Source organism: Nocardia flavorosea, from assembly GCF_015477805.1.
Classification (GTDB): Bacteria; Actinomycetota; Actinomycetes; order Mycobacteriales; family Mycobacteriaceae; genus Nocardia; species Nocardia flavorosea_A.
The window spans coordinates 1,320,854-1,378,524 of sequence record NZ_JADLQL010000001.1; the positions used below are offsets into that span (position 1 = coordinate 1,320,854).

Consider the following 57,671-nt stretch of genomic DNA (forward strand, 5'->3'; position numbering starts at 1 on the left):
TTCCCCCCAGATATCCGCAGGCGAGCCATGATCGCCATCATCAGTGCGAGCGTACGTTTCCGGCCGATCCGGTCGTCGATATGGCCGAAGACCAGACCGCCCACCGGAGGCATCGGAACACCGACGGCGAAGGTCGCGAGCGGCGGCCGATCCCGGATGTCGCCGCCCGGGCGAACGGCGGACGGCGGGTAGCATCGGCGGCATGCCCGGACGATCGCTCCGATTCGGTGCGGCCCTTTCGCTACTCCTGCTGGCCGCCACGGCCTGCTCGAACGATGACGAGCCGGCGCCCGCGCCACCCGGTTCGACGCCGATGGGCCATACCTTCATCTCCACCGAGGTCACGGGTACGACGATCCCCGGCGGCGGACCGCTCACCCTGGTTTTCGCCGACGGCCGGATCACCGCCGACGCCGGCTGTAACAAGCACAGCGGTGCGGTGGATCTCCGCGATCACGTTCTGCATGTTTCCGAGCTGGCGAGCACCCTCGCCGCCTGTCCCGGTGAACGTGCCGGATCCGATGCCTGGGTCGGCGAACTGCTCCGCGGTGAGCCGACCTGGGAACTCGACGGCCACCGGCTCACGCTGACCGGTAAGAAGACGACAGTGGTTCTCGCCGACAAGAAAGTCGTACAACCGGACCGCCCGATCCGCGGCACCGAATGGACCGTCACCACGCTGCTGACCCCGGACGCCCGGATTTCGTCGCGCACCATCGACGAAGTGCGCCCGAACCTCACCATCGCCGGGGACGGCGCTCTCACCGGATTCGCCGGCTGCAACCGGATGACCGGGCGCGCCGAGATCACCGAAACTCCGGACGGCGCCGAAATCGCCTTCACCGCGGCCACGACACGGATGCTGTGTCCACCCGAGGTCATGGAGGTGGAACAGGCGGTACTCGCTGCCCTGGACGGCACGGCACAGGCCACGGTCGACGCCGATACCCTCACCTTGCGCAACCCGAACGGCCACGGTCTGACGCTGCGCGCCCGTTAGTCCGATCGTCCGCTGCGGCGCGCGCGGGACACAGCTCGCCGGCGGCAGCGGCGAGACCGGGCTCGGCCTTCCGGCTACGGGCTGAACACCGCGCTTTCGAACGCACCGGCCTCGGCGTCCATGGGTCCACCCTCACAGTTGGGCCCGGGGAAAACCGCGACGTGCATATCGGTTTCGTTGGCGAGGATTCCGGCGGCGCCCGGGGTGTTGTAGCACCGGTCGGGATCGAGATCGCTCAGCACGGCCGGGCCACCGATCTGTGAGCGGTAGACGAATTCTCCGGGCGCCGCGTGGGCGCTGAGCGGGACGGTCAGCGTGATCGCTGCGCCGATTGCGAAGGCACCCACGGTTTCTACGACATATCGCACTCGCTGCTCCTTTCGCTCGGAATTACGGGCTGTTCACGTCCAGCACCGCAGTATTCCCGATGGCCGACCCGGTCTGCGGTTGCCGGCCACATACCGCCCGTCGATGGGCCTGTCGCGGGCGGCGCACGGTCAGGACGTTCGCGCGCGGTCGGCCGGCCGGCGGCGGAAGTACGCACGGGCGGACCGGGGAACCCACAGCGCTGCCAGTACGACGACCGACAATGTCCATCCGGCCAGCAGGGCAAGGTGGACGGCGGTGCCGGGAAACAGCAGCCACACCACGAACCGCCCGCCGAATTGACAGGCCAACAGCACCGTCACGAGGACCCGCGCCCAGTTGCGCCCCCGCAGCAGCGGCACCAGCAACGCTGCGTACAGCGGCGCACTGATCAGGTGGTAGACGGTGCCGACATGCCAACTGGTCGGCGGGATCAACGGGACTATCAGATGATTGATCGCGTGGATTCCTGTACCGGCGGCAGCCACGCGAACCGGGATCGGTGGTCCGGACATTGCCGCACCCCCTTTCGTGAGCCGAGATCAGTAGCCACACGCTAAAGGTTGCCGGCGAGACCCGTATTGGACGAATGGGCCACCATTTCACGGAGCAACCGGCCCGGGGATGTGCCGGCGAACCGTTGGAAGTCCCGGATCAGATGCGACTGATCGAAGTAGCCGAACCGGGCGGCGATACCGGCCACCGCCGCGGGCCGCTGGGTCAGGCCGGTGAGCACCGCGGAAAACCGCATCAGTCCCGCATAGGCACTAGCCGGCAGGCCGACCTCATCGGCGAATCGCCGACCGAAATGCCTGCGGCTCCAACCGGACTCGGCAACCAGATCGGCCACCGGCACCGTGCCGTGCTCCCGCCGCAACCGATGGACCGCTGCCGTGACAGCGGGATCCGGCGACCGCGGAGCGTCGCGGTCACGCAGAAAATCGGCCACCAGGCGGAAGGACTCCTCCCAGCGTGCGGACTCCGCGAGCTGTTCGGCGAGATAACGCGCGGACGGTCCGATCAGGGTATCCAACGGTACTGCCGTATTGCGCAGTTCGTGCAGGGGAACACCGAGTACCCGCCGCGCTACCAGCGGGTCCAGTTGCAGTTGCACGCTGCGCATCCGCCCCGACGAGGTAACCGTCGAGCCGCGATCGTGCATCCCCACCACCAGAGCCGCCGGGTCCCTGCGCACTCCGTCGAAGACGCCGTCCAGCGCGAACACGATTTTGACGGTTCCGCCCGGAATCTTGCGTCGGCGCACCGGAACCGGCTGTTCGACGTCGAAGCCGAAGCAACGGATGACGTCGGTCCCGGCGAGCAACCGCGGCGGGCAGTGCACGATATGACGCCGTCTCACTTGCAAAGTGCCACGTAGTTCCAGCAGCCGATCATCGCTCACCCGTCCACTATGCGCCCACCGCGCCCTCCGTTGCCGGGCAGTGGGATCATGACAGGGCCTCGGCAGCCGGTTGTGCGTCACCGTTACCACCGCATTCCGCGCCGGCCGGCACCGCACCGTCTCACCTTCGCGGTCATCGGCCTCGTCGCCGCTGTCGCCTTCGTTTCCGGGCACTGGGCGCCCGAAAAACATCGGGGCCCGCCGGGTAGCTACCCGGCGGGCCCCGATGGACTCACCCACTCAGGGCAGTGGTCCGCCCGCGGCAATCGCGGACAGGGTGGCGAACTCGTCGCCCTTGAGCGATGCGCCACCGACCAGGGCACCGTCGATATCGGTCTGCTTGATGAGCTCACCGACATTCTTGGCGTTCACCGAACCGCCGTAGAGAACCCGCACGGTCTCGGCGACCTCCGGTCCGGCCAGTTGAGCGAGCTCACCGCGGATGGCGCCGCACACCTCCTGCGCGTCGGCCGGGGTGGCGACCTTCCCGGTGCCGATCGCCCAGACGGGTTCGTAGGCGATGACGACCTTCGCGATCTCCTCCGGCTTCAGCCCCTTCAGCGATCCCCGCAACTGCTCGAGGTTGTACTCGACATGGGTGCCCGCCTCGCGAACGTTCAGTCCCTCACCGATGCAGACGATCGGAGTGATCCCGTGCTTCAGCGCCTGCTTCGCCTTGGCGAGCACCGTGGCATCGTCCTCGTTGTGGTACTGGCGGCGCTCGGAATGCCCGACCACCGCGAATCCACACCCCAGCTTGGCCAGCATGGCAGCGCTGACCTCACCGGTGTAGGCGCCGGATTCGTGTACCGACACATCCTGCGCACCGTAGGTGATCCGCAGTTTGTCGCCTTCGATCAGCGTCTGCACGCTGCGGATATCGACGAACGGCGGGATCACCGTGACATCGACCTTGTCGAAGTACTTGTCCGGCAGTGCGAACGCGATCTTCTGCACCAGGGCGATGGCCTCGAGATGATTGAGGTTCATCTTCCAGTTGCCCGCGATCAGCGGTTTCCGAGCCATTACGCGTCCTCCGCATCGTCGAGCACGCTGATGCCGGGCAGCGTCTTACCCTCCAGGTACTCCAGCGAGGCACCGCCTCCGGTGGAGATGTGCGAGAAATCGCCCTCCGGGATACCGAGCGCCCGTACGGCCGCCGCGGAATCGCCGCCACCGACAACGGTGAACGCGCCCTTACCGGTGGCCGTGGCGATCGCCTCGGCCACGCCGCGGGTACCGGCCGCGAACTTGTCGAACTCGAATACGCCCATCGGGCCGTTCCAGAACACCGTGCGCGCCTCGGTGAGCAGTGCGGCGAAACGCTGCACCGATTCCGGGCCGATATCCAGGCCCATCCAACCGTCCGGGATTTCGTGACACGGGACGATCTTCGATTCCGCGTCCGCGGCGAAGGCATCGGCGACGACGATATCGCGCGGCAGATGGATGACGTCGGCGTAGCGGTCCAGCAGCTGCTTGCAGGTATCGATCATCTCCTCCTGCAGCAGCGAGGATCCGACCGAAAGCCCCTCCGCGGCCAGGAAGGTGAAGCACATCCCGCCGCCGATGACCAGGGTGTCGACCTTGGGAGCCAGCGCCTCGATCACGGCCAGTTTGTCCGAGACCTTCGACCCGCCGAGGACCACCGCGTACGGGCGGTCGGTGGATTCGGTGAGCTTCGCCAGCACCTCGGCCTCGGCCGCGACGAGCCTGCCCGCGTAATGCGGAAGCAGCTTCGCCACGTCGTAGACCGAGGCCTGCTTACGATGCACCACGCCGAAACCGTCGGAGACGAACGCACCGTCGTCGCCGACCAATTCGACCAACGCGGCGGCCAGTTTCGCGCGGTCCGCGTCGTCCTTGCTGGTTTCGCGCGGATCGAAGCGGATGTTCTCCAGCAGCAGGACATCGCCGTCGGTGAGGCCCTCGGAACGCGCGAGCGCGTCCTGGCCCACCACATCACCGGCGAGCTGCACATTGCGGCCCAGTTCGGCGGCCAGGCGGGTCGCCACCGGAGCGAGGGACAGCGCCGGGTCCGGGGCGCCCTTCGGACGGCCGAGATGTGCGGTGACGACCACCTTCGCCCCGGCTTCCACCAGGGCACGGATGGTCGGCACCGAGGCGATGATCCGGCCCGGATCGGTGATCTCGCCGTTGTCGAGGGGCACGTTGAGGTCGGAACGCACCAGTACGCCGCGGCCCTCGACGCCCTCGGCGAGGAGATCGTCCAGAGTTTTGATGCTCACGCCGGTCCTAGAGGGACTTGCCGACGAGGCCGATGAGGTCGGCGAGACGGTTGGAGTAGCCCCACTCGTTGTCGTACCAGGAGTAGACCTTCACCTGGTCATCGATGACCTTGGTCAGCGGCGCGTCGTAGATCGAGGAATGCGGATCGGTGACGATATCGCTGGAAACGATCGGGTCGACGCTGTACTTCAGGATGCCCTTCAGCGGGCCCTCCGCGGCGGCCTTGAACGCGGCGTTGATCTCGTCGACCGTGGCCTTCTTCTCCAGGTCGGCAGTCAGGTCGGTGATCGAGCCGGTGGGGATCGGGACCCGCAGCGAGTAGCCGTCCAGCTTGCCGTTGAGCTCGGGCAGCACCAGGCCGATGGCCTTGGCCGCACCGGTGCTGGTCGGCACGATGTTCACCGCGGCGGCGCGGGCGCGACGCAGATCCTTGTGCGGGCCGTCCTGCAGGTTCTGGTCCTGCGTGTAGGCGTGGATGGTGGTCATCAGACCCTTGACGATGCCGAACTCGTCGTTCAGCACCTTCGCCAGCGGGCCCAGGCAGTTGGTGGTGCAGGACGCGTTGGAGATGATGTTCTGGCTGCCGTCGTACTTGTCGTCGTTGACACCCATCACGATGGTGATGTCCTCGCCCTTGGCGGGCGCGGAGATGATGACCTTCTTGGCGCCGGCAGCCAGATGGCCCTTCGCCTTGGTGGCGTCGGTGAAGATACCGGTGGATTCGACGACGACGTCCACGCCCAGATCGCCCCACGGCAGGGCCGCCGGGCCTTCCTTGATCGCCAGCGCCTTGATGCGCTGATCGCCGACCACGATGGTGTCCTCGCCGTCCAGCGAGACATCCTTGGGCAGCCGGCCCAGGATCGAATCGTATTTCAGCAGGGTGGCCAGCGTCGCGTTGTCGGTGAGGTCGTTGACCGCCACGATCTCGATATCGGTGGTGCCGAGCGCTTTCTGCGCCTCCACCGCCCGGAAGAAGTTACGTCCGATACGGCCGAAGCCGTTGATACCTACCCGGACAGTCACGTTTCTCGCTCCTCAGCTGTCAAGCGGATGATTCCGACACCACCCACACTAATGCCTTCGGGTCCTCTCTCCGACACACCCCTGGTGTTCGTGAGCACCAGCTATCCGGGCAGGACCGAACCTCATCCGGGCGCTACCTCCGCGTGTCGGGCCGGGGGGATGCCGGATCCGGCGGGCAACCGCAGCTCCGGCCGGAATCCGCAACCCCGCAGGGGGCATACGACCACGACCGGCTCCGTATATCGCTGGCAACTCCGGGCGCTGCACCGCAGGATGGTGGGGATGTCCAGTTCACCTCGCACCGATTCCGGGCCGCACGTCCGTCCGGCCACTTCCGCCGATATCCCCCGCGCCACCAGAAGCCTCACCCGGGCCTTCGCCGACTACCCCTGGACCCGGCACACCATCGCCGCGGACGAGCACGAACGCCGGCTGGCCGAGTTCCAGGAACTCTTCCTCACCCGCATCGGACTACCCCACGGCCGGGTGTGGGTCGCCGACGACGGTGACGCGGTCGCCGTGTGGACCACTCCTGCCACCGACGCCGGCGCAGTCTTCATCGAGCTCGCGCCCCGCTTCACCGAACTGGCCGGCGACCGCGCCGAGGCACACGCGGCGGCGGAGGCCGCGATGCATCCACACCGCCCGGTCGAGCCCGTCTGGTTCCTCGGCACCGTGGGCGTCGACCCCGCCCGCCGGGGCAGCGGACTCGGCCGCGCCGTGATCGAGCCCGGCCTGGCCGCTGCCGAACGCGAGGGGGTCGCAGCGTTCCTGGAAACGTCGACCGCGGAGAACGTGCGGTTCTACGAACACCTCGGTTTCCACGTGACCGCAGAAGTGAACATCCCCGAGGGCGGCCCCCTGACCTGGTGCATGCTCCGGCAGCCGTAACTGTTCCGGTTCGTTCGGCAGCCGAGCGCCTGCCCGGCGAGCGAGCCGATAGCGATGGCTGCCCCGGAATTCCTCGACATCGTCACGCCCGGGTGAAGTCCCATGCACTTGCCGATACCGTGCGGCCGCGGATCGGTCTCGGCAATAGCCGAGGACGGTGCAGGACGACGGTCAGCGCACCGGGAACCCGGCCGAGCACCCGCCACGGCGGGGCGGCCGGACATCCCACGCCCTTGGCTGCTGCCCCGGCCGGGTGTCGGCAACCGGGGGCCGAGCCGAGTCGGAGGCGCCGGAACGCTGCGCCACGAGCACTTCGACCAAGTCGAGCGCGGAACAATCCGCGTGGACCGGCCGAACCGCTCCGGTTCTGCGCCGCCCGGCGGCGGCGGGTGCTCAGAAGAAAGCAATAAACTCCGAGCGGGCTGCAGCCCCCGAGCCCGGTGCGACACTCCCCCGGCCCGGTCGTGTGCCGGCCGCACCCCACCACAGGAGTGTGATCCGGCAAAGCCGGACCATCTGCGCTGTTCCCGGACCGCATATCGGCACTCGTACCTGCAGCTCGGCGAAGCGGTGCCTACCTCGGCCTTCCCGGTGGAGGTAGGCACAGTCCGAAGACGACCTCGCTGGTCACCGTTGCGATCGCGCGCCGAGCCGTCGCGCTGACAGCCGACGCGCACTACCCCGGCTCCATGGGAGCGGAGCCGATCGCGATGGACACGCGGTGCTGGAGCCGATACGGGGCGCCGCCTGCGTGCCGTGTGGTGGAGCCAGGCCGGCACCACCACATCGCGTCCCGGTCACCGTCGGGATGTAGACGGCTCAGGCGTCGTCGAGCAGCTCGGCTGTGACCGCGGATTCGGTATCGGGCACACCGAGTTCCTTCGCCCGCCTATCGGCCATGGACAGCAGTCGCCGGATCCGTCCGGCCACGGCGTCCTTGGTCATCGGCGGGTCGGCGAGCTGGCCGAGTTCCTCGAGGGATGCCTGCCGGTGTTCGACGCGCAGCTTCCCCGCCGCCGCCAGATGGTCCGGGACGTCCTCGCCGAGCAGTTCCAGCGCCCGCTCGACCCGGGCCGCCGCCGCCACCGCGGCCCGTGCCGAACGCCGCAGATTTGCGTCGTCGAAGTTGGCGAGCCGGTTGGCGGTGGCGCGGACCTCGCGCCGCATCCGGCGTTCCTCCCAGGTGAGCCGGGTGTCCTGCGCGCCCATCCGGGTGAGCAGTGCCCCGATCGCCTCACCGTCGCGGACCACGACCCGGTCGGTGCCACGCACCTCCCGCGCCTTCGCCGAGATTCCCAGCCGCCGCGCGGCGCCCACCAGCGCCAACGCCGCCTCCGGCCCCGGGCAGCTCACCTCGAGCGCGGAGGAGCGGCCGGGTTCGGTGAGCGAGCCGTGGGCCAGGAAGGCGCCGCGCCACGCGGCCTCGGCATCGGCGACACTGCCGCCGACGACCTGGGCGGGCAGCCCGCGCACCGGCCGGCCGCGGACATCCAGCAGTCCGGTCTGCCGCGCGAGAGCTTCGCCCTCTTTCGCGACCCGGACCACGTAACGGGAGGATTTGCGCAGGCCACCGGCACTGAGCACATGCACATCCGACCCGTATCCGTAGAGTTCGAAGATCTCCCGCCGCAGCCGCCGCGCGATGGACCCCATATCGACTTCGGCTTCGACGATCACCCGCCCGCCGACGATATGCAGACCGCCGGCGAAACGCAGCAGGGCGGACAGTTCGGCTTTACGCGCACTCACCTGTGTTACGGCGAGCCGGCTCAGCTCGTCTTTCACTTCGGCTGTCATCGCCACGAGACGTGCTCCTTTCCACCCAACCCGGACCGCACATCCTGACCCATGTGCCGTCCCTCGACTCGAAGCCCCGGCAACGCCGGACGGGGCTCGTGGATCAGTTGATCCAGTGCGGCGGCGAGCTTTCCGGCATCGTGCCGGGCCGTTCCCGCGTCGGCGACATCGGAAAAGACTACTCGTGCCCGCAGTTGCCCGGCCGCTCTGGCCACATGTTCGCGCTCGCGTCCCTCCGGCACGCAACCGGAATCGACCAGAACCTCGTCGACCGCGAAATCCGGTGCGTGCTGGGACAATACATGCAGATGACGTTCGGCGGAGAAACCCGCCGTCTCACCGGGCTGCGCGACCAGGTTCAGGATCAGTACCTTACGCGCCCGGGTGTGAACCAGCGCGTCGCGCAGACCGGGCACCAGCAGATGCGGGATAACACTGGTGAACCAGGAGCCCGGTCCCAATATCACCGCGTCCGCTCGTTCGATGGCGGCGGTGGCCTCGGCGCAGGCGGGCGGGTCGGCGGGCAGCAGACGCACCCGGCGCACCTTGCCGGGTGTGGTGGCCACGGCGACCTGACCGCGGATACAGCGACTCACCCGCGGATCGGCTTCCAACCCCGAGACGTCGGCCTCGATATCCAGCGGGAGGGTCGACATGGGCAGCACCCGCCCGGTGATACCGAGCAGTTCCCCGACCTTGTCGAGAGCGGCCACCGGATCACCCAGCACCTCGGTGAGACCGGCCAGCAGCAGATTGCCGACCGAATGCCCGGCGAGTGCACCGGTACCACCGAACCGGTGCTGCACGGTCCGGGTGAGGACGCCGTCGGCATCGGCGGCCAGCGCGGCCAGGGCCATCCGCAGGTCGCCGGGCGGCGGGACCCCGAGTTCGCGCCGCAGGCGACCGGAAGAGCCGCCGTCGTCGGCGACGGTGACCACCGCGCTGATCCGCCGGGTGAACCGGCGCACCGCCGACAGAGTGGCGTATAGACCGTGTCCGCCGCCGAGGGCGACGACCGCGGGACCGCGGCGGGATGCGGGGCCGGTCATTCACGCCCCAGATCCCGGTGCAGTACCCGCACCGTATCGACGGCACCGTCCGCGTCGCTGTCGAGAGTGCGGCCGGCCAGCTGACCGAGGGCCTCGGCGATCGCGACACTGCGATGTCTGCCGCCGGTACAGCCCACTGCGACGGTCATGTATCGCTTCCCCTCTTGGCGGTAACCCTGGGTGGTCAGCTCGATCAGGTGCTCGCAGGTCCGCAGATAGTCCTCGGCTCCCGGACGCGACAGCACGTAGTCACTGACCACCGCTTCCTGACCGGTGTGCTGCCGAAGTTCTGGTACCCAGTGCGGGTTGGGCAGGAAACGCACATCGAGCACCATGTCCGCGTCCAGCGGGACACCGTACTTGAATCCGAACGATTGCACGGTCAGCTGCAGCGCGGCGGGCGTGCCGCCGCCGTAGACCTCCTCCAGTTTGCGATGCAACTGGTGGATCGACAGTTCCGTGGTGTCGATGACCACATCGGCGGCGGCCTTCACCCCGGCGAGCCGGACCCGTTCGGCGGCGATACCGGCCGACAGGGTCCCGTCGGCGCTGTCGTTCTGCAATGGGTGGCGGCGCCGGGCGAACCCGAACCTGCGGATCAGCACATCGTCGGAGGCTTCCAGGAAAAGGATCCGGGTGGGCACGCCGCGGGCGCGTAGCTGTTCGGTTACCGCCGGGAGATCGCCGGTGAAGAAACGACTGCGCACATCCATCACGATCGCCAGACGCCGGATGGGCGGGTCCGCGGAAGCGCCGAGTTCGACCATCCGCCCGATCAGTTCCGGCGGCAGGTTGTCGGTGACGTACCAGCCGAGATCCTCCAGAACCCGCGCGGCTGTCCCCCGCCCGGCTCCGGACAGCCCGGTCACCATCACGACCTCGACGGGGGTCCCCGAAACCGGTCCCCCGCCCGGCACCACTTTCGTACTGCTGTTCGATTCGACGCGAGTCATGTACCACCCGGATCTGTGTTCGGGAATGCGTTTCGGTCACCCTGCTGTAGCGCGTGCGCCCGGCTCCTGCCCCGGAGCGCAGGAACACGGCCGCGGGGGCGCAGGAACAAACGTACGTGACCGGCGCCGGTCACCGCGCTGTTGCGCCGTGCGCCGCGCCGGAGGCTATCGGTCGTGCAGAGCCGCCAGCACCGCCTCCGCGGTGGCCCGGCCGATGCCGGGTACCTCGATGATCTCCTCCACGGTCGCCTCCTTGAGCCGCGCCACCGAACCGAAATGCGTGACCAGCGCGGTACGGCGGGCCGCGCCGAGCCCGCGCACCGAATCGAGTGCGGAGGCGGTCATCCGCCGGGATCGTTTACTGCGGTGGAAGGTGATGGCGAAGCGGTGGGCTTCGTCACGCACGCGTTGCAGCAGGTACAGCGCCTCACTCGTGCGCGGCAGGACCACCGGGTCCGGTTCGCCCGGCACCCAGACCTCCTCGAGCCGTTTGGCCAGACCCACCACCGCGACATCGGTGATACCGAGTTCGTCGAGTACCTCGGCCGCGGCCGCGACCTGCGGCGCACCCCCGTCGACGACGTACAGATTCGGCGGATAGGCGAACTTGCGGGGGCGGCCGGTTTTCGGATCGATCCCGGGACGGGTGGTGATCTCCTCATCCGCGAGGTCGCCGGATCCGGGCACGGTCACGAATTCCGGTACGTCCGCGGTACCGGCGAGATCGGCCTGTTCGGTGGCGTCGCGCTCCCGGCGCAGCCGCAGGAACCGGCGGCGGGTCACCTCGGCGATACTGGCTACATCGTCGGACCGGCCCCCGCCCGCGGCCTCCCGGATCGCGTAGTGCCGGTAGTCGGATTTCTTGGGCAGACCGTCCTCGAACACCACCAGCGATGCCACCACATCGGTGCCCTGGACATGACTGATATCGACGCATTCGATCCGCAGCGGCGCGGTATCGAGGTCGAGGGCGTCCTGGATATCCTGCAGCGCCACCGAACGCGACGTCAGATCGCCGGCCCGGCGAAGTTTGTGCTGGGCGAGTGCCTCCGTGGCGTTGCGGGCGACGGTATCGGCGAGGGCCTTCTTGTCGCCGCGCTGGGGAACCCGGACGCGTACGGCACCGCCCCGCAGCTGCGACAGCCACCGCTGTACCTCGTCGACATCAGCGGGTAGTTCCGGCACCAGGACCTCCCGCGGGACCACCGCGGCCGGCTGATCCCCGGCGGTCTGCGCGGCGACCGCGGCCTGCTCACCGTAGAACTGGGTGAGGAACTGTTCCACCAGCGCGGCGAGCTCGCCGCCCTGTTCCGGGGTATCGGCCGCGTCGCCGGATTTGTCCACCACCCAGCCGCGCTGACCGCGCACCCGGCCGTCGCGCACATGGAAGACCTGTACCGCGACCTCCAGATCGTCGCCGGCGAACGCGATCACATCGGCGTCGGTGCCGTCGCCGAGTACCACGGCCTGCTTTTCCAGCGCCCGGCGCAGAGCCTGCACATCGTCGCGGAGCCGGGCCGCGGTCTCGAAATCGAGATCCTCGGATGCGGAGTGCATCCGGCGCTCCAATTCCTTGACCATCCGGTCGGTACGCCCGGCCAGGAAATCACAGAAATCGTCGACGATATGGCGGTGCTCATCGGCCGATACCCGGCCCACGCACGGTGCCGAGCATTTATCGATATAACCGAGCAGACACGGCCGGCCGATCTGCCCGTGCCGTTTGAAAACCCCGGCCGAGCAGGTGCGGGCCGGAAAGACCCGGAGCAGCAGGTCGAGAGTTTCCCGGATAGCCCATGCGTGGGCGTAGGGCCCGAAATAGCGAACCCCTTTTTTCCGCGCACCACGGTAAACGAAAAGCCGCGGATATTCCTCGTTCAGGGTGACGGCCAGCACGGGATAGGATTTGTCGTCGCGGTAGCGGACGTTGAAACGCGGATCGAATTCTTTGATCCAGTTGTATTCCAGCTGCAGCGCTTCCACCTCGGTGGAAACCACGGTCCATTCCACACTTGCGGCGCTGGTGACCATCTGCCGCGTACGCGGATGCAATGCGGCCACATCGGCGAAATACGAGTTGAGCCGATTACGCAGACTTTTCGCCTTGCCGACGTAGATGACCTGCCCGTAGGAGTCACGGAATTTGTAGACACCGGGTTCGAGCGGAATACTGCCCGGCTGCGGCCGGTACGTCGCGGGATCTGCCACGGGTCCAAGGTTAGTAGCGAGCTCGGACAGAGTTCACCGCCGGTCGGGAACCGGCTCACGACTCCGGCCGAGGATCGCGCGCCATCCGCGAACGCGGCGAACCCCCTCGGCCCACGCGTCGCCGTTGTTCCGGCGTGCACTGTCCGGACCGGGCCCCGCAATATCGCAGTGACGCCCGCTCGACCGGCCCCTGCCGACAGCCCAGCGGGGAACTGTTGCCGGGCTGCAGCATCGCCCATGCCGGGTGCATCCGGGAGCCGGAGGATCCGTACATCGGTCCACCGGTCGAACTGTTCGCCTACGGCCCGCGAATCGGCGTGGCTCCGCCGGGCGATCGAGGACGACGCTCGGAGCATCGGCGCGCAGCGGCACGATGCGCTCCGTGGTTCGGCCTCCATGTGTCGCACCGGACGGCTACAGTGCGGAATATGCGCCCGGTACAACGGATTCGGTACGCACTGACCATTACCGGTCTACTCGTGGCCGCATCCCTGAGTGGATGCACCGGCGAGACCGATACCACGGGCCCGTGTAGTCCGATACCCAACGGCACCGCCGTCACCGCCGCCCCCGGAACCGGCTCGGCGGCGCCGACGTCCCGTGATCTCGCGACCAACCCGGAGATCGCCTCCGGCTACCGGTCGGATATGACTGCCGTGCGCACCACCGGTTACGCCGTATCCACCGCCAACTCGCATGCCACTCGCGCGGCCTGCGAGGTCCTGCGCGCCGGTGGCACCGCGGCGGATGCGCTGATCACGGCCCAGACCGTGCTGGGGATCACCGAACCGCAGGCCTCCGGGCTCGGCGGCGGCGCTTTCCTGCTGTATTACAACGCGGAGAACGAAACGGTGCAGGCCTACGACGGGCGAGAGACCGCGCCGGCCGCCGCGACGGAGAACTATCTGCGCTGGATCAGCGAAAGCGACCGCACCGAACCGCGGCCGGATGCCCGCGCCAGTGGGCGCTCCATCGGGGTTCCGGGTGTCGTGCGCATGCTCGGGATGGTGCACGCCGAGCACGGCCACACCGCCTGGCGCGAACTGTTCGACCCTGCCGTCGCCCTGGCCGACCAGGGTTTCGAGATCAGTCCCCGGCTGGCCGCCCAGATCGCCGAATCCGCGCCCGAACTGGCCCGCGATCCGGCGGCCGCCGAATACTTCCTCGAACCGGACGGTTCGCCCAAACCCGCCGGGGCCGTACTCACCAACCCGGCGCTGTCGAAAACCCTCACCACCTTGGCCACCGAAGGCGCGGACGCGTTCTACACCGGTCCCATCGCGCAGGATATCGTCGCCGCCACCGCGGCGAGCACCGGCGGCCGTACTCCCGGCGCGCTCACGGCGGCGGATCTGGCCGGCTACCGGGCGGTGCAACGAACACCGCTGTGCACCGGCTACCGGGCGCACGAGGTCTGCGGGATGCCGGGGCCCTCGTCCGGTGGCAGCACCGTCGCGGCCACGCTCGGCATCCTGGAGAACTTCGATATCCCGGCGCTGCCGCCGCAGCGGGTCGACCGCAACGGCGGCGTTCCGCGCGCCGAGGCGGTCCACCTGATCGCGGAGGCCGAGCGACTGGCCTACGCCGACCGCGACAAGTACATCGCCGACCCGGACTATGTTCCGCCGCCGGGAAATTCCCCGGAAACCCTGGTCGACCCGGAGTATCTGCGGGAACGGGCGGGACTCATCGATCCGGACCACAGCATGGGCACCGCCCGGCCCGGCGACTTCGGCCCCACCACCCTGGGCACCGGCCCACAGACCCCCGAGCACGGCACCAGCCATATTTCGGTGGTCGATTCCTACGGCAATGCCGCGGCCATGACCACCACCGTGGAATCGGCGTTCGGCTCATTCCATATGGTCGGCGGGTTCCTGCTGAACAACCAGCTCACCGATTTCTCGGCCGACCCGCGCGATGCCGCCGGCGCCCCGGTGGCGAACCGGGTGGAACCGGGTAAACGCCCGCGCAGCTCCATGAGCCCGACCCTGGTCTTCGAGCCGGGTCCCGGCTCCGGGCCCGGCACCCTCACCCATGTGGTCGGCTCGCCGGGCGGCTCGGTGATCATCCAGTTCGTGGTGAAAACGCTGGTGGGCATGCTGGATTGGGGCCTGGACCCGCAGCAGGCGGTTTCCGCGGTATCGTTCGGCGCCGCGAACACTCCGCTCACCGGCGTCGGTGGCGAGCATCCCGCGATCGATACGCGTGCCGACGGCGCCCACGACCCACTCGTCACCGCCCTGCGCGAGCGGGGCCACCAGGTATCGGTGGCTCCGCAGACGAGCGGGCTCAGTGTCCTGAGCCGCGACGGCGAGAACCACTGGATCGGCGGCGCCGATCCGCGGCGCGAAGGCGAGGTTCTGGGCGACACCCGCTGATACGGGGCACCACACCCGCGGACCGCCTCCGCGCTCTTCAGGTCCGGGCCGCGCGATTGTGAGGTGCCTCGCCGAACGCAGCGAAAAGGTTGCCCTCTGCACGCGGTTGTGCGATTTTGGTCGCAGAGCCCCGACGCAGCGGGCTTCCGGACGAGAGGGTCGTACCCGGCGTGCGACAAGACGACCCACGGAGGTCGTCATGGCGTTGTCATGGATTGTTCTCGTGGTATCCGGTGCACTCGAAGCGGTCTGGGCCACTGCCCTGGGCAAAACCGAGGGTTTCTCCAAATGGCCCCCGACCGTATTGTTCGCCGTCGCGCTCATCGCCAGTATGGGCGGTCTCGCCTATGCGATGCGTGATCTGCCGGTAGGTACCGCGTATTCGGTGTGGGTGGGTATCGGCGCGGTGCTCACCGTGGCCTATGCCATGGCCACCGGGGAAGAACCGGTCACGATCGGAAAACTCGTCTTCCTGACGATGATCATCTCGGGAGTGGTCGGACTCAAGCTCGCCCACTGAGCATCGGAAAATTCGACGACCAAGATCCCGGGCGCGTCCCAGGTACCTTCCACGGGCTCGGGTGTCGGTCCCGCGACCAGGTAGCGACCGCCGTGGCTGAGAATCGACCGCTGGGCCACGGCGGTAGGCCATGCCTGTCTCCTCGTCGAGTACTTCGACGTTGGCAACGACATAAGCGGACACTCGGTCCCGATCAAATATCTCAGCAGAAAATCGCCATCAACAGCATGCCCAAAATATCGACACGATTATCGACGCCAGAGTGCGGGCCTGCCCCGACCGCGGGCATCGGCCGGAGGCAGGATCAGGCGTCGCCGGTGTACTTCGCACCGAGTTCGCGTAGCCGGTCGAGAGCAGCCGCGGCGCGCTCACCGTCGTTGGAGCGGATGGCCAGCATCGGCACGTAGTCGTCGTTCACCAGCTCCAGCCGGGCCCACGCCTTACGGTCCGGGAAGGACACACCACGAATATGCTTCCATTCGAATTCGTTGTCGCCCAGCACATTGCGGACTACGACACCGCGTTCCCCGGCACGTACGCGTGGCCTGGTGAGCAGTAGGACGGCGATGGCGCCGAAGATACCGATACCCGCCATCGCGAACTGATCCACCACCCGGAAGTTCACACCGGTGTAATCCACCCGCAGGAACACCCCGAGCAGGACGAAGACCACTACCAGACAGGCGGCCACGATCACCGCGGTGCGACGGGCTTTACGCGGGCGCACCTCGAACTCCCATTCGGATGACCGCTCCGGCGCGAGGTTCGCACCGCGCCGCAGTATCCGCACCACCGGCATCGCTCAGCCCGCCGCGCGCAGCCCGCGCAGGGTCAAGGCGGCATCCAGCGCGGCCGCGGCCGCCTGCTCGCCCTTGTTCTCCACCGAATCGGGCAACCCGGCCCGGTCCAGCGCCTGCTGCTCGTTGTTGGTGGTGAGCACACCGTTCGCGACGGGGGTGCTCTCGTCCAGCGAGACCCGGGTCAACCCGGCGGTCACCGCATCGCAGACGTATTCGAAATGCGGGGTGTCGCCGCGGATCACCACCCCGAGGGCCACCACCGCGTCATGGGTGCGGGCCAGCTCCTGCGCGAGTACCGGCAGTTCCATCGCACCCGCGCAGCGGGCGACGGTGGTATGCCGGACACCCGCGTCCGCGGCCACGCGTTCGGCGTTGGCCACCAGGGTGTCGCAGATCTCGGTGTGCCAGCGCGAGGCGACAATCGCCAGCCGCAAGCCCTGCGCATCGGCCAGCGCGAACTCCGGTACACCGGTGCCGCTCATCGGTTTCCGCCTTTCGATCCGGCTATTGTCATTGCGCGGTCTCCCCCAGATCCAAATCGTCCAGGCCGACCAGGTCGTGGCCCATCCGGTCGCGTTTGGTGCGCAGATAACGAAGATTCTCGGCGTTGGCCCGCACGGGCATCGGTACGCGTTCGGTGATCCGCAGCCCGTAACCGTCGAGCCCGACCCGTTTCGCCGGGTTGTTCGTGAGCAGGCGCATCGACCGCAGCCCCAGATCGACCAGGATCTGTGCGCCGGTCCCGTAATCCCGGGCATCGGCCGGCAGCCCGAGTTCGATATTGGCATCGACGGTATCGTGCCCGGAATCCTGCAGCTGATAGGCCTGCAGTTTGTGCATCAGGCCGATACCCCGGCCCTCGTGCCCGCGCATGTACAACACCACGCCGCGTCCTTCGGCGGCCACCATTTCCAGGGCCGCGTCCAGTTGCGGGCCGCAGTCGCAGCGCAGCGAACCGAAGACATCGCCGGTGAGGCATTCCGAATGCACCCGGACCAGGACATCCTCGCCGTCGCCGATATCGCCGCGCACCAGCGCCACATGTTCGACATCGTCGTAGATGCTCTGGTAGCCGACCGCGGTGAACTCACCGTGCAGGGTCGGGATCCGCGCCTGCGCCACCCGCACGACATGCTTTTCGTGTTTACGGCGCCACGAGATCATCTCCGCGATGGAGATCAATGCCAGTTCGTGCTCGTCGGCGAAAACGCGCAGCTCGTCGGTGCGGGCCATATGCCCGTCCTCCTTCTGGCTGACGATCTCGCAGATCACCCCCGCCGGGCGCAGCCCCGCCATCCGGGCCAGATCCACCGCGGCCTCGGTATGGCCGGGCCGCCGCAGCACCCCGCCGTCCTTGGCCCGCAGCGGTACTACATGCCCCGGCCGGGTGAAATCGTTGGGTTTCGCGTCGCCGTCGGCGAGCAGCCGGATGGTGGTGGCGCGATCGGCACCGGAGATTCCGGTCGTCACACCTTCCCTGGCATCGACGGAGACGGTGTAGGCGGTCCCGTGCTTGTCCTGGTTAACCGCGTACATCGGCGGCAGGCCGAGACGGTCGCAATCGTCACCGGTGAGCGGTACGCAGATGTACCCCGAGGTGTACCGGATCATGAACGCCACGAGTTCCGGGGTGGCCTTCTCCGCGGCGAAGATGAGGTCGCCCTCGTTCTCCCGGTCCTCGTCGTCGACCACGACGACCGGTTTACCGGCCGCGATATCGGCGACGGCGCGCTCGATGCTGTCGAACCTGGTCACGTCTGCAATGCTCCATCTCGGTTGGTCGCTGATCACACTACTGGGTCGGTCCGGCCCGTCCGGGCGCGGCCGGAGGTATCAACCACGCTGATGGAGGCGCTCGACATACTTCGCGATCACATCGACTTCCAGGTTCACCACGGTCCCGGCAGCGGCGGCGCCGAGATCGGTCAGGCTCAGGGTGGTGGGAATGAGGGAGACCTCGAACCAGTCGCGGGCTCCGTCGGCGGCCGGTGTGTCGGAGCGGCCCAGCCCGGATACGGTCAGCGAGATACCGTTCACCGTGATGGAGCCCTTCTCCACGACGTACTTGGCGATCGCGTCGGGCAGCGAGATCCGGACTACCTCCCAGTTCTCTCCGGGGGTGCGGGTCAGGACCGTTCCGGTGCCGTCCACATGCCCCTGCACGATATGACCACCGAGGCGGCTGTTGACAGCGGCGGCCCGCTCGAGGTTGACCTGCGCGCCGGGGGCGAGGCCGCCGATACTCGACCGGCGCAGCGTTTCGCCCATCACATCGACGGTGAAGACATCGTCGATGACATCGACCACGGTCAGGCACACCCCGTTGACCGCAATGGAATCGCCGTGCCCGGCATCGGAGGTGACCAGTTTGCCACGGATGGTCAACCGGGCCGCGTCGGTTAACTGTTCGCAGGCGACGATCTCACCCAACTCCTCGACAATGCCTGTGAACATGACTTCTCCCGTTCGCATCGGTGTTCCGCCTACGGAACGGCGTCAGCGGTACCGAATATTCCCAGTTCGCCGTCCACGACCAGACTAGTTGGCGCCCGCACCGGCCGACCACGGCTGCCCATTCGCCGGAACGCCGCCCGCTCCCGGCCAACCGGGGGCGTCGCACCACTCAGCTCCGGCCGGAAATTTTGCGGTCGGATGACCACTGTCACATTCTTCCCGGCAGCACCGGACAACGCTGCGACGAGCAGATACATGGTCCGGACCGATTCGGCAGCCCCCATCTTTGCCCGGACGAGACCGCATCGAAACCCGAAATGTTCCTCGATTTGCGCGCTCACACCGGACGACGCAATATGGTGAGGTGATCGGCCCACCGCCCTCGACCACCCCGCGGCGCGGACGGGCCCGATGTTCGGTGATGACGGCCACCGCCGCGGAAGACCGTGCGCCACAAGCCTTCACGAACAACTGGATCGGATCACCGGGCTCCGGCCGGAATATCCGGCCGCGAACCGGCGGTCCGGTGCCCCCTGCCCCGGCGACAGCGCCGGCCGGGCATCCGACCCCGCGGTAGCAGAACCGCACGGATCCGCCGGACGACCGCGCCCCCGCCAGGCACGTCCATCACTCGAGGAAGCCCAACCCGCCATGACCACATTCACCGAGTCCGCCCTGGAACGACACTGCCGGCGATACCGGGAGCGAGATCTGCTGCCCGCCGTCGTCGACCCGGTATCGCACCGCATCCTGTTACATATCGGCGCCGCCTACGGCGCGGTGACCATGCCCACCGAATTCGGCGAACCGGTACTGCACCGGCTCCGGGCCGCCGGCTCGGCCGGCCCGGTCTTCGCCCACCCCCGGGCCGGCCGCTGGACGTTCCTCACCGGCCCCACCCGGCACGACGACTTCCCCGCCACCGCCGCTGCCGAACTGTTCCGCCGCTACACCACGGTCGCGGGTACCGGTAGTCAGATCGTGCTGCCCTCGGCCGAGGACGAAACCAGCGGCTACCGAGTCTGGATCGCCGGGCCGGATACCTCCGGCAAGCGCCCCCCGCAGCGTGCCGTGATCGACGCGGTCTGCGCAAGCGGCCACCACCGCTGATTACGGGCGGCCACCACGAAGTAGCTCGACGAGCATCCACCACAATCGATATATACGAACGATCACCGCGCAGCGGCTGACGAACTCTCCCGGTAGTCGCTCACCGGATGTGAGCGACTACCCCCGAATCGCCGATCGCGTACGGGGAACCGGCCCCGCCGAGCCTGCGGCTGCCGCCTCGGGATCGGCGCCTCGGGATCCATCAGCTTCCCGAATATGCCGCGACCTGGGCCGTGGCGCGGCCGGGCAGCAGCGGGCGTAGTAGCGGTGACACCGCCGGATCGGTTGTGGCTACCGAAGTAGGGGCGGCATCAGCGCGCCGGATCGACGCGGGCGCAGCGGCGGGCGCCGGCATGCATCGCAACACCGGCCGGACCAGACCGCAGGGCACCGGCCGGCGCGGGCCTCAGTGCGCGGCGTGGTGCGGCGACCGGGCCGCTGCCGCCTGGCTGCGCAGTTTCTCCACGGTCGCGCCCGGATCGGCAGTGTTGTATATGGCCGAGCCCGCGACGAAGCAGTCGATTCCGGCTTCCGCGGCCTGCTCGATGGTGTCGGCGTTGATCCCGCCGTCGATCTCCACCACCAGCCGCAGATCGCCCGAGTCGACGAGCCGCCGCACAGCCTTCGCCTTCTCCAGTACCGAGGGAATGAACGACTGCCCCCCGAAACCCGGCTCGACACTCATCACCAGCAGCGTGTCGAAGTCGCGGAGAATCTCGAGGTAGGGCTCGATCGGTGTATTCGGCTTCACCGACAACCCGGCCTTTGCGCCCGCTGCCCGGATATCCCGCGCCACGCCCACCGGATCGTAGGTCGCTTCGGCGTGGAACGTCACATTGTAGGCGCCCGCCTCCGCGTACGGCGGCGCCCACCGGGCCGGGTCCTCGATCATCAAGTGACAGTCCAGCGGGATATCGGTGGCCTTCAGCAGGCTCTGCACGACCGGCAGACCCAGCGTCAGGTTGGGCACGAAATGCGCGTCCATCACATCGACGTGTAGCCAGTCGGCACTCGCCACCGCCTCGGCCTCATCGGCCAGCCGCGCGAAATCCGCGGACAGGATGGACGGGGCGATCATCGGGGCCGCCGGACGGGTGAAGGTGGGCTCGGACGCAGTCACGCGGCGCAGTCTAGTGCGGATCGGCAAAGCCACCGAATGCGCCCGACCGCATTGCCGGGCAGGCGGCCGGCTGCGAATTCTCCGATGCCGAGGGGGCCGAAGCCCGCGCACGCCGGAAACCCAGTAACCTGCCAGAGTGATCAATACTTCGGCGGAAGAGGGGATTCACGGCTCCCCGGTGGAGATTCGAGTGGCGGCGTCGGTGACACAGCTACCGATCGTGCGCGGTCTCGCCGAAACTCTGGTCCTGCTCAGCGATTTCACCTTGGACGAGGTCGCCGATATCCGGCTCGCGGTGGACGAGGCGTGTTCGACGCTGATCGGCCTGGCAGCCCCCGATACCAGCCTGCACTGCGTGTTCACCATCGGCGAGACCGATCTGCGGGTGCGGGTCGCCGGGATCGCGGCGCGGGAGGGACTGCCCGATTCACGGAGTTTCGGCTGGCATGTACTGCGTACCCTTACCGATGCGGTGGACGCCCGGCAAGAGTCCTTCGACCAGCAGGTTTCCGGATATCCGACAGCGGTCGAGTTCCGTCGGGTCCGGGGGAAAGCGTGACCGAACAGGACAAGCCGCTCGACCCTCCGGCCGGCCCGCCCGGTACCCATGGACCGGAGGGCGATCCGGGCCGGGACGGTGCCACCGCCCCGGCGACAGCGGCAGCCCAGGCCGCAGAGGCCGATGCCGATACGGAGGCGGAACTGGCGGATTCGGGCCAGGTCGGCGGGTACGACGATGTCGCGGGCTTGTTCACCCAGTTGGCGGCCGCGGAACCGGACTCTGCCCGGCATACCGCGCTCCGTAACGAACTGATCGGCCGTTGCATTCCGCTGGCCGACCATATCGCCCGCAAGTTCAGTGGCCGCGGGGAACCGTTCGACGATCTGACCCAGGTGGCCCGGGTGGGGCTGGTGCACGCGGTGGATCGTTTCGATGTGTCGCGCGGTTCGAATTTCCTGTCGTTCGCGGTGCCGACGATCATGGGCGAGGTGCGCCGGTATTTCCGGGACAACACCTGGGCGATGCGGGTGCCGCGCCGGGTGAAGGAAACCCATCTGCGGATCGGGGCGGCGGTGGATGCGCTGTCGCAGTCGCTGGGCCGGTCGCCGACGGCCAAGGAGATCGCGGCCGAACTCGATGTCGATCCCGACGAGGTGACACAGGCGGTGATCGCGGGCAACGCCTACCAGCCGACCTCCATCGATGCGGCGTCGGTGGGCCGGGATACCGATGCCTCGCTGCTGGATACGCTCGGCGAGGAAGAAGCGCAGTTCGACCGGGTCGAGGAGTATGTGGCGATCCGGCCGCTGCTGGCGGGCCTGCCGGAGCGGGAGCGCCGGATTCTGACGATGCGGTTTTTCGAGTCGATGACCCAGACGCAGATCGCCCAGCAGATGGGGATCTCGCAGATGCACGTGTCGCGGATTCTCACGAAAACCTTGGCCCGGTTGCGGGAACAGTCGTCGCGGGAGTAGACGCGCCGGTTCGTTCCGGGCGACTGTTGTGCCTGCTTCGCCGATCGGTCTACCCTCATCTGTGAGAGATCGAGTGGGTAATTATCTCAGCGAACCATTCGCATCGAGGCCCGCGCTTCTCGCAGAGCAGAGCAACCGATGAGCCGGATCGGCCCGCGATCCGGCACCCGCAGCGCGTCGACGACGATGCGGCAGAAGGTGATGTGAGGCCATGACCACGGAAACCGTCGCCCGCCAATGCACCCTGTGCGAGGCCCACTGCGGCATCCTGGTGACAGTCGAGGATTCGACAGTCACCAGGATCGAAGGCAACCCCGAGGATGTGCTGTCCAAGGGATACATCTGCCCCAAGGCGACGGCGATGGCCGGCCTGCACGACGATCCGGACCGGTTGCGCACCCCGGTACGGCGGGTGGGTGACCGGTTCGAGCCGATCGGCTGGGACGAGGCGTTCCGCGAGATCGGCGCCCGATTGCGGCAGGTGCGGCGGGACCACGGCCCGCATGCGGTCGGGATGTATCTGGGTAATCCGGCGGCACACAATTCGGCGATCATGTACGCCATGGCATTGCGGGCGGGCCTGATGACCCGCAACTTCTATACCGCATCCTCGATCGATCAGTTCCCTCAGGAATTCGTGGCCTGGCAGATGTACGGCTCGAACTTCCTGATGCCGATCGCCGATATCGATCGCACCGACCGGCTGGTGATCATCGGCGCCAATCCGGCGGTGTCCAACGGTTCGCTGACCACCATGCCCGGCGCCAAGAATCGGATCAAGCAGGTGCGTGCTCGCGGGGGCAAGGTCGTGGTGATCGACCCGCGGCGTACCGAAACCGCCCGCCTGGCCGACGAACACGTGCCGGTATTGCCGGGCGGCGATCCCTACCTGTTGCTGGCCGTCCTGCACGTCCTGCTCACCGAGGACCTGTGCGACCGGACGGCCGTCCGCACCCAGTGCGCCGGATCGGAAACACTGCGGCAGCTGGTATCCGGGTTCTCTCCCGAAGAGGCGGCACCCCACGCCGGTGTCGATGCCGAGACCATCCGGCGGCTGGCCCGGGAACACGCGGCGGCGAGATCGGCGGTCGTGTACGCCCGGATCGGGGTCTGCCAGACCTTCACCGGGACGATCACCCACTGGTTGGTCAACACCGTCAACGCGGTCACCGGAAATCTCGACCGGCCCGGCGGCCAGATGTACGCCACCCCCGCGGTGGACCTGCTGCCGCTGGCGCGGCGGATGCCGCCGTTCCACGGTGCCTGGACCGATCGATCGGGCAAGTACAAATCGTTCCGTTTCGAACTGCCGGTGGCCGCGCTGGCCGCCGAAATCCTCGACGAAGGGCCGGAACAGATCCGCGCCATGATCACGTATGCCGGAAACCCCGTACTGTCCACCCCGCAGCGCGGACAACTGGGCAAAGCGCTGAGTTCGCTGGATTTCTATGTGGCCGTGGATATGTACATCACCGAGACCACCCGCCACGCCGATATCATCCTGCCACCGGTATCACCGCTGGAACGCGAGGATCTCGACATTCTGCTGGCGATGTTCAGCGTCCACAACAACATTCGCTACAACGCGCGGGCGGTCGATGCTCCGGCGGACGGTCTCGAGGACTGGGAGATCATGGCCCGGCTGACCACCGAGATCCTGCCGCTGCCGTTGCGTTCGCTGACCGGCCGGGCTCTCAACGCGATATTCGCGCGATTCAGCCCGGTACGCGCGGCGGCCCTGGGAATCGCGGTCGGTCCGCACGGGATACTGCGCCGGGGCCGTCGCGGCGTCACCCTGGCCAAGGTCCGCGCGGCCCGCGGCGGAATCGATCTGGGACCGTTGCGGCCCCGGCTGTCTTCCCTCATCGCAACCGCTGACCGGAAGGTGCAGCTCGCCCCGGCACCGTTCGTCGCCGAAGCCCGGAAGCTGCTCGCCGACGCCGGTTCCGCTCACGACGACGGTTTCGATCTGCGCCTGATCGGACGTCGTCACCTGCGCAGCAACAATTCATGGCTGCACAATGTGCCGTCGATGGTCAAGGGCCGCGATCGGTGCACCGCGCTGATGCATCCCGGCGATGCCGCCGCCCGTGGCCTGGCCGACGGCGACCAGGCCACCGTCAGCTCGCCGATCGGCGCCATCGCGGTACCGGTGGAGGTCAGCGCCGATATCCGGCCCGGCACGGTGGCCATCCCGCACGGCTGGGGTCACCGCGAACCCGGCGTGGGCTGGACCGTGGCGGCCGCGCTGCCGGGCGCGAATGTCAACCTGTTGCACGATCCCGAGCAGGTGGACCGGATCTCCGGGACCGCCGCGGTGAACAGCACCTGGGTCAAGATCGAACCGGCAACGCAACGGCCGCTGCCGGCCGATACCGCCCAGAGGGCCGCGGCGTCGGACGCGGCGTCCGGGCAAGCCGAGTAGGCGGACGCATCCTGGGGCAGTGCGCCGAACGTGCACTTCCGCCGCCCCGCGGACTGGTCGCGATTCGATCGGCGTACCGGCCCGCAGCGACCGAATCACCGACTGCGCCGCGATGCCGGATACTCCGGGGCTGCCTGTTCGAGTCGATGGCCGGCCTGCGATATGGAAAAGCCCCGTCGTCGCGCGGCTATGCACCGGCTCCCTGTGCCCTTGCTCGGCGCAGCTTTGCGGGAGCGGCGAGCCACCACGCGGCGTCGAGCAGTTCACGCAGGTGCTCTGTATCGATATGCGCCAAGTCGATGAGGATGTAGGGATATCCGTCGTAATGCGCAGTGGTGTAGAAGGCCGGATCGCCGGAAGCCAGTAAGGCTTGTTTCTCCGCCATCTCACATCGCAGTGCCAGACCGCCCTCGGCCTCCGTGCGCAGCCGGGCGAAACTCTTACCCGACACTTTCAGTGCCGGGGTCCGGTAGGAGGTGGATTCCGCGACCTCCGGTAGTTCGGTGGCCAGCCGGACGACGTTCTCCCAGGTGAGGCTCATACCACCGAGTCTGCCCGGACCGGCGGCGGCAGGCTTGGAAATCTGTCGCCTACCGCCCGCACACCACTACCGCGGTTTGCGCAACGCGGCCACGAACATGGCGTCGGTGCCGTGCCGGTGCGGCCACAACTGCACCGTGGGGCCGGGACCGAGCCCGGTGACGCCGGGTAACAGTTCGCGGGCGTCCAACTGTTCGGCTCCGGTGCGGCGCACCGTATCCGTGACCACCGCAACGGTTTCGGGGAGATGCGGGGAACAGGTCGAATAGACCAGCACACCGCCGGGTCGCAGCAGCTCCCATGCCGCGGCCACCAATTCGCGCTGCAGCGTCACCAGGTCCGGGATATCACCGGGGGTGCGGCGCCAGCGGGCCTCCGGACGGCGCCGCAGGGCACCGAGCCCGGTGCACGGGGCGTCGACCAGGATCCGGTCGTAGCCGGCGGACAGGCCACTGTCCCGGCCGTCGGCGATATGCACCTCGACCGGCATGCCCCGGGTCGCCGAACGGACCAATTCGGCACGATGCGCGGCCGGTTCCACCGCGTCCACCCGGTAACCGTCGATACCGGCGAGCGCACCGAGCAGCGCGGTTTTACCGCCGGGCCCCGCGCAGAGATCGAGCCAGCGGCCGTTATCGGATCCGTGTAGCGGCGCGCGGGTGAGCGCGAGCGCCACGAGTTGGCTGCCCTCGTCCTGCACCGCCGCCATCCCCTCGCGGACCGGTTCCAGCGCGCCCGGGTCACCGCCCTCGAGGTACACGGCGTACGGGGACCAGCGGCCTTCCTCACCACCGGTGACGAGCGCGAGTTCCTCCGCGGTGATATCGCCGGGACGGGCCACCAGATGCACCACCGGGCGGGCGTCGTCGGCGGCGAGCAGATCACGCAGTTCGCCCGCGTCGGCGCCGAGCGCGTCGGCGAACGCCTGGGCGACCCATTCCGGATGCGCGTATTCGAAAGCCAGCCGGCCGATCGGGTCCGGCGGGGCGAGCCGCGCCACCCAGTCCTCCGGCGTGCGTTCGGCGACGCGGCGCAGCACGGCATTGACGAAACCGGCCCGGCTCGCACCGGATTCGGCCCGCGCGAGTTCCACCGCGGTGTGCACCGCGGCATGCGGCTCGACACGAGTACGCAGCAACTGATAGGTGCCCAGGCGTAGGACATCCAGCAGCGGACCGTCGATCTCCGTGACCGCCCGACCGGCGCATTCGGCGATCACCGCATCGAGCACGCCGAGGCTGCGACAAGCGCCGTAGCCCAATTCGGTGGCCAGTGCGGCATCGCGGCCCTGCACCGAGTATTCGCGCAGGAACGCCGGGAGCACCAGATTGGCGTAGGCATCCCGCTCCCGGACCGCCCGCAGGGTTTCCAGCGCTACAGTGCGCGCCGGATCCTTGGCCCGGCGTTCGGGGGACTCTCCGCGCCCGGGGCGCGTCCGGCCCGCTCCGGAGCCCTTACCTGGGCCGGATGTCCTGGATCCCGCACCCGAACGCCGGTATGCATCATCGCGCCGGCTCGGACCGTTCGCACCGCGCCTGTCGCCGCCCCCGGCGGCACGGGAGCCGAAAGAGCGCGCGGAAGTATCTGCACGCCGGCCCGCACCCATATCGCGGCGCCCGGCCGAACGCGGACCGTCCCCGCTGCCGCCACGGCCGCCGGTACCGCGGTCATCCGGTCCGCGCCCGCGTCCTTCGCGACGGGCCGGCCCCTCATTCGGGTAGCCGGTCCGTTCCCCACCCGATCGCGACGGTTTCCCGTCCGGTCCGATATCCCCACGCCGGTCACCCTGCATCGAGCCGACCGAGCGATCGCGACCCGGCCGCGCCCCCGCCGCCGAGCCGGCTCCGCGCCCTCGCCCTGCGCCGCGCCCCGGCCCCTCGGCCCGGTGACCGGGCCGTTCGCGCGAGGATTTCCCGCTGTACCCCGGTTCCCTACGCCGGTCGCCTGGCGCCGAGCGATCGCGACCCGGTCGCTCCCCCGCCGCGAAATCGCCCCGCAGGCCCTGTCCGTCGCTGCGATCCGACGCCTTGCTCCGGTATTCGGGCCGTTCTGCGCCAGAGCGTGAAGATTTCCCGCGATATCCGGTGTCCTTACGGCGATCACCGGATCCGCCCCCGCTTCCCGGCTGCCGCTGCTCGCTCGCCGCGGAATCACCCCGGCCCCGACTGTCGTCGGGTTTTCGTCCGGTTCCGTTGCGACCGGAACTGCCAGGCTTCGAATCCTGCGCCCGCCTGCCGGTACGATCGTCGCGCGACGAATCCGCGGTCCCCGGGCGATCCCGGCCGGTACCGGAGCGCTTCTGCGGACGCGGATCAGGGGCGTTCCGATCGCCCTGCCCTACCGCGCCGCGGTCGGCGTCCGATTCACGGCCCACGGCGTCGCGCCTGTTGTCGGCGGATTCGCGTCCGGAGTGGCGCCGGAAGCCACGCGGCCGCTCGCCCGGGCCGGTCATTCGACCACCGCGCCCGGCTCCAGGCGGGCGCCACGGGCCCAGTCCAGCGCCGCCATCATGCGTTTACCCTGCGGCTGCACCCGGTCCAGCCGGACCGCGGTCGTCGCGGTGCCGATGTAGACGCCCGTTTTGCGTACGTCGATCCGCCGTTCCGGCAGCACTTCCTCGACCAGCTCCACCGGGCCCAGTTTGAGCCGGCTACCGGCCACGGTTGTCCAGGCGCCCGGGTGCGGAGTCACCGCCCGGATAGCGCGGCCGACCGCCAGCGCGGGCTGATCCCAGCGCACCTGGGCCGCCTCCACAGTGATCTTCGGTGCATAGGACACCCCCTCGGTGGGCTGCGGAATCGCCTGCAGCGTCCCGTCCTCCACACCGTGCAGCGTCTGTTCCAGCAGGGCCGCCCCACTGTCGGCCAGCCGGGCCAGCAGGTCACCGGCGGTATCGGTGACCGCGATCCGTTCGGTCACCACGCCGTAGACCGGTCCGGTGTCCAGCCCCGTTTCGATCCGGAACGTGGAGGCGCCGGTGATCTCGTCACCCGCCGCGATGGCCGCCTGTACCGGAGCCGCGCCGCGCCATGCCGGAAGCAGGGAGAAATGCAGATTGATCCAGCCGTGGCGCGGGATATCCAGCACTTCCGCGGGCAGCAGCGCGCCGTAGGCGACCACCGGGCAGCACTCCGGCGCTAGCTCGGTGAGCGCTTCGACGAATTCGGGTTCGGCGGGTTTGCGCGGTGTCAGTACCGGAATACCGCATTCGTCGGCGAGCTGCCCGACCGGCGAACGCTGCAATTTCCGGCCGCGACCGGCCACCGCGTCCGGGCGGGTGACCACGGCGATCACCTCGTGCCGCGATTCGATCAGCCGGCGCAACGACGGTACGGCCGGCTCGGGGGTGCCGGCGAAGACTATTCGCATCAGCTGTCCCGCTCGGCCAGCGCGCGACTCGGCCGAACGGTGATACCGGCCGCGAACCAGTCGGACTCGCGGATGGTCCGCATGGCCTGTTTACGTTCGGGGGAATCCAGCCGGTCGATGAACAGGATGCCGTCCAGATGATCGGTTTCGTGCTGGACGCAGCGCGCCAGCAGTCCCTCGGCCGCGAACTCGACCGGTGCACCGTTCATATCGACTCCGGTCGCGCGCACTCGCATCGCCCGGCGGGTGTCGTGATTGACCCCGGGTATCGATAGGCAGCCCTCCGGCCCTATCTGTTCCTCCTCGTCGAGGGCGGTCCAGACCGGGTTGATCAGATGGCCGCGGGCATCGCGGGTGTCGTAGACGAAAACCCGCAGGCCGACCCCGATCTGCGGCGCAGCCATCCCCACCCCGCCGTCGTCGTACATGGTGTCGGTCAGATCGGTCACCAGCTGCCGCAGTTCGGGGCCGAATTCGGTGACCTCGGTCGCGCGGGCTCGCAGGATCGGATCGCCGAACAGGCGGACGGACTGGACGGTCAAGGTCGGCTCCCGGAGACATGAGACAGGGCAGAAAGAAACCATTCTAGGTCGCCCCGGGCACCTGCCGGCACGTCCGGGGTCTTCGCACCCGCAAGCTCGATGCGGGCATCCGGGGACCCGAAGGTCCGGGCCGCCCGTACTCATGGTGTCTCAGATATTGCCGCCGATGATCACCTGGGGAATACCGGTGCCGAGCGCGACCGGCCGGCAGACCGGTTCCGGCGCACGCTCCGGATCGAGCACCTCGAGCACCAGTTGCGCGACGAACGGGTCGTACACCATGTGGAAGTGCCCGGTGAGATCCGCGGGGCAGCGATCCTGCACGACGATGTTCTCGGCGCCGGGCCCGTGCAGGGCGATGTTCTCGAACGGCTGGATCATCTCGTCGACCCGGCTGCCGATCGTCACGTACCGGACTCCGGGGACGGTGTCGCCACCGGCATTGAGTTCCTGCATGAACGGCGACCCTTGTGCCTGCTGCACGGCGGCCACCGAGATCGTCTTCTCCGCGACGGTCAGCGCGCCGGGTATCTGCTGGGCCACCGGCACCAGTCCGTACATGACACCGCCGTAGGTGGGCGACGCAAGACCGACCCAGGTGTCGACGGCGGGTGCACCGCCGAGTTTGTTGACGTAGTAACGGGTCATATTGGCGCCCTGGGAGAAACCCACCAGATCCACCCGGGCCGCCCGGGTGGTGGTCCGGACCCGGTCCACGAAGGCGGCGAATTGGTGAGCGCTGAGCACGATATCCTCGGTGCCGAAGCTGACCGCGCCCGGTTTACCGCCGTAGTTGAGCGCGAAAACGCAGAATCCCGCATCCACCAGTCGCGGGCCGATGGCCGACCAGTCGGTGTAAGCGCTCGCGTCGGTGCCGTGGGCCAGGATCACCGGACGCGGATGGTCCGCGTCCGGGACACAACCGAAATCGTTGACGCCCCGCGGCGCGGCGGCGGGATGATCCTTCATGTACAGCACGGCGCCCAGATGATCCGCCTGCGGCGGTGCCCATTCGGTGGGCACCGCCGGTGCGGGATATCCCGCCGGCTGGGCGACGCCTGCGACGGTACCCAGCAGTACCGACCCAGCCAGTGCCACGGCCACCGTCAGCACGCGCCTGCCGAGCCCGCCGCCCCGGCGGGCCGACCACAGAATACGTTTCACCACACAATCTTCCACCCCTGCCCGTCCTCCGGAAAACCGGTGGCCGAGGTCTTGATCACCCCGTTACTTCGTGGTGTCCTCGTCGCCCGCGAGGATGCGGTACAGGGCTTTCCGGGCGTCGGTGAGCACCTCGGCTGCCTTGGCCGCCTGTTCCGGGGTTCCGGCACCCGCGACCTGCGCGATCGCCCCCATGAGCGGTGGGACCAGCGCACGCAGATCGTTGGTTTGGGCGCCGACGCCTTCTTTCACCTCGGCCCACGGGTCGCCGAGTTCGGTCCGGTGTTCGGCGACATAGGCGGTGCCCGTCTCGGTCAGTTGCGCGGTTTTGCGGCCGGCGACCTTTTCGATGGTGATCAGACCTTCGTCCTCGAGTTGCGACAGCGCGGGATAGACCGATCCCGGACTGGGACGCCACAGGTCCTCACTGCGTTCCCGGATCTGCTGGATCAGTTCGTAACCGTGCATCGGGCGTTCGGTGAGCAGCAGTAGAACCGCCGCCCGGACATCACCGCGCCGGCCACGGCCGCCGCGCCCCCGGCCACGGCCGAAACCCGGCCCGAACCCAGGGCCGAATCCGGGACCGAAACCCGGCCCGAACCCGGGACCGCCGAATCCGGGCGGGCCACCGTGGCGGAAACCGCCATGGCCGGGCCCGTGCTGCTCCATACCGGGACGGTGGCGCCGGGCCCAGCTGAGCCGTTCCTTGCGAAAGTTCGTGTTCTCCATGTCTTCCATTGCAGCCTCCTGAGCCACTCGATCTGTTTCCATAGCATCGACGATATATCGGCAATCTATCTAGCGCAACCCTCTCGTAGATTTCCGCAGCCGTCTCGTCCTGCCACCGAAACCGACGCGACCGCACGGATGCGCGTCACACTCCGGCCTCGGAACGCCCGACCCACACGCCGACCGAAGCACAAACCCCCAACCGCTGCCCGGTGATGCGAGCGGCACCGGCTCCTACACGACAGCCACGGACAGGTACCGGCCCGATCTGCTCGAACTCCTCTTCCGCACCCGGCGCTGCCCCGTGACGCGGCACCGAGATCACGGCCCGCCGAAAGAGTCCGGCCGCACCGGTGCGACCGCGGCCTGCCCACGATGCCGCGCGTACCCGCGACAAGTCACTGCAGATCCGGTTGTCGCCGCAGAGCTCGCAGAAGTTTCTGCTGAACAGCTCGTTTATCCGCGAATGGTTCGGTACTTCGCCCCCGCTACACCGTAGATTCGTGGCGAGGACCGCCGAAGATGTCGCGACGTGCGAACCGCTCCGGGGGCCCTCCCACAGCAACCGCAACGCGAGTCATACCGGCTTTCCGAACGTCCCCGAGGCGCCCCGTGGAGGCAGATCAGCCGATATTCAACGGATCGAACTGGACTCGCGCCGAATACTCGGCACGCTGACTACTGCGAACGGCCTGTGCCGCGGTCAACGCACGGGCCAGCGCGCCGCCGTGCCGGCGCGGAACGCGTAGCAGCACCCGCTCGACCTCGACCGGGCCGCCATGGTCGTCGCCGGCACCCGAACCCGACGGTCTACGCGCGGTGGCGGGCAACGGCACCGGACCCAGCACCTCGGCGGCGGCCGGTAGTTCGGTGACCGCGAGCAGTCCGGCGACCGCATCGGGTGGTCCGTCGATCGCGGCTATCCGCACCGCTGGCGGGAACCCGACCTCCGTGCGCTGGGCGAGTTCGGCTGCGGCGTGCCCGGCCGGGTCCCATCGCAGCAGCGCCTGCACGGTCGGGATGCCGGGATCGGCCATCACCAGTACCCGGCCCGCGGGTTTCACCAAGGCAGCAGCGCCCAGCCAGCGGCGCAGCGTGTCCTCGGCGGCCCGGAGATCGGCGCGGCCGAGCAGCGCCCATCCGTCCAACAGCAAACCGACCCCGTACCCGCCCGGCAGCAGTGGTTCGGCGCCGACAGTGGCGACCACCACCTGCGGGCCCGGTTCGACGGTATCGAGCAGCCCGGCCCCGCTCGATCCCCGGATCGGCACCCCGGGAAAGGCCCGGCCCAGTTCCTCCACGGTACGGGCGGCGCCGATGACCACGGCGCGCAACACCCGTCCACCACAGCCGGGACAGCGGAAGGCAGCCTCGGTATGCCCGCACCACCGGCACACCGGACTGTGTGCGATCTGCGCAGCCGGGTCGGCGGGTCCTGCCTCCGGCAACGACAGCGGGCCCACACATTTCCGGCAGCGAGCGGGGGTACGGCATTTGGTGCAGGCGAGAGCGGGGACGTACCCGCGGCGGGGTACCTGCACCAGCACCGCCTCTCCTGCGGCCAGGGCCGTGCGGGCGGCGGCGAAGGCGGCGCCCGGAATCCGGACCGCGCGCGCGATGGGGTCGCGGTCGAGTGCGGCATCGGAATCCCCCGGTGCGCCGATCCGCGGCGAGGCCGCCCGTACCGTGGCCCGGTCGGCGAGCAGATCGTGCGCCCAGCCCGACTCCACCACTGCCTGCACTTCCGGCGTCCGCGCGAAACCCGCGGCCACGAAGGCCGCGCCGGTGTCGTGCGCCCGCAGCATCGCCACCTCCCGGGCGTGCGGGTACGGGGACCGGGGTTCGGCGTAGGTATCGTCACCGTCGTCCCAGATCGCGATGAGCCCCAGTTCCGCCGCAGGCGCGAAAACGGCGCTACGGGTACCGACAACCACCCGCGCGGTCCCGCGCAGGACTGCCAGCCAGCGCCGATACCGCGCCGCCGGGCCCAGCCCCGCCGAGAGCCCGACCGCCGAATCTCCGACCAGCGCTTCACATTCCCGCAGCACCCGGTCCAGATCACGCTGGTCGGGAACCATCAGGATCGCGCTGCGCCCACCGGCCACGACGACGGCGGCCAGTTCGGCGAGCCGGCGCGCCCAGTCCTCGCCCGGCAGCGCCTGCCATGCTGCGCGCGCACCCCGGTGCCCGGCGAGCGCGGTGAGGAACGATTCCCCGTGGCGATACCGCCGCCACGCCCCGAGATCCACGCCGGCCGGAAAGGACTCGATATGGGCCCCCGGCCCCCGGCCCCCGATGGTTCCGCTGCCGATGTCGGGCCGGTCGTCCGGGTCTCGTAGCGGTGAACTCGCAACTTCCCCTGATTCGGCCCGTGTCACCGCGTCCTCGCCGGAATTCCGCTCGGGCACCTCGCCACGCCCGCCACCAGGCCGGTCGCTCGGCGACGACAGCCCGGCATCCGGCCGTACACCGGCCGACAGCACCCGCGCGTTGTCGGCCGCCGCGCGACGGTCGACAGCCACCGCGTCCCCGACCCGGCCCGGCACATCCACGCCACCGGCCGACGAGAAACCGTCCTCCGACACCCGCCCCCCGCCGGCCTCTCCGCGACGGTCACCCACCGGAGTCTCCCCGCTCTCGCCGAGCGCCTCTCCCTCAGCGACCGACGAGAATCCCCCCTCCGACACCCGCCCGGTATCGTCCTGCGCCGGCTGCCGATTGCCGGCGGCCGCCGGTTCCTCGACTCCGGCCCCGGCAGCACCGGCAACGATCGGCGCGCGGTCGGAGTCGTCGCGCCCCGGCTCGGTATCCAGTGGTGGCGCCGGCAGGTCGGGGCACAGGTTCGGTCGGGTGTTCCCCGGAAACGACTGTTCTGCCGGAGCCTCCGCGACCTCGGCTCCTCCGGCTCCCCGGCCGCTCCCGGCAGCACCGGCTCCCCCGGCAGCCGGGCCGACCGCCGTCGCCCGGCCGGTGCGGGCCGGGGGCACCGCCCGGATCGCACCACCCGATTCGTTCTTTCCGGCTCCGCCGTTCTCCACGCGCGCGTGCCGTGGCGGTATCGCCAAACGAAGTACATCCGCGCGGGTTCCGGCGCAGCGGGCAGCTACGGTTGTGGCGAGCCGGAGGATCTCGGGGGTCAGCACCTGCTCCGGCGACACCACCCGTTCCAATCGCACCAGCTTGCCGGGATGGTCGGAACCGGTGTGCCGGGACAGCAGATAGCCGTCCACCAGCCGCCCGGCGAAACGGACCCGGACCCGGACCCCGGGACGGGCGATCTCGTCCAGCTCCGGGGGTACCAGATAATCGAAATCGCGGTCGAGATGGGCCGGGGTGAGCAGTGGCAGTACCCGGGCGACCGGATGCGATACCGGCGGCAGACCGGGCGGCGATTTCTTCGCCCGGCCGGTACGTCGACGGCCCCCCGAAGCGGCCGACACCCCCGGCGACTCGATGTCCCCGGGGGTGTCGGCGGCAGATCGCGGCACGCGGAACGCGGACCTACAGCCCGGCGGCGGCGCGCAGTTTCTCCGCGCGGTCCGTACGCTCCCAGGGCAGATCGATATCGGTGCGGCCGAAATGCCCGTAGGCCGCGGTCGGCGCATAGATCGGGCGCAACAGGTCCAAATCGCGGATGATGGCCCCGGGACGCAGATCGAACACCTCGGTGATGGCTGCCGAGATCTGGGCGGGATCGGCTTTCTCGGTCCCGAAGGTCTCCACGAACAGGCCGACAGGTGCCGCCTTGCCGATCGCGTACGCCACCTGGACCTCGACCTTGTCCGCCAAACCGGCGGCGACCACGTTCTTGGCGACCCAGCGCATGGCGTAGGCGGCCGAACGGTCGACCTTGGACGGGTCCTTGCCGGAGAACGCGCCGCCACCGTGCCGGGCCATCCCGCCGTAGGTGTCGACGATGATCTTGCGGCCGGTGAGGCCCGCGTCACCCATCGGACCGCCGAGCACGAACTTACCGGTGGGGTTCACCAGCAGCCGGATATCGGAGGTGTCCAGATCCGGGATCGCGATATCGGCCAGAACCGCGTCGACGACCTTCTCGCGGATATCGGGCGCCAGCAGATTGTCGAGGTCGATATCGGCGGCATGCTGGGTCGAGACGACGACGGTGTCCAGCCGGACCGCGCGATCGCCCTCGTATTCGATGGTGACCTGCGTTTTGCCGTCGGGCCGCAGATACGGCAGCACACCGGTCTTGCGGACCTCGGTGAGCTTGCGGGACAGCCGGTGCGCCAAGGCGATCGGCAGCGGCATCAGCTCCGGGGTGTCGGTGTTGGCGTAACCGAACATCAGGCCCTGATCACCGGCACCCTGCTGTTCGATCTCGTCACCGGAACCACCTACCCGCGCCTCGTGCGAGGTATCGACGCCCTGGGCGATATCGGGCGACTGGGCGCCGATCGCGACGTTGACGCCGCACGAGTTACCGTCGAAGCCCTTTGCCGACGAGTCGTACCCGATCTCCAGGATCTTGTCCCGGACGATATGCGGGATATCCGCGTACGCCTCGGTGGTGACCTCGCCCGCGACATGCACCTGACCGGTGGTCACGAGGGTTTCCACGGCGACCCGGCTGCGCGGATCCTGGGCGAGCAGGGAGTCGAGGATGGAATCGCTGATGGCATCACAGATCTTGTCCGGATGACCTTCGGTCACGGACTCACTGGTGAATAGCCGGCTACCGGACGTGCGCACAGTTTCCCTCTTCCTCAACGGTTACTCGTGTCCCGGATATGGACCGTAGCGCACGGCTCCGGTCGTGACCCTGGACTCCCAGACTATTAGAACGCGCGGCCGGATTGTGGTTCCGGACACCACACCGGACGGGTTTCCGGTCCGCCGGACCCGTCCGCCGGATCGGCTCGGCGGCCGGCGGGCCGGATCGGCACGCACTACCAGTACGGGTGGATGATGCTTGCGGCAAGCGTTCGAATCACGACGAGCCGAATCCCGGCGCCGCTCCGCCCGGCCGGGGCCGAGTCCCGATATGGCCGGCTCGGTCCGCGTCGCTCATGCGGTGCCCTCGTCTGCACTGGCGGATTGCGCGTCGTTACGCGCCGCTGCCGGATTCGGCCCGCTCCCGCAGCAGCGGCCCCAGAGCATCGAGGACACGGCTGGCCAGCAGCGCCTTGGATCCGTGATCGAGGGCCTGTTCGCTGCCGTCGGCGCCGAGCAGCCAGCCATCGTTGGTGTCCACCTCGAACGCCTTACCGTCCCCGACCGCATTGACAACCAGCAGGTCACAGCCCTTGCGGGCGAGCTTCGCCCGGGCATAGGTGATCACGTCGCCGTCTTCGTCGCCGGTTTCGGCGGCGAACCCGACGATCGCGGTACCGGGTAGCTGGCCTTCGCGTCGCGCCTGGACCAGGCCCGCGAGGATATCCTCGGTCCGCGACAGCGCGATGCTGTCGGGTTCGTCCTTACCCTTTTTGATCTTCGCGCCGGCCACCGAAGAAGGCCGGAAATCCGCGACAGCGGCGGCCATGATCACCGCATCCGCACCTACCGCGTGTTTGTCGACAGCGGTCTTGAGCTGGTCGGCGGTCGTGATATGTACCAGTTCCACGGCTGCCGGTGGCGCCATCTCGATGGTGTTCCCGGCGATCAACGTCACCTGCGCACCACGCTGGGCGGCCACCCGGGCCAGCGCATAGCCCTGTTTACCGGAGCTGCGGTTGCCCAGGAAACGCACCGGATCCAGCGGTTCGCGAGTACCACCGGCGGTGATCACGACCCGCTTTCCGGCCAGATCCCGCGGTACGGCATCGGCGCGTTCCAGCAGCAGCGACGCCAACCCGAAGATCTCCTCGGGTTCCGGCAGGCGGCCCGGGCCGGTATCGGTACCGGTGAGCCGGCCCGAAGCGGGTTCCATGACCGTCGCACCGTGCGCGCGCAACGCGGCCACATTCGCCACGGTCGCCGCATGCTCCCACATCTCGGTATGCATGGCGGGCGCGAACAGCACCGGACATCGGGCGGTGAGCAGGGTCGCGGTCAGCAGATCGTCGGCGCGGCCGTGCGCGGCACGTGCCATCAGATCGGCGGTGGCGGGGGCGATGACCACCAGTTCGGCTTCTTGCCCCAGCCGCACATGCGGGACCTCGGGCACATCGGCGAACACGCCGGTATGCACCGGATGCCCGGACAGCGCCTCGAAGGTCGCCTTGCCGACGAACTGCAATGCCGCCTCGGTGGGAATCACCCGCACGCTGTGGCCGGTCTCGGTGAACCGCCGTACCAGTGCGCACGCCTTGTACGCGGCGATACCGCCGCCCACGCCGACAACTACCCGCGCCATCGCGCGCCTCCTGCTCTATCGGCCGTTCGCCCGGGAACTACCGGATCATTCGCCTTCGGTGTGCTCGAGCAGATCGCTGTGGATCTCCCGCATCGCCACCGACAGCGGCTTCTCCTGCGGCAGCGGCTCGACCAGCGGGCCGACGTATTCGAGGATTCCGTCGCCGAGCTGGTTGTAGTAGTCGTTGATCTGGCGGGCACGTTTGGCGGCGTAGATCACCAGCGCGTACTTGGACGAGGTGCGGTCCAGCAGTTCGTCGATCGGCGGGTTGGTGAGGCCGACCGGAGTGTCGTAGGCGGGCGCGGCGATATCCGTACTGCTCACTGAGGAAGCTCCTGCGGGGTCGGGGGCTCGGATACGCGGCGGGCGGGCCGGGCGTATCCGGCTACGAATTGGAATTCGTGCTGACGAACAACGATACCAACTGCGCACAGGCGCTGGTCACGGTGTCGTTCACGATCACGGTGTCGAACTCGTCACGTGCGGCCAATTCCACCCGTGCGGTCGCCAGCCGGCGTTCGATGACCTCAGCGGATTCGGTGCCGCGGCCGCGCAGCCGGCTCTCCAGTTCCGCCCAGCTGGGCGGGGCGAGGAACACCAGCACGGCTTCCGGCATCACCCGGCGGATCGAACGCGCACCCTCGAGGTCGACCTCGATCAGTACCGGCAGCCCCTCGGAGAGGGCGGCCCGCACCGGCGCGGCCGGAGTCCCCGACCGCTGCAGCCCACCGTGGATATCCGCCCATTCGAGCAGGTCTCCGGCGGCGATCATCGCATCGAACTCGGCCCGGCTGACGAACCGGTAATCGCGGCCGTCGACTTCACCGGGACGCGGGTCCCGGGTGGTCGCCGACACACTGAAAACCAGTTCCGGCAGCCGTTCGCGGACACAGCGCACCACGGTGGACTTGCCCACGGCCGAGGGGCCGACCAGTACAACCAGCCGACCCTTCGTCATGTTCTCGATCACCGAGGCTGTCAGGCGCCGAGGTCGAATTTGGCGAGCAGCGCTTTGCGCTGCCGATCGCCGAGACCACGCAGCCGACGGGTCGGAGCGATCTCGAGCTCGTTCATGATCTCTTCTGCCTTGACCTTGCCGACCTTGGGCAGGGCTTCCAGCAGTGCGCGCACCTTCATCTTGCCGATGATCTCATTGCTCTCGGCCTGTCCGAGGACCTCTTTGAGGTCGGTGCCGCCGCGCTTCAGGCGATCCTTGAGCTCTGCTCGCTCACGGCGAGCGGCAGCCGCCTTCTCCAGAGCAGCGGCGCGCTGCTCATCAGTCAGCTGGGGAAGGGCCACGGTTCCTCCGTCTCATCGTTCTGCATCAAAACCTGCCGAACTACCCGGCAGTCTCAGCGACCGTACCCACGACGCCCCCGGATTGCGAACCCACCCCCCAGGTCAGGGCATGAATCGGACCCCGTAACGGCCCCTTGCCGCTTACTCCGCATCCCCGCTTGCCCATATCCGCACAACCTCCGGCCCTACCACGAAATACCTTTTCAGCAGGGCATTTTGGGCACGCGGGTCCGGTTGCGGCGCGATAGCCAGCGAAGTTATCCACAGGCTGGCTACCTCCCAGCCGCCCTACCAGGAATTTTCTGTATTTTTTTGCGGCGCCTGCGGCGCCGCGGGGTTCGGCGCCTCGGATGTGCTGCTTCGGCGCCCGATCCTCGCGTCTACGGCAGCCGAAGCAGCACTCCTGCCGACCCCTGCGAGGGGCTCGCCGAACTCGTCCTCCGACGAGCAGGACACTCGGTGACCGACCATTCGGACCGCAACGGGCCACATTCCGCGGAACGACATGGCGCGTCACACCCCATATCGGCCGCGCCCGGATCGGGCCACGGCCGATATGCCGCACGCTCATTTCACGAGCGGGCGAATGGACCTGCCCCAGGCCGCACGTCACCCGCAGCGACAGGCCACTCGAAGCCACCAGACCGGGCTACGCCACACCGGCCGCGGGCGGACAGCGACGGCGGGATCCGTTCCCGAGGCGTATCGCATCCGGGCCATGCCGAACCGCGCGCGCTCGGCACCGGCCGGTTGCCGGCCGGCGTGAGCGCGATCACCCACGTACATGGTCACTTGGCGTAACCGCCGGGTAAGCGCGGTCAGCGCAGGAACGCGAACTCCTCCTGGAAAGCCGCCAGGCGGTCGCGTAGCGCGGTGACCGAGGGCCCCGCGCCGAGCACATCGCGCGAAACATTCGGAACCGCCGCCGGCCACAACGATTCCGGGAGCAGCGCACGGACCGCTGCCGCGGTGCCGCCCTGGGCTCCCACCCCGGGCAGCAAGATCGGCCCGTTCAGTGCGCCGAGATCGGGGATATCGGTGAGCGTGGCGCCCACCACCACGCCGACGGAACCCGGTTCGCTCCCCCGGTTCGTTTCCGCGGCGGCGTCGACCACGGTCTGAGCCAGGGTGCGCCCGTCCACCACCGCCTGCTGCACCCGAGCCGCCTCCGGGTTCGAGGTCGCAGCCAGGACGAAAACACCTCGCCCATTGGCCCGAGCGAGGTCCAGGGCGGGTTGCAGAGCCCCGTATCCGAGGTAGGGCGAGACCGTAACCGCGTCCGCGCCCAACGGCCCGTCGCCGAGCCAGGTGCGGGCATAGGCGGCCATCGTGGAGCCGATATCGCCGCGTTTGGCATCGGCGAGAACCAGCGTGCCCGAGCCGCGCAGCACCTCGATGGTGCGTTCGAGCACCGCGATACCCGCCGAGCCGTACGCCTCGAAGAAAGCGACCTGCGGTTTGACCAGGGCCGCCACTCCGTCGAAGGCTTCCACACAGATCTCGGCGAAGGTTTCCAGGCCGTTCGCGTCGTCCGGCAGGCCCCAGGCGTCGAGCAGGGCGGGATGCGGATCGATTCCGACGCAGATCGGCCCGTGCGTGCGCCCGGCCGCGGCCAGGCGCACGCCGAAAGTGGTCGTCATCGCCGCGTCCTCAGCCACGCAACGCCGAATGCAGTTCCTGCAGGGACCGCACGCCCAGGCCGCCGGCGATACTCGCCTCGATCCCCTGGACCGCCGCCGCCGCGCCCTGCACCGTAGTGACGCAGGGGATGCTCACGCTCACCGCGGCGCTGCGGATCTCGTAGCCGTCCACGCGGGGCCCGGAGTTGCCGTAGGGCGTATTGATGACCATATCGACTTCGCCGTCGCGGATCTGCTCCACGATGGATGCCGCGGGAACATCACCGTTCGCGGCCGCGGGCACCGGATCGGAGTGCTTGCGCACCTCTTCGCACGGGATTCCGTTGCGCCGCAGCATCTCCGCGGTTCCGGTGGTCGCCAGAATACGGAAGCCGAGGTCGTGCAGCCGTTTCACCGGGAACACCATGGCGCGCTTGTCGCGGTTGGCGACCGAAACGAAAACGGTGCCCTCGGTGGGCAGTGAACCGTAGGCGGCGGACTGGCTCTTGGCGAAGGCGGTCCCGAAATCGGCGTCGATGCCCATGACCTCGCCGGTGGATTTCATCTCCGGCGAGAGCAGCGAATCGACCTGGCTGCCGTCGGGACTGCGGAACCGGTGAAACTGCAGCACCGCCTCTTTCACCGCGACCGGTGCGTCGAGCGGGACGTGTCCGCCGTCGCCGTCGGGCAGCATGCCCTCGGCGCGCAGGTCGGCGATGGTGGCACCCAGCATGATCCGGGCGGCCGCTTTGGCCAGCGGTACCGCGGTCGCCTTGGAGACGAACGGAACGGTGCGGCTGGCCCGCGGGTTGGCCTCGAGAACGTAGAGAACATCGTCCTTCAGCGCGTACTGCACGTTCAGCAGGCCTTTGACGCCGATCCCCGCGGCCAGCGCGATGGTGGAGCGGCGCACCGCTTCGATATCGCTGCGCCCGAGCGTGATCGGGGGCAGCGCGCAGGCGGAGTCGCCGGAGTGGATACCGGCTTCTTCGATATGCTCCATGACCCCGCCGAGGAACACCTCGTCGCCGTCACAGAGCGCGTCGACGTCGATTTCGATGGCGTCTTCGAGGAAGCGGTCCACCAGTACGGGGTGTTCGGGGCTGAGTTCGGTGGCGCGGGAGATATAGCCTTCGAGCGAATCCTCGTCGTAGACGATCTCCATACCGCGGCCACCGAGCACATAGGACGGCCGGACCAGCACCGGGTAACCGATATCGGCGGCGATCTTGCGGGCCTGTTCGAAGGTGGTGGCGGTACCGTACTTCGGGGCAGGCAGTCCCGCCGCGACCAGGACGTCACCGAATTCCCCGCGGTCCTCGGCGAGGTCGATGGCGGCGGCACTGGTGCCGACCACCGGCACCCCGGCAGCGGTGAGCCGCTGCGCCAGCCCCAGCGGGGTCTGGCCACCGAGCTGGACGATCACACCCGCGACTGTCCCCGATTCGGATTCCGCGTGGTAGACCTCGAGTACGTCCTCGAAGGTGAGCGGTTCGAAATAGAGCCGGTCGGCGGTGTCGTAGTCGGTGGAGACGGTCTCCGGGTTGCAGTTGACCATCACCGTCTCGTAGCCGGCGGCCGACAGTGTCTGCGCGGCGTGCACACAGGAGTAGTCGAACTCGATCCCCTGCCCGATCCGGTTCGGACCGGACCCGAGGATGATCACCTTCTCCCGATCCGGCTGCGGGGCGACCTCGGATTCGGCTTCCGGGTCGAGTTCGTAGGCCGAGTAGTGGTAAGGCGTCTTGGCCTCGAATTCGGCGGCGCAGGTGTCCACGGTTTTGAACACCGGCCGTACCCCGAGCCGGTGCCGCAGCGCGCGCACCCCCGACTCCCCGGCCAATTCCGGCCGCAGCGCGGCGATCTGCCGGTCGGACAGGCCGTGATACTTGGCCCGGCGCAGCAGCGCTTCGTCGAGTACCGCGGAATCGAGCAGTTCCCGGCGCAGGTCCACCAGTCCGGCGACCTCGGCGACGAACCACGGGTCGATCCCGGAGGCCTCGGCGACCGCTTCGATACTCGCCCCGAACCGCAGGGCGCGCTCAACCTGATAGATACGGCCTTCGGTGGGGGTCCGCAGATCCGTCAGGATCGCCTCGATCGCGGCGTCGATATCGGGCTGTTCCGCGGAGGCGGGCGCCCACTTCCCGTCCTCGGCGGTCCAGAAACCGGTGGCCTTGGTTTCCAGCGAACGCAGCACCTTACCGAGCGCTTCGGCGAAGTTGCGGCCCAGCGACATGGCCTCGCCCACCGATTTCATGGTGGTGGTGAGCGTCGGATCGGCGCCCGGGAACTTCTCGAACGCGAACCGCGGCGCCTTGACCACCACGTAGTCGAGGGTGGGTTCGAAGCTGGCGGGAGTTTCCCCGGTGATGTCGTTGACGATCTCGTCGAGCGTGTAACCGATGGCCAGTTTCGCCGCGATCTTCGCGATGGGGAAACCGGTGGCCTTGGACGCCAGCGCCGAGGACCGCGAAACACGGGGGTTCATCTCGATGACGATGAGCCGGCCGTCGGCGGGGTTCACCGCGAACTGGATATTGCAGCCGCCGGTATCCACGCCGACCTCGCGCAGGATGGCGATGCCGAGATCACGCATCTCCTGGTATTCGCGGTCGGTCAGGGTCAGGGCGGGGGCCACCGTCATCGAATCGCCGGTGTGCACGCCCATCGGGTCCACGTTCTCGATGGAGCAGACGATCACGACATTGTCGCGGCCGTCGCGCATCAGCTCGAGCTCGTATTCTTTCCAGCCCAGGATGGATTCCTCGATGAGGACGTTCGCGGTGGGCGAGGCAGCCAGGCCGCCGCCGGCGATCCGGTCGAGATCCTCGTCGTTGTAGGCCATGCCGGAGCCGAGCCCGCCCATGGTGAACGACGGCCGGACGACCACCGGGAAACCCAGGTCGGCGACGGTTTCCCGGACCTCGTCCATGGTGTAGCAGACCCGGGAGCGTGCACTCTCGCCGCCGACGCTCGCCACGATGTCCTTGAACTTCTGCCGGTCCTCACCGCGCTGGATGGCATCGAAATCGGCGCCGATCAGCTCGACCCCGTACTTCTCCAGCACACCGCGTTCGTGCAGTGCGACCGCGGTGTTCAGCGCGGTCTGCCCGCCGAGGGTGGCGAGCAGGGCGTCGGGGCGTTCTTTCTCGATGACCTTCTCGACGAATTCCGGGGTGATCGGCTCCACGTAGGTGGAATCGGCGAATTCCGGGTCGGTCATGATGGTCGCGGGGTTGGAGTTGACCAGCGAAACCCGCAGGCCCTCCGAGCGCAGAACCCGGCAGGCCTGGGTACCCGAGTAGTCGAACTCGCATGCCTGGCCGATGACGATCGGGCCCGATCCGATGACCAGAATATGTTCGAGATCGGTACGGCGAGGCATCAGGCTCCCTTCATCAGACCGGCGAACCGGTCGAACAAGTACGCGGCGTCATGGGGCCCGGCAGCCGCTTCCGGGTGGTATTGCACGGAGAAGGCGCGGCCGTCGACCAGGCGCACCCCTTCCACCGTGCCGTCGTTGGCGCAGACGTGGCTGACCTCGGCCTTGCCGAACGGGGTGTCGAACTGTTCGCCGCGTTCACCTTCCAGCGCGAACCCGTGGTTCTGCGCGGTGATCGAGACACGGCCGGTCTCGTGCTCGACGACCGGGATATTGATCCCCCGGTGCCCGAACTTCATCTTGTAGGTGCCCCGGCCGAGTGCGCGGCCCAGGATCTGGTTGCCGAAGCAGATTCCGAACAGCGGCAGTCCCTTGTCCAGGATTCCCTGGGTGAGGGCGACCGCGGTATCGGCGGTGGCCGGATCGCCGGGGCCGTTGGACAGGAACGCGCCGTCCGGTTTCAGCTCCAGGATCTTGTCCAGGCTCGTCGAAGACGGCACCACATGCACTCGCATACCGCGTTGCGCGAACATCCGCGGAGTGTTGGATTTGATGCCGAGGTCCACCGCGACCACCGTGAACCGGGGCTCGCCCGCGGGTTCGACGGTGTAGATCTCGTCGGTGCTGACCTCACCGGCCAAGTCGGCGCCGAGCATCGATGGCTGCCCGGTGACCCGGGCGAGCAGTTCCGCGGGTTCGGCGAGCGCGGGCCCGGAGAAGATCCCGGCCTTCATCGAGCCGCGGCTGCGCAGATGCCGCACCACCGCGCGGGTGTCGATCCCGGCGATCCCGACGATGTTCTGCTGTTCCAGCTGCTCCGGCAGCGAACCGGTGGCCCGCCAGTTCGAGACCCGCCGGGCGGGATCGCGGACGGCATATCCCGCGACCCAGATCTGCTGCGATTCGTCGTCCTCGTCGTTCCAGCCGGTGTTGCCGATCTGCGGGGCCGTGGCGACCACGATCTGCCGGTGGTAACTCGGATCGGTCAGGGTTTCCTGATAGCCGGTCATAGCGGTACAGAACACCGCTTCACCGAGGGTCTGCCCCACCGCGCCGTAGGCGGTGCCGCGGAAGATCCGCCCATCCTCGAGGACCAGGGCCGCGGCTGCTGTCGTACTCGTCATTCGTCATCTCCCGTCGTTGCCCGCGCCCAGGCCGGATACACCGTTTTGTCGTCGCCCCGGAACCCGGTATCTATTTCGGTTCCGGTCGGCAGGGTCCAGCGGATCACCAGGACACCGCCCTCGGTCATCACCTTGCCCGCGTGCCCGCGTTCGGTCCGGATGGCAGTGATGGACTCTTCCGGGATCCAGATCGCCGTGGCGCCCTGCCGTTCCAGCAGGATGCCGTGTTCGTAGCGGGTGAGTTCGGCGGTGGCGCGGTAGCCCAGATCGCCGACCGCTATCCGGTCCTGCCAACTCGGCGCCATGGTGCTGCCGAGGTAGAGGCCGGTGGTGGGTTCGAGTACCTGTGCCCCGGTATCGGCCGGTACCGGCGGCAGTGCACCGATCCGGTCCTGCTGCCGGGCGGCGCGGTTACGCCAGCCCCGGTACATCAGGTAGACGGCCAGCACCCACAGTAGTACGCACAGGATGACCCAGAGTGTCCGTTCCATCAGCGGCCTCCCACCGGCGTGCCTGGGGTGGCAGCGACACCGTCGCGGGCGGTAACCCGGCCGCGCAGCAGTGTCGTGACGACCCGCCCGGGCAGTGTCATCGACTGATAGGGCGTATTGCTCGCGATACTGGCGAGGTGTTCGCCCTCGACCGTCCAGGTGGCGTCCGGGTCGACCAGCACCAGATTGGCCGGTTCTCCCACCGCGAGCGGGCGCCCCTGATCGTCGAGTCCGACGATCTCGGCGGGACGTTCGCTCATCACGCGCGCCACCCCACGCCAATCCAGCAGACGGGGCCGGACCATGGTCTCCACCACAATCGACAACGCGGTCTGCAATCCGAGCATACCGGGCCGGGCCGCCGCGAATTCGCAGCATTTGTCCTGTTCGGCATGCGGTGCGTGGTCGGTGGCGACGCAGTCGACGATCCCGGCGGCCAGCGCCTGCCGCAGGGCCTCGGTATCCGTGCCTTCGCGCAAGGGCGGGTTCACCTTGTTCACCGCATCATAGGTTTCCAGCCGGGCATCGGTCAGCAGCAGATGGTGTGGTGTCACCTCCGCGGTGATCGCGATCCCCTGGTCCTTGGCCCATTTCACCAGTTCCACCGTGCCCGCGGTGGACGCATGGCAGATGTGCACGCGCGCGCCGGCATCCCGGGCCAGGAGCGCATCCCGGGCCACGATCGATTCCTCCGCGGCCCGCGGCCAACCGGCCAGGCCCAGCCGCGCCGCCGTCGGGCCCTCGTGCGCGACCGCACCGCCGGTCAGTCGCGGCTCCTCCGCGTGCTGGGCGATCAGGACGTCCAGCGAACGCGCATACTCCAGGGCCCGCCGCATGATCAGCGGATCATGGACGCAGTGCCCGTCGTCGGAGAACATCCGGACCGCGCCGGCGCCGGCGGCCATGGTGCCCATTTCGGCGAGCTGTTCGCCCGCGAGGCCGACCGTCACCGCACCCACCGGGTACACATCGACGAGTCCGACCTCCTGACCGCGCCGCCACACATGGTCGGTGATCACCTGTGAATCGGCGACCGGCGAGGTATTGGCCATGGCGAAAACCGCCGTGTACCCGCCGAGCGCCGCAGCCGCCGATCCGGACTCGATGGTCTCGGTGTCTTCCCGGCCGGGTTCGCGCAGATGGGTGTGCAGATCCACGAATCCGGGCAGCAGCACCCGGCCCGCACCGGCGATGATTTCGGCGTCGTCCGCGCGCAGTCCGCTGCCGATCTCGCAGATCATCCCGTCGGCGATCAGCACATCGACCGGATCACCTTCACCGTAGAGCCGTACTTCGGTGATCAGAACGGTGTGGTTACGCTGCGCTGCCTCCTCCGGGCCCGACCCGCTCACGCTGTGTCGATCGGGCGTGACCGGGGGCCCTCCGTGGTTACGCTGCGCTGCCTCCTCCGGGCCTGACCCGCTCACGCTGTGTCGATCGGGCGTGACCGGGGGCCCTCCGTGGTTACGCTGCGCTGCCTCCTCCGGGCCCGACCCGCTCACGCCGCGGCCTCCTGCACACCGACCAGCAGGCGGAACAGCACCGCCATACGCATGTGGACTCCATTCGTCACCTGTTGCAATACGGCGGCGCGCGGCGAATCCGCCACCGACGACGCGATCTCCATACCGCGCAGCATGGGGCCGGGATGCAGCACCACGGCATGCTCGTCGAGCAGCGCGACCCGCCGTTCGGACAGCCCGTACCGCACCGCGTACTCCCGCGCCGACGGGAAGAATCCGCCGTTCATCCGTTCCGCCTGAACCCGCAGCATGAGCACCGCGTCGGCGCCGGGCAGCTCGGAGTCCAGATCCACCGATACCCGGACCGGCCAGTCCTCGACTCCCACCGGCAGCAGCGTGCGCGGCGCCACCAACACCACTTCCGCGCCCAGTGTGGACAGTAGGAAGGCGTTGGACCGCGCGACCCGGCTGTGCAGGATATCGCCGACGATCACCACCCGGCGTCCGGCGATATCACCGAGCCGTTGCCGCAGGGTGAGCGCATCGAGCAGGGCCTGCGTGGGATGTTCGTGCATCCCATCACCGGCGTTGATCACCGCCGGGACCGCGCTGCCCGACCGCCGCGACCAGCTCTCGAACCAGTGCGCGATCTGGTGCGCCGCACCGGAGGCGGGATGGCGCACAATGAGCGCGTCGGCGCCGGCGGCGTGGAGGGTCAGCGCGGTATCGCGCAACGATTCGCCTTTCGAGACCGACGAACTGCTCGCGCTCACATTGATCACATCGGCGCTCATCCATTTCCCCGCGACCTCGAAGGAGACGCGAGTCCGGGTGGAGTTCTCGAAGAACACCGTCATCACCGTGCGGCCGCGCAGGGTGGGCAGTTTGCGCACCTCCCGGCCCAGCAGCGCCTGTTCGAACCGTTCGGCCTCGTCGAGCAGGGCGATGGCGGCCGCGCGATCCAGATCGGTCACCGTCAGCAGATGTCTCACTGCCCCTCCCCCTGGTGCAGGAAGACGCCGTCGCGCCCGTCGTGTTCGCTCAGCAGCACCGATACGTCCTCCGTGCGCGCGGTGGGTACGTTCTTCCCGACGAAATCGGCGCGGATAGGCAGTTCGCGATGCCCGCGATCGACGAGAACGGCGAGTTGGACGGCGCGCGGCCGGCCCAGATCGCGCAGCGCGTCGAGCGCGGATCGTACGGTGCGGCCGGAGAAGAGCACATCGTCGACCAGGACCACCAGTGCGTCCTCGACCCCGCCGTCGGGCACCGAGGTCCGCTCCAGCGGGCGGTGTGGTTTGGTGCGCAGATCGTCGCGGTACAGCGTGATATCGAGGGATCCGAGTGCCGGGCGCACACCGGAGAATTCCTCGATCTTGTCGGTGAGCCGCGCGGCGAGAGTCGTCCCGCGGGTGGGGATCCCGATGAGCACCACGCGCGGGGTCCCGGGTTCGCCGGAATCGAGGGCGGTACGTTCGATGATCTGATGCGCGATCCGCGCTACGGTCCGGCCGACATCGGAGGGGGACAACAATTCGCGTCCCGCCGCCACCCATTCCGGCGTATGCCGCGCAACGGGTGGCGCCGCCTCGGCAGCGCCGGACGTGGCGGCCCGTTCTTCGGGCACAGCCATGCCGACCTCCTTCCCCGCCTCACCGGACGGTCCGTTAAAGGATGTCTTTACGCCGAGCAGCCTATCAGCCCGGGGACAGCAGTTTTCACCAGGTGAGGGCGCTGAACCGGTTGTGAGCGGGGACACTCGCCACGAAGGGGTATGCCGGTGTGAGCGCGATAACCGCACACCACGCGACAGTCACTCCCGGACTGCCACCACATGCCCGACCGCGGGGCCGCCTCCCATGGCGCCCGGCCGCCCGTAGGGTGCGACGAGATCGTCCCAGGCGCGAAACGTCGTCTTCCAGCCGTGTGCGGCGAACCACGACTCGCCGCCGGGACCCAGCCCGTTCACCGGTGTCCGGTCCGGTGCCTCCCGGGAGCGGTGCGGTATCTCCGGTCATCGGTGGCACTCCTGCAAGTTACTTACTTGTCGCCCGGCTAGTAAACCACGCCCCTCAGCCGTGCGCTTCGAATCTCGACCGCTTCGTGGCCGACCGGTCGGCCACGAAGCCGCGGGACCATTAGGCTCCCTGCGGCAGACCTTCGAGCACCAGAACTCTCGAACGCGAGTAGACCGTCGATCACAAGGAGACGCCGTTGGCCGGCCGCCGCAGCGATACCCGCGACCGTATCCGGGCGGTGGCGATGGAACTGTTCTCCGAACAGGGTTACGAGAAGACCTCGTTACGTCAGATCGCCGAACACCTCGGCGTCACCAAAGCCGCGCTGTACTACCACTTCCGGACAAAGGAAGATATCGTCGCCAGCCTCTCCGACGACGTCCGCCGCGGTATCGACGAGCTGATCGAATGGGCGGCGACCACCCCGCCCGGCCCGGCCCGCGCCGCGGAGATCCTCGACCGCTACGGCGCCCTGCTGCACAGCACCGGCCGCGATATGGTGCGGTTCATGCACGAAAACCAGCCCGCTTTCCGGGAACTGGGATTCGGAGTGAGCCTGCGTTACCAGTTCCGGCTGATCGCCGACCTGATGACCGAACCCGAGCGCGCACCCCTGGACGTCTTCCACGCCCGGCAGGCACTGCTGGCAATCAGCTGGAGCACGGCGATGATGGGCGATCTCCCCCTCTCCGACGACGAATGCTTCGACGCCGCAGTCGCCGTTGCCCGGAATATACTGCTCGCCGATTAGTTCCATGGTCCACCCCCGGACCCGTTCACGTCTCGGAAGCAACGCGCCGCAACCTCCCGCAGGATCGCTGTTCGAATTCGGCACCACTGGCGAGACGTAACCCGCCGCGCCCTTCGGCCGCCGCACCCCCGAATCCGAAGGCGCTCAGTGACCGTGACCGAACAGAGCCGGCCGAGGCACTCGTCGACCCCACCGAGCCCGTCCCGGCCGCCCCCGTGGCACCGTAACCGGAACGAGTGCGCAGAGAGCACCGACGCCGCGGCCGAAACATTCTCACAATCGATACCACAAGGGCAGCCACCCGAAGCAGGGCGGCGCCCGCACACAGCCCACAACCAGACGAGCAGGTATACAGCTTCCGGATCCCCGATGGCGACACCGTACGCCGGACCAGGGATTCGGCGGACCGTTCGCTGCGCGACCGTCGAGGAACCGGCGGAGCCGATAGCCGATGGAATCCGGGGGCAGAATGAACCGAATCTGCGCGATACGGTCGGCAGGCCCAGTACGCACCCCCAACCATTCGAACTCATGTTCGCATAGCGGCTATGCTGGAAACTATGTCGGTCCCCTTCCAGGCATCGCTGTTCGACGGCTTCGGCGCGATCGAACTAGAACCGCTCACGAATATCCGCCGGACACATCTGACCGACGGCGCGTGGGTGGACCTGCGGCCCGGCTGGTTGCGCGGCGCCGACGAACTCTTCGATCGCCTCACGACCGCGGTGCCGTGGCGCGGGGAACAACGGCCCATGTACGACCGCGTGGTCGACGTACCGAGACTGCTGTGCTTCTACGGCGAGTCCGCTGCGCTGCCCGATCCGGTCCTCGAACGGGCGCGTGATGCCTTGAGTGAGCACTACCGCACCGAACTCGGCGAACCCTTCCGGACAGCCGGACTGTGCTACTACCGCGACGGCCGCGACAGCGTGGCGTGGCACGGGGACACCCTCGGCCGCGGCGCCGCACAGGACACCATGGTCGCCATCCTCACACTGGGGGCACCGCGCCCGCTGTTGCTACGCCCCCGCTCGGGCGGCACCGGCCTGCGGTTCCGGCCCGGACACGGCGACCTGCTCGTCATGGGCGGCTCGTGCCAGCGCACCTGGGAACATGCCGTGCCGAAATCGCGGCGGGCGACCGGACCACGCATCAGTATCCAGTTCCGGCCGCGCGGGGTGCGGTGATCCGCTACCATCGCTCCGGCACAGCCGGGATACCGCGGCGACGGAGCGCCGCGGCACGCGACCAGATCTGAGACTGGAGCGAATCGGCCGGCCGCGGCGAGACGCCGGTCGCGGCACAGAGTTCCGCCCGCGCCTGCCGGGCCGATTCGACCATGCGGCGGTACTGCCGGAAAACCTGCACTTCTCCGTCGCCCCCGTCGTCGAGATACGTGTAATCCATATCCGGGCAGGAGTCCTTGCCCAACCGTGCGACACTCACCGCCCAATCACGCAGCCATTGCGCAGAACCCGCAATGACGAGCACCCGGCCGAACCGATCGATACGGCATCGGCCCCCAGGCGGCGCCCAGTACTCACCGGCACCCGCCAACATCCGCTCCCGCCACGCCTCCACCTCTGCTACGGCAGGATCGAGCCCGAACGTACGCCAGCGCACAGTGCCGTCCGGCCGACCGCGCAACGGTAGTTTGCGGCTCAATGCCGCGGCAGATCGACGCGTGAACACCGTACGGTCGGTGGGCACCAGGGCGATCGGATCGGCGGGTGCGCCGTCGAACGGGTTGGGATCCAGATGGCGCGTATCGATCAGCACGAACGTGCCGTGCCGCCGTTGATACGAAAGCCCCCACAACAACCGGGCCAGCAGCCGGGCGCCGCGCCAGTCCGACAGGATATGCCAAGTTTCGTGAAAGCGATTGCTGGAGAAGCGGAAATCGGTGCCGGGACGCAGTGTGATGGCGGTATGAACCCGCCCGTCGAGCACCATCACGCGGCGATGCAGTTTGATCTGGCCATCGGTGGCAGCGACACGGCGCGGCCGGCTGTTCCGCGCGGTCATACCACCTCCTGAGACCTTGCGTACGCCGCCCAGGAAAGCACGACCGCCGCAGGGCAGCAACGGGTTTTCCCTCGAGCCCGGGCAGTCACGGACTCCGTAACACCGAATCCACCAGTTCCCGGACCGCCGCCAGTAGCCGGTCGGCATCCCCGGCGCGGGCCAGTTCGGGCACTGTCGCACCGGCCAGCGAATCCAGTAGCAACCGGCCGACGACCTCGGCGTCCACCTCGGGCCGCGCCTCTTCCAGCAAAGCGGTGAGATGTTCATGCCAGAACCGGTGCAGTTCTGCGGTACGCGGATGCGGCGGCTCGGTCCGCAGTATCGCCATGAGTTGCAGGTTGTCGATCATCAGCCGGGCCATGGCGTCGAGGAATGCCCGCAGCCGGTCGGCCGCCGGAGCCCCCGGACCGAGCGGGGGTGGCCCCTCGGCCACTCGCGCCCGGAGGGTGAGCGCACTCTCGGCCACCAGTTCGTGCAGCAGCCCGGCCCGATTGCCGAAGCGATGGAAGATCGTGCCCTTCCCCACTCCGGCGGTCGCCGCGACCCGGTCCATGGTGATGCCGTCGGCACCGTGTTCGGCGAGCAGCGCGGCGGTGGCGTCCAGGATGGCACGCCGGTTGCGGGCGGCGTCCGCGCGTTCCTTCGCGGGAGGCATGGCACCACCTTCATTGACAAGTTGACCGACGGTCCATATCTTGGCAGACATAATTGGACCGACAGTCAAGTTATGGAGTTTCCGATGCAGGCAATCGTAATGACACACACCGGCGGGCCGGAGGTCCTGGTCCCACGAGAGGTCCCGGCGCCACAGCCGGATGCCGGAGAAGTCCTGATCCGGGCCGAGGCGATACCGGTGCTCTACCCCGAAACCCTGCTGCGCTCCGGAACTTTCCCCATGGCTGCGCCGCCGCCGGTAGTGTTCGGCCACCAGGCCGCCGGGGAGATCGTCGAGGTGGGCCCGGGCGTGGCCCGCGAACTCCTCGGCCGGCGCGTTGTCGCGGCAACCGCCGGCTCGGGGTCCTATGCCGAATTCGTCTGCGCACCCGTGGCGAATACCACGGTCATTCCGGCGGAGGTGTCGACAGACGATGCGGCGGCCACGATGATGAGCGGCTCGATCGCGCTGGCTCTACTGGAAGCCGCGAACCTGACCGGCACGGAAACGGTCGTTGTGGAAGCCGGCGCCACCGGCGTGGGCAGCTACCTGGTGCAGCTGGCCCGGGAATTCGGCGCGGCGCGGGTGATCGCGACCGCGGGCGGCTCCACCAAGGGCGAGCGCGCCCGGGAGCTGGGGGCCGATCAGGTCATCGACCACCGAACGGACGAGTGGGCGGAGACGCTCGCGGCGAACGCACCGGGCACCGTCGATATCGTCTTCGACTCCATCGGCGGCAGCACCGCGACAGCCCTGCTCAGCGCCATGACACCCGGCTCCGGCCGGATGCTGAGTTACGGATGGCTCTCCGGCACGCCGGCACAGGTATCGGCCGCCGATCTGATCCCGGGCGGCCTCAGCCTCACCGCCTGCGCGGGACCTGCCTGGCACCAGCGGGCACAGCGGGCCAGGGCCGGAATTCTCGCGCGCGTTCCCAGCCTGTCGCCACCGGTCGAGACCGTATTGCCCCTCGGGGAAGCCGCTCGCGGACACGAACTGGTGGAATCCCGGCGTCTACTGGGCAAAGTCGTTCTGCGACCGGCCGCGACACACTGACCGACACCGTCGACGTCGCGACCGCCCGCAGCCCCGGCGATCTCACGGGGATGTAGTCGACGGCGCAAGATCGAATCGCCACCCGGCCCGGCGGGGCACTGCGGTGGGGACATGGCCGGGCCGGCGGCCCCTTCCCTGGCCGATGCTCGCTCGTATCGTCGCCGGCCGATCCAGCACTGCGAATCCCCCGCAGCCGGTACGTGACGACTGGGAGTTCGTCCATAACATCGCTGCAGCGCAGACAATGCACTGCGCTCACGGATTGCGCACCCCACCGGCGATCTTCCGGCTCGGGAAGATACGCCGATCGCCTCAGTGACGCAGGACGAAGAAGTACGGGTCACGCATTCCGCGCATATCCATCACACCGAGCAAGGTCTCGTCGTCGACCCGCCGGAAATGGTCGATAATGGGCAGATGGTCGTAGACCATGGCGGCGCTCACCACCCCGCGGTACTCGATATCGCGTAACCGGGCCGTCGGCTTCCGGGTGCGCAGCAGCGGCGCGACGGTTCGCAGCCTGTTGCGCACGGGCCGCAACCAGTGCGCCGGGATCTTACCGGCCAGCGATAGCGGAACCCGGCGCGGATCCACCGCGAACACGGTGCCCCGCTCATCGGTGAACAACAGTGGGTGCACATCGTCGGCGGCGTCGAATTGCTTTCCGTACCAGCCGGATTCGGTAAGCGTACCGTCCATCGGATGGCCGGTGGGCAGTTCGTCGCCGCGCCAACGGCCGGTAGTCACCTCGGCTACGGGGGCCGCCGGCAGGCTGTCGAAGATCTCCCAGGCCTGCGCGACGGTGCAACCACCGGCCGGCAGGATGGTGGCTTTCTCGGTCATCGTCCGCACTCCTCGATATCAGGGACGTTGCGAGAGATAGCCTATCGCTCTCTCATAGAGCGCCGATGCCCGGTCAGCCGGTGATCTCCCATTCGTACACCGTCAGTTCGGCAGAACCGGTGGTGTGCAGAGGATCGGAGAACACCACCGCCTCGGCGGCCACGCGGGATTCCGCGAGCACAATGTAGGCACCCCCGGTGCTGTCGGTGAACGGCCCGCTTTCCTGCAACATGCTCCGCGCACGGAGGTCGCCCAGGAACTGCCGGTGCGGCTCGCCGACAGCCGGGTCGTACGCCGGAGTCCGGATCGCCAAGACCAGATATTTACGCACTCAGCTATCAGCTTCCGGTTCGGTCGACCGGGTCGCGGCAGCGGCAGCGCGGATCTGCGGCGCCACCAGCACCACCTGCCCCAGCACCCCGTTGACGAACCCGGGCGAATCGTCGGTGGACAGCTCCTTGGCCAGTTCCACCGCCTCGTCCACCGCGACGATCGGCGGGACGTCGGTCGCGTACAGCAGTTCCCATACGGCCACGCGCAGAATCGCCCGGTCCACCGCGGGCAGACGGGACAGCGCCCAATCGTGCAGGTACGACTCGATGGTGCCGTCCACCCGGTCGAGGTCCTCGGCGATACCGTCGACCAGGGTGCGGGTGTAGGCATGCACCGGAGCCACCGCCTGGTCCCGGGCGGCGAGCTCTATCCGTTCATCGGCCAGATCGGCAGGGTCGATATCGCGAGCCTCGGCCTCGAACAGCAGGTCCACCGCGCGGCGCCGGGCCTTGTGCCGGGCGCCGAGTTTCTTGTAGGCGGACTTCTTGTCCGCGGGCTGGTCGGCCACGATCAGGAGTTGACGCGGCCCAGGTAGCTGCCGTCGCGGGTATCGATGCGGAGTTTGTCGCCGGTGTTGATGAACAGCGGGACCTGGACCTCGGCACCGGTCTCCAAGGTGGCCGGTTTGGTACCGCCGGTGGACCGGTCGCCCTGCAGGCCGATATCGGTGTGGGTGACCTCGAGCTCAGCGGTGACCGGCAGCTCCACGTAGAGCGGCGCACCCTCATGGGTGGCAACCTGCACCGTCATGTTCTCGAGCAGGAAGCGGGCCTGCTCACCGATCGTGGTCTCGGCGAGGGCGATCTGATCGAAGGTCTCGCCGTCCATGAAGACGTAATCCGAACCGTCGTGGTATAGATAGGTCATATCCCGGCGGTCGACGGTGGCGGTCTCCACCTTCACACCGGCGTTGAAGGTCTTGTCGACGGTCTTGCCGGACAGCACGTTCTTCAGTTTGGTCCGTACGAAGGCAGGACCTTTCCCCGGCTTGACGTGCTGGAATTCGACGATCTGCTGGAGATTACCGTCGATCTTCAGCACAAGGCCGTTCTTGAAGTCGCTGGTGTCCGCCACTGTGTTCGGGTCTCCTCGGTTCTCGGGCGACCGGCGTCATCCGACGACGGTCAGTTCTTTGCTGGTGTGGGTGAGCAGTTCCGGGCCCCCTTCACGCACCACGAGCGTGTCCTCGATCCGGACGCCGCCGCGGCCGGGAAAGTACACACCTGGTTCGACGGTCACCGCCACGCCAGACAGCAGTGTACCCGTGCCCGTTTTCGCGATACCGGGCGCTTCGTGGATCCGCAGCCCCACCCCGTGGCCCAAACCGTGCACGAACAACGAACCGTGCCCGGCGGAGGCGATCACCTCCCGAGCCGCGGCGTCCACATCGGCGCACGGAACACCGGGTCGTAACGCTTTCCGGCCGGCGGCCTGCGCGGCGTACACCAGGTCGTATACCTCGCGTTGCCAGTCCGCGGGTTCGCCGAGCACGAAGGTCCGGGTCATATCGGAGTGGTAGCCGTCCACGACGGCACCGAAATCGATCTTCACGAAATCACCGGCGGCCAGTACGGCATCGGTCGGCCGGTGGTGTGGAATCGCGGAATTCGCCCCCGCGGCGACGATGGTTTCGAAGGCGATTCCGGCGGCGCCGCGTTCGAACATGGCCCATTCGAGGTCGCGGGCGACCTGGCGCTCGGTGCGTCCCGGGCGGAGTTTCCCGGCTGCCAGCAGCGCGGCCAGCGCCTCGTCGCCGACCGTGCAGGCCGCACGCAACCGGTCCACCTCGTAATCGTCCTTTACCATGCGCAACTGTTCGATCAATCCGGGTGTGGCGACGAAATCGAGTCCGGTGCCGAGTTCCACGAATCCGCGATGCTGATCGACGGTGACGATATGGCTTTCGTAGCCCAGCCGGCCGAACTGCCATTCCCCGGCCGATTCCACGACCCGCCGGGCGACCGCGCGAGCGATCTCGGCCCGCAGATCGGGCACCTGCTCGGCGACCTGAGTGTCGTAGCGACCGTCCGTGGCGATCACGGTACGTTCCTCCGCCCCCGCCGTATCCCACGAATGCACCAGCAGCGCGGCGTTGGAACCGGTGAAACCGGTCAGATAGCGGATGTTCACCAGATCGGTGACCAGCAGGCCGTCGATTTCGTTCTCGACCAGCAGGTTGCGCAGCAGCCCCCGCCGCGCGGCGTAATCGGGCCGCTTCTGCGGGCCACGGCCGGAATCAGCAGACATGGGACAAAAGTACCGCCGACCCGGGTGCGCTACACAGGCCAGGCCGGAGCGAACTCGGCGAACACCGACCGGAACGCGCGGTATTCACACCGCACCGGGGCGGCTCGGGTTGTCCACAGATCACCGCGGAGCCGCCCACCGAGCCGAGATCCCCGGAATCGTGAACGGTGTGGCAGCACTCTTCTTCCTCCTCCTGTCCGGCTGGTGCGGAATACTCGCAGTTTTCGATATCCGTAGCCGGCGCCTGCCGAATCCGCTCACCCTCACGGGCGCCCTGGCTGTACTGGCCTACGCGGTATCGGCCGGGCAATCGGGCGCCGCGCTCCGGGGTGCGGCACTGTTGGCGATCCCCTATCTGGTGGTGCACCTGCTGTGGCCGGCCGCGCTCGGCGCCGGCGATGTGAAACTTGCCGTAGGGCTGGGCGCCGCTGCCGCGCTCGGTGGTACGCACGCCTGGATGTGGTCGGCTCTCGTGGC

The 57,671-nt window shown here is 68.4% G+C and carries 55 protein-coding genes and 1 riboswitch (1 of these 56 cut by a window edge); of the genes, 12 read left to right on the forward strand and 43 right to left on the reverse strand.

Going from position 1 to position 57,671, the window contains the following annotated elements; translation table 11 throughout:
* Window positions 1-202 precede the first annotated feature (202 nt).
* Complete coding sequence (locus tag IU448_RS05895) at window positions 203-1,000, forward strand: META domain-containing protein (RefSeq protein WP_195054422.1); 798 nt, start codon at window positions 203-205, stop codon at window positions 998-1,000.
* A 74-nt stretch (window positions 1,001-1,074) separates the two neighbouring features.
* On the opposite strand, the gene IU448_RS05900 is transcribed toward IU448_RS05895, so the two are convergent.
* The 6 genes from IU448_RS05900 to gap form a co-directional block, all read right to left on the reverse strand.
* The gene (locus IU448_RS05900; protein ID WP_195054423.1) at window positions 1,075-1,368 is read right to left on the reverse strand and encodes a hypothetical protein; all 294 of its coding nucleotides are present in this window, start codon (window positions 1,366-1,368) and stop codon (window positions 1,075-1,077) included.
* A 129-nt stretch (window positions 1,369-1,497) separates the two neighbouring features.
* Window positions 1,498-1,881 (reverse strand): hypothetical protein, encoded by a 384-nt coding sequence (locus IU448_RS05905; protein ID WP_195054424.1) that lies wholly within the window; start codon window positions 1,879-1,881, stop codon window positions 1,498-1,500.
* A 41-nt stretch (window positions 1,882-1,922) separates the two neighbouring features.
* Window positions 1,923-2,768 carry a helix-turn-helix domain-containing protein gene (locus IU448_RS05910; protein WP_195054425.1) on the reverse strand — a complete coding sequence of 282 codons (846 nt, stop codon included), beginning with the start codon at window positions 2,766-2,768 and terminating at the stop codon, window positions 1,923-1,925.
* A gap of 240 nt (window positions 2,769-3,008) precedes the next feature.
* Entirely contained in the window at window positions 3,009-3,794 is a 786-nt protein-coding gene (gene tpiA, locus IU448_RS05915; protein WP_195054426.1) for a triose-phosphate isomerase, read from the reverse strand.
* Window positions 3,794-5,017, reverse strand: coding sequence for a phosphoglycerate kinase (locus tag IU448_RS05920; protein ID WP_195054427.1), 1,224 nt, complete (start codon window positions 5,015-5,017; stop codon window positions 3,794-3,796). Before IU448_RS05920 ends, tpiA begins: the two co-directional genes overlap by 1 nt.
* 7 nt (window positions 5,018-5,024) lie before the next feature.
* Window positions 5,025-6,044: a type I glyceraldehyde-3-phosphate dehydrogenase gene (gene gap, locus IU448_RS05925; RefSeq protein ID WP_195054428.1), complete on the reverse strand. Its 1,020-nt coding sequence runs from the start codon at window positions 6,042-6,044 to the stop codon at window positions 5,025-5,027.
* 282 nt (window positions 6,045-6,326) lie between these two features.
* On the opposite strand from gap, the gene IU448_RS05930 reads away from it, so the two are divergent.
* Entirely contained in the window at window positions 6,327-6,935 is a 609-nt protein-coding gene (locus IU448_RS05930) for a GNAT family N-acetyltransferase (protein ID WP_228812035.1), read from the forward strand.
* 819 nt (window positions 6,936-7,754) lie between these two features.
* On the opposite strand, the gene whiA is transcribed toward IU448_RS05930, so the two are convergent.
* The 4 genes from whiA to uvrC form a co-directional block, all read right to left on the reverse strand.
* A complete protein-coding gene (gene whiA, locus IU448_RS05935; protein WP_174372421.1) occupies window positions 7,755-8,732 on the reverse strand; it encodes a DNA-binding protein WhiA in 978 nt (325 codons plus the stop codon).
* Window positions 8,729-9,781 carry a gluconeogenesis factor YvcK family protein gene (locus tag IU448_RS05940; protein ID WP_195054430.1) on the reverse strand — a complete coding sequence of 351 codons (1,053 nt, stop codon included), beginning with the start codon at window positions 9,779-9,781 and terminating at the stop codon, window positions 8,729-8,731. The genes whiA and IU448_RS05940 overlap by 4 nt, the downstream gene beginning before the upstream one ends.
* On the reverse strand, window positions 9,778-10,653 hold the full coding sequence (gene rapZ / locus IU448_RS05945) for an RNase adapter RapZ (protein WP_228812310.1): 876 nt from the start codon (window positions 10,651-10,653) through the stop codon (window positions 9,778-9,780). Before rapZ ends, IU448_RS05940 begins: the two co-directional genes overlap by 4 nt.
* A 246-nt stretch (window positions 10,654-10,899) precedes the next feature.
* Window positions 10,900-12,942, reverse strand: a complete 2,043-nt coding sequence (uvrC, locus tag IU448_RS05950) for an excinuclease ABC subunit UvrC (RefSeq protein WP_195054432.1) — start codon at window positions 12,940-12,942, stop codon at window positions 10,900-10,902.
* 428 nt (window positions 12,943-13,370) lie between these two features.
* On the opposite strand from uvrC, the gene IU448_RS05955 reads away from it, so the two are divergent.
* Together IU448_RS05955 and IU448_RS05960 are read left to right on the forward strand one after the other, a co-directional pair.
* Window positions 13,371-15,323, forward strand: a complete 1,953-nt coding sequence (locus tag IU448_RS05955; protein WP_195054433.1) for a gamma-glutamyltransferase family protein — start codon at window positions 13,371-13,373, stop codon at window positions 15,321-15,323.
* 122 nt (window positions 15,324-15,445) lie between these two features.
* Window positions 15,446-15,513, forward strand: a riboswitch (guanidine-III (ykkC-III) riboswitch).
* A 15-nt stretch (window positions 15,514-15,528) separates the two neighbouring features.
* The gene (locus IU448_RS05960) at window positions 15,529-15,843 is read left to right on the forward strand and encodes a DMT family transporter (protein WP_195055058.1); all 315 of its coding nucleotides are present in this window, start codon (window positions 15,529-15,531) and stop codon (window positions 15,841-15,843) included.
* On the opposite strand, the gene IU448_RS29685 is transcribed toward IU448_RS05960, so the two are convergent.
* The 5 genes from IU448_RS29685 to IU448_RS05985 all read right to left on the reverse strand — a co-directional run bounded on the left by IU448_RS29685 (window position 15,744) and on the right by IU448_RS05985 (window position 19,097).
* Entirely contained in the window at window positions 15,744-16,016 is a 273-nt protein-coding gene (locus IU448_RS29685; RefSeq protein WP_416382960.1) for a DUF1330 domain-containing protein, read from the reverse strand. The two genes, IU448_RS05960 and IU448_RS29685, sit on opposite strands and share 100 nt — an antisense overlap.
* Window positions 16,017-16,147: 131 nt before the next feature.
* Complete coding sequence (locus IU448_RS05970; protein WP_195054434.1) at window positions 16,148-16,642, reverse strand: PH domain-containing protein; 495 nt, start codon at window positions 16,640-16,642, stop codon at window positions 16,148-16,150.
* A 3-nt stretch (window positions 16,643-16,645) separates the two neighbouring features.
* Window positions 16,646-17,125, reverse strand: a complete 480-nt coding sequence (gene ribH / locus IU448_RS05975) for a 6,7-dimethyl-8-ribityllumazine synthase (protein WP_062973999.1) — start codon at window positions 17,123-17,125, stop codon at window positions 16,646-16,648.
* Between the two features lie 28 nt (window positions 17,126-17,153).
* Window positions 17,154-18,398, reverse strand: a complete 1,245-nt coding sequence (locus IU448_RS05980) for a bifunctional 3,4-dihydroxy-2-butanone-4-phosphate synthase/GTP cyclohydrolase II (protein ID WP_195054435.1) — start codon at window positions 18,396-18,398, stop codon at window positions 17,154-17,156.
* A gap of 78 nt (window positions 18,399-18,476) precedes the next feature.
* Entirely contained in the window at window positions 18,477-19,097 is a 621-nt protein-coding gene (locus tag IU448_RS05985; RefSeq protein ID WP_195054436.1) for a riboflavin synthase, read from the reverse strand.
* A gap of 651 nt (window positions 19,098-19,748) precedes the next feature.
* On the opposite strand from IU448_RS05985, the gene IU448_RS05990 reads away from it, so the two are divergent.
* Window positions 19,749-20,207 (forward strand): hypothetical protein, encoded by a 459-nt coding sequence (locus IU448_RS05990; RefSeq protein ID WP_195054437.1) that lies wholly within the window; start codon window positions 19,749-19,751, stop codon window positions 20,205-20,207.
* Between the two features lie 406 nt (window positions 20,208-20,613).
* On the opposite strand, the gene rpe is transcribed toward IU448_RS05990, so the two are convergent.
* A complete protein-coding gene (rpe, locus tag IU448_RS05995; protein ID WP_195055059.1) occupies window positions 20,614-21,285 on the reverse strand; it encodes a ribulose-phosphate 3-epimerase in 672 nt (223 codons plus the stop codon).
* A gap of 178 nt (window positions 21,286-21,463) precedes the next feature.
* Here rpe and IU448_RS06000 point away from each other — a divergent pair, with 178 nt between their 5' ends.
* The 3 genes from IU448_RS06000 to IU448_RS06010 all read left to right on the forward strand — a co-directional run bounded on the left by IU448_RS06000 (window position 21,464) and on the right by IU448_RS06010 (window position 25,228).
* Window positions 21,464-21,886, forward strand: a complete 423-nt coding sequence (locus tag IU448_RS06000; RefSeq protein WP_195054438.1) for an ATP-binding protein — start codon at window positions 21,464-21,466, stop codon at window positions 21,884-21,886.
* Window positions 21,887-22,029: 143 nt separating this feature from the next.
* Complete coding sequence (locus IU448_RS06005) at window positions 22,030-22,803, forward strand: RNA polymerase sigma factor SigF (RefSeq protein ID WP_195055060.1); 774 nt, start codon at window positions 22,030-22,032, stop codon at window positions 22,801-22,803.
* A 211-nt stretch (window positions 22,804-23,014) separates the two neighbouring features.
* Entirely contained in the window at window positions 23,015-25,228 is a 2,214-nt protein-coding gene (locus IU448_RS06010) for a molybdopterin oxidoreductase family protein (RefSeq protein ID WP_195054439.1), read from the forward strand.
* A 187-nt stretch (window positions 25,229-25,415) separates the two neighbouring features.
* Here IU448_RS06010 and IU448_RS06015 read toward each other — a convergent pair whose 3' ends face one another.
* From IU448_RS06015 to IU448_RS06110, 20 genes are all read right to left on the reverse strand, one after another.
* Window positions 25,416-25,769, reverse strand: a complete 354-nt coding sequence (locus tag IU448_RS06015) for an MmcQ/YjbR family DNA-binding protein (RefSeq protein ID WP_195054440.1) — start codon at window positions 25,767-25,769, stop codon at window positions 25,416-25,418.
* Window positions 25,770-25,835: 66 nt separating this feature from the next.
* Window positions 25,836-27,374, reverse strand: a complete 1,539-nt coding sequence (locus IU448_RS06020; RefSeq protein WP_195054441.1) for an RsmB/NOP family class I SAM-dependent RNA methyltransferase — start codon at window positions 27,372-27,374, stop codon at window positions 25,836-25,838.
* A gap of 842 nt (window positions 27,375-28,216) precedes the next feature.
* A complete protein-coding gene (fmt, locus tag IU448_RS06025; protein WP_195054442.1) occupies window positions 28,217-29,137 on the reverse strand; it encodes a methionyl-tRNA formyltransferase in 921 nt (306 codons plus the stop codon).
* Window positions 29,137-29,679 (reverse strand): peptide deformylase, encoded by a 543-nt coding sequence (def, locus tag IU448_RS06030; protein WP_195054443.1) that lies wholly within the window; start codon window positions 29,677-29,679, stop codon window positions 29,137-29,139. Before def ends, fmt begins: the two co-directional genes overlap by 1 nt.
* A gap of 150 nt (window positions 29,680-29,829) precedes the next feature.
* Window positions 29,830-30,843: a lipase family alpha/beta hydrolase gene (locus IU448_RS06035; protein WP_416382961.1), complete on the reverse strand. Its 1,014-nt coding sequence runs from the start codon at window positions 30,841-30,843 to the stop codon at window positions 29,830-29,832.
* Window positions 30,844-30,906: 63 nt separating this feature from the next.
* A complete protein-coding gene (locus IU448_RS06040; protein WP_416382970.1) occupies window positions 30,907-31,569 on the reverse strand; it encodes a PadR family transcriptional regulator in 663 nt (220 codons plus the stop codon).
* 623 nt (window positions 31,570-32,192) lie between these two features.
* Entirely contained in the window at window positions 32,193-34,949 is a 2,757-nt protein-coding gene (locus tag IU448_RS28775; RefSeq protein ID WP_228812314.1) for a primosomal protein N', read from the reverse strand.
* Window positions 34,950-35,070: 121 nt separating this feature from the next.
* Window positions 35,071-36,282, reverse strand: a complete 1,212-nt coding sequence (metK, locus tag IU448_RS06050; protein WP_195054444.1) for a methionine adenosyltransferase — start codon at window positions 36,280-36,282, stop codon at window positions 35,071-35,073.
* Between the two features lie 355 nt (window positions 36,283-36,637).
* Window positions 36,638-37,885, reverse strand: coding sequence for a bifunctional phosphopantothenoylcysteine decarboxylase/phosphopantothenate--cysteine ligase CoaBC (gene coaBC / locus IU448_RS06055; RefSeq protein WP_195054445.1), 1,248 nt, complete (start codon window positions 37,883-37,885; stop codon window positions 36,638-36,640).
* A 45-nt stretch (window positions 37,886-37,930) separates the two neighbouring features.
* Entirely contained in the window at window positions 37,931-38,209 is a 279-nt protein-coding gene (gene rpoZ, locus IU448_RS06060) for a DNA-directed RNA polymerase subunit omega (RefSeq protein ID WP_033241620.1), read from the reverse strand.
* Between the two features lie 61 nt (window positions 38,210-38,270).
* Window positions 38,271-38,843, reverse strand: a complete 573-nt coding sequence (gmk, locus tag IU448_RS06065; RefSeq protein ID WP_195054446.1) for a guanylate kinase — start codon at window positions 38,841-38,843, stop codon at window positions 38,271-38,273.
* A 20-nt stretch (window positions 38,844-38,863) separates the two neighbouring features.
* The gene (gene mihF / locus IU448_RS06070) at window positions 38,864-39,184 is read right to left on the reverse strand and encodes an integration host factor, actinobacterial type (RefSeq protein WP_030521477.1); all 321 of its coding nucleotides are present in this window, start codon (window positions 39,182-39,184) and stop codon (window positions 38,864-38,866) included.
* An 818-nt stretch (window positions 39,185-40,002) separates the two neighbouring features.
* Window positions 40,003-40,824, reverse strand: a complete 822-nt coding sequence (pyrF, locus tag IU448_RS06075) for an orotidine-5'-phosphate decarboxylase (RefSeq protein WP_195054447.1) — start codon at window positions 40,822-40,824, stop codon at window positions 40,003-40,005.
* A 10-nt stretch (window positions 40,825-40,834) separates the two neighbouring features.
* A complete protein-coding gene (carB, locus tag IU448_RS06080) occupies window positions 40,835-44,191 on the reverse strand; it encodes a carbamoyl-phosphate synthase large subunit (RefSeq protein ID WP_195054448.1) in 3,357 nt (1,118 codons plus the stop codon).
* A complete protein-coding gene (carA, locus tag IU448_RS06085; protein ID WP_195054449.1) occupies window positions 44,191-45,312 on the reverse strand; it encodes a glutamine-hydrolyzing carbamoyl-phosphate synthase small subunit in 1,122 nt (373 codons plus the stop codon). The genes carB and carA overlap by 1 nt, the downstream gene beginning before the upstream one ends.
* Window positions 45,309-45,803, reverse strand: a complete 495-nt coding sequence (locus tag IU448_RS06090) for a transporter (RefSeq protein ID WP_195054450.1) — start codon at window positions 45,801-45,803, stop codon at window positions 45,309-45,311. Before IU448_RS06090 ends, carA begins: the two co-directional genes overlap by 4 nt.
* The gene (locus IU448_RS06095; protein WP_195054451.1) at window positions 45,803-47,155 is read right to left on the reverse strand and encodes a dihydroorotase; all 1,353 of its coding nucleotides are present in this window, start codon (window positions 47,153-47,155) and stop codon (window positions 45,803-45,805) included. The genes IU448_RS06090 and IU448_RS06095 overlap by 1 nt, the downstream gene beginning before the upstream one ends.
* A 146-nt stretch (window positions 47,156-47,301) precedes the next feature.
* On the reverse strand, window positions 47,302-48,258 hold the full coding sequence (locus IU448_RS06100) for an aspartate carbamoyltransferase catalytic subunit (protein ID WP_195054452.1): 957 nt from the start codon (window positions 48,256-48,258) through the stop codon (window positions 47,302-47,304).
* Window positions 48,255-48,899: a bifunctional pyr operon transcriptional regulator/uracil phosphoribosyltransferase PyrR gene (pyrR, locus tag IU448_RS06105; RefSeq protein WP_195054453.1), complete on the reverse strand. Its 645-nt coding sequence runs from the start codon at window positions 48,897-48,899 to the stop codon at window positions 48,255-48,257. Before pyrR ends, IU448_RS06100 begins: the two co-directional genes overlap by 4 nt.
* A 180-nt stretch (window positions 48,900-49,079) precedes the next feature.
* Window positions 49,080-49,235 (reverse strand): hypothetical protein, encoded by a 156-nt coding sequence (locus tag IU448_RS06110; protein ID WP_195054454.1) that lies wholly within the window; start codon window positions 49,233-49,235, stop codon window positions 49,080-49,082.
* Between the two features lie 245 nt (window positions 49,236-49,480).
* Between IU448_RS06110 and IU448_RS06115 the strand changes: the two genes are divergently transcribed.
* Together IU448_RS06115 and IU448_RS06120 are read left to right on the forward strand one after the other, a co-directional pair.
* Entirely contained in the window at window positions 49,481-50,035 is a 555-nt protein-coding gene (locus IU448_RS06115) for a TetR/AcrR family transcriptional regulator (RefSeq protein ID WP_228812037.1), read from the forward strand.
* 560 nt (window positions 50,036-50,595) lie between these two features.
* Entirely contained in the window at window positions 50,596-51,222 is a 627-nt protein-coding gene (locus tag IU448_RS06120) for an alpha-ketoglutarate-dependent dioxygenase AlkB (protein ID WP_195054455.1), read from the forward strand.
* A gap of 4 nt (window positions 51,223-51,226) precedes the next feature.
* Here the strand turns inward: IU448_RS06120 and IU448_RS06125 are convergent, their stop codons facing one another.
* Window positions 51,227-52,060, reverse strand: coding sequence for a hypothetical protein (locus IU448_RS06125; protein ID WP_195054456.1), 834 nt, complete (start codon window positions 52,058-52,060; stop codon window positions 51,227-51,229).
* Window positions 52,061-52,145: 85 nt separating this feature from the next.
* The gene (locus IU448_RS06130) at window positions 52,146-52,715 is read right to left on the reverse strand and encodes a TetR/AcrR family transcriptional regulator (RefSeq protein WP_195054457.1); all 570 of its coding nucleotides are present in this window, start codon (window positions 52,713-52,715) and stop codon (window positions 52,146-52,148) included.
* A gap of 84 nt (window positions 52,716-52,799) precedes the next feature.
* Here IU448_RS06130 and IU448_RS06135 point away from each other — a divergent pair, with 84 nt between their 5' ends.
* Window positions 52,800-53,771: a quinone oxidoreductase family protein gene (locus tag IU448_RS06135; protein WP_228812038.1), complete on the forward strand. Its 972-nt coding sequence runs from the start codon at window positions 52,800-52,802 to the stop codon at window positions 53,769-53,771.
* A gap of 312 nt (window positions 53,772-54,083) precedes the next feature.
* On the opposite strand, the gene IU448_RS06140 is transcribed toward IU448_RS06135, so the two are convergent.
* The 5 genes from IU448_RS06140 to IU448_RS06160 all read right to left on the reverse strand — a co-directional run bounded on the left by IU448_RS06140 (window position 54,084) and on the right by IU448_RS06160 (window position 57,194).
* The gene (locus IU448_RS06140) at window positions 54,084-54,614 is read right to left on the reverse strand and encodes a DUF4334 domain-containing protein (protein WP_195054458.1); all 531 of its coding nucleotides are present in this window, start codon (window positions 54,612-54,614) and stop codon (window positions 54,084-54,086) included.
* Window positions 54,615-54,687: 73 nt separating this feature from the next.
* Window positions 54,688-54,945, reverse strand: a complete 258-nt coding sequence (locus IU448_RS06145) for a YciI family protein (protein ID WP_195054459.1) — start codon at window positions 54,943-54,945, stop codon at window positions 54,688-54,690.
* Complete coding sequence (gene nusB, locus IU448_RS06150; protein ID WP_195054460.1) at window positions 54,946-55,455, reverse strand: transcription antitermination factor NusB; 510 nt, start codon at window positions 55,453-55,455, stop codon at window positions 54,946-54,948.
* A gap of 2 nt (window positions 55,456-55,457) precedes the next feature.
* Entirely contained in the window at window positions 55,458-56,021 is a 564-nt protein-coding gene (gene efp / locus IU448_RS06155) for an elongation factor P (RefSeq protein ID WP_195054461.1), read from the reverse strand.
* A gap of 36 nt (window positions 56,022-56,057) precedes the next feature.
* Window positions 56,058-57,194: a M24 family metallopeptidase gene (locus IU448_RS06160; protein ID WP_195054462.1), complete on the reverse strand. Its 1,137-nt coding sequence runs from the start codon at window positions 57,192-57,194 to the stop codon at window positions 56,058-56,060.
* Window positions 57,195-57,363: 169 nt separating this feature from the next.
* Here IU448_RS06160 and IU448_RS06165 point away from each other — a divergent pair, with 169 nt between their 5' ends.
* Window positions 57,364-57,671, forward strand: partial view of a prepilin peptidase gene (locus IU448_RS06165; RefSeq protein ID WP_324188515.1) — the 5' portion only. The gene runs 196 nt beyond the window's last position; only the first 308 of its 504 coding nucleotides appear in the window; its start codon is at window positions 57,364-57,366; its stop codon lies off the right edge, out of view.

Excerpts from the sequence above, each read along its gene's own strand:
- IU448_RS05955 (WP_195054433.1), top strand. The coding sequence starts at position 13,371 with ATGCGCCCGGTACAACGGATTCGGTACGCACTGACCATTACCGGTCTA.
- pyrR (WP_195054453.1), bottom strand. The coding sequence starts at position 48,899 with ATGGCTGTGCCCGAAGAACGGGCCGCCACGTCCGGCGCTGCCGAGGCG.
- rpe (WP_195055059.1), bottom strand. The coding sequence starts at position 21,285 with ATGATCGCCCCGTCCATCCTGTCCGCGGATTTCGCGCGGCTGGCCGAT.
- IU448_RS06020 (WP_195054441.1), bottom strand. The coding sequence starts at position 27,374 with ATGGGTGCGGGCCGGCGTGCAGATACTTCCGCGCGCTCTTTCGGCTCC.
- IU448_RS06130 (WP_195054457.1), bottom strand. The coding sequence starts at position 52,715 with ATGCCTCCCGCGAAGGAACGCGCGGACGCCGCCCGCAACCGGCGTGCC.
- coaBC (WP_195054445.1), bottom strand. The coding sequence starts at position 37,885 with ATGGCGCGGGTAGTTGTCGGCGTGGGCGGCGGTATCGCCGCGTACAAG.
- IU448_RS06015 (WP_195054440.1), bottom strand. The coding sequence starts at position 25,769 with ATGAGCCTCACCTGGGAGAACGTCGTCCGGCTGGCCACCGAACTACCG.
- whiA (WP_174372421.1), bottom strand. The coding sequence starts at position 8,732 with ATGACAGCCGAAGTGAAAGACGAGCTGAGCCGGCTCGCCGTAACACAG.
- IU448_RS05940 (WP_195054430.1), bottom strand. The coding sequence starts at position 9,781 with ATGACCGGCCCCGCATCCCGCCGCGGTCCCGCGGTCGTCGCCCTCGGC.
- carA (WP_195054449.1), bottom strand. The coding sequence starts at position 45,312 with ATGACGAGTACGACAGCAGCCGCGGCCCTGGTCCTCGAGGATGGGCGG.
- pyrF (WP_195054447.1), bottom strand. The coding sequence starts at position 40,824 with ATGACGACCACTTTCGGCGTGCGCCTGGCCGCGGCCGGGCGCACGCAC.
- ribH (WP_062973999.1), bottom strand. The coding sequence starts at position 17,125 with ATGAGCGGCACCGGTGTACCGGAGTTCGCGCTGGCCGATGCGCAGGGC.
- IU448_RS05970 (WP_195054434.1), bottom strand. The coding sequence starts at position 16,642 with ATGCCGGTGGTGCGGATACTGCGGCGCGGTGCGAACCTCGCGCCGGAG.
- IU448_RS06135 (WP_228812038.1), top strand. The coding sequence starts at position 52,800 with ATGCAGGCAATCGTAATGACACACACCGGCGGGCCGGAGGTCCTGGTC.
- IU448_RS05990 (WP_195054437.1), top strand. The coding sequence starts at position 19,749 with ATGACCACATTCACCGAGTCCGCCCTGGAACGACACTGCCGGCGATAC.
- IU448_RS06125 (WP_195054456.1), bottom strand. The coding sequence starts at position 52,060 with ATGACCGCGCGGAACAGCCGGCCGCGCCGTGTCGCTGCCACCGATGGC.
- IU448_RS05895 (WP_195054422.1), top strand. The coding sequence starts at position 203 with ATGCCCGGACGATCGCTCCGATTCGGTGCGGCCCTTTCGCTACTCCTG.
- IU448_RS05930 (WP_228812035.1), top strand. The coding sequence starts at position 6,327 with ATGTCCAGTTCACCTCGCACCGATTCCGGGCCGCACGTCCGTCCGGCC.
- rapZ (WP_228812310.1), bottom strand. The coding sequence starts at position 10,653 with ATGGTGACCGGGCTGTCCGGAGCCGGGCGGGGGACAGCCGCGCGGGTT.
- tpiA (WP_195054426.1), bottom strand. The coding sequence starts at position 3,794 with ATGGCTCGGAAACCGCTGATCGCGGGCAACTGGAAGATGAACCTCAAT.
- IU448_RS06120 (WP_195054455.1), top strand. The coding sequence starts at position 50,596 with ATGTCGGTCCCCTTCCAGGCATCGCTGTTCGACGGCTTCGGCGCGATC.
- carB (WP_195054448.1), bottom strand. The coding sequence starts at position 44,191 with ATGCCTCGCCGTACCGATCTCGAACATATTCTGGTCATCGGATCGGGC.
- IU448_RS29685 (WP_416382960.1), bottom strand. The coding sequence starts at position 16,016 with ATGTCGTTGCCAACGTCGAAGTACTCGACGAGGAGACAGGCATGGCCT.
- IU448_RS06140 (WP_195054458.1), bottom strand. The coding sequence starts at position 54,614 with ATGACCGAGAAAGCCACCATCCTGCCGGCCGGTGGTTGCACCGTCGCG.
- gmk (WP_195054446.1), bottom strand. The coding sequence starts at position 38,843 with ATGACGAAGGGTCGGCTGGTTGTACTGGTCGGCCCCTCGGCCGTGGGC.
- IU448_RS06010 (WP_195054439.1), top strand. The coding sequence starts at position 23,015 with ATGACCACGGAAACCGTCGCCCGCCAATGCACCCTGTGCGAGGCCCAC.
- IU448_RS06090 (WP_195054450.1), bottom strand. The coding sequence starts at position 45,803 with ATGGAACGGACACTCTGGGTCATCCTGTGCGTACTACTGTGGGTGCTG.
- IU448_RS05905 (WP_195054424.1), bottom strand. The coding sequence starts at position 1,881 with ATGTCCGGACCACCGATCCCGGTTCGCGTGGCTGCCGCCGGTACAGGA.
- fmt (WP_195054442.1), bottom strand. The coding sequence starts at position 29,137 with ATGCGAATAGTCTTCGCCGGCACCCCCGAGCCGGCCGTACCGTCGTTG.
- IU448_RS06040 (WP_416382970.1), bottom strand. The coding sequence starts at position 31,569 with ATGGAGAACACGAACTTTCGCAAGGAACGGCTCAGCTGGGCCCGGCGC.
- IU448_RS06160 (WP_195054462.1), bottom strand. The coding sequence starts at position 57,194 with ATGTCTGCTGATTCCGGCCGTGGCCCGCAGAAGCGGCCCGATTACGCC.
- IU448_RS05985 (WP_195054436.1), bottom strand. The coding sequence starts at position 19,097 with ATGTTCACAGGCATTGTCGAGGAGTTGGGTGAGATCGTCGCCTGCGAA.